This is a genomic window from Streptomyces sp. HD (genome assembly GCF_028369295.1).
In the GTDB taxonomy this organism is placed as follows: Bacteria; Actinomycetota; Actinomycetes; order Streptomycetales; family Streptomycetaceae; genus Streptomyces.
This window is the reverse complement of record NZ_JAQMYP010000069.1, coordinates 1-42,019: the sequence shown is the minus strand read 5'-3', so window position 1 is coordinate 42,019 and position 42,019 is coordinate 1. Positions and strand designations below refer to the sequence as shown.

Genomic DNA, 42,019 nt, shown 5'->3' with positions numbered 1-42,019 from the left:
GCCCCGCACCCGTACCACCGGTGTCCGGCCCCTCGGTGCCCACGTGTGCCCCTTCGGCGGCCTCAGCCCCTGTCCTGCCTCGTCCTCGAAGCAGATGTAGGCGTCCCGGGCCGCCGCGGTGGCTTTACCGTCTCCCACACCTCACTCCGCCACCGCCCGACACTCGCGTCGTCCCGCTCCAACGCCCGCCGGGCCGGCACCTGCGGCGACCAGCCGTGCCGCCGCATCAGCTTCCAGACCCCCTGCACCGTGTACTCCACCAGGAACAACCGGATGATCAGCGCACGGATCCGCACCAGCGTCCAGCCCTGCTCCTCATCCCAGCCATGCGCCAGGGTGCCACGCTCCAACTCCCGCACGAGACGCTCCCACTGCGCAGGGCTCAGAAGCTCCACGCACATCGGCCCCTTCGAGCCCAGCGCCTTGGCCCCGCCCTCCCGCCACGTCCTGCGCCACTTCTCCACCTGACGCTCCCCGACCCGAAGCTCACGCGCAACGTCCGTAGTTCTATCCCCGCGCGCGAACCGCTCCGCGGCCTCCAGCCTCAGCCGCTCACGAGCCGCCTGTTCCTTCGGTGTCAGCCCGCCTCCCTGCGCATACCGCATGCTTCCGGCATACCGCAACGGTCATGAACCGTCAGGTCCCCACCCGGCACCGCCAGTTCAACCGCAGTGGCGCGACCGCAACGTTGCGGGCCATGCCAACTTCATTGAATCGGGATGGCGAGTCAGGCAGATGGCGTGGGTGGCGAGGGCGCCCAGCAGCGGCTTGTCTGCTACCGGCCACTCTCTGGCGGCCTCGTCGAGTGAGGGGCCGCACTCAGCTGCTCCTGGGCGATGATCTCGACGACGTGCCGTCCGCTGCCTCCTGCAGCTGGGAGCAGTGTTGAAACGAGGCTGAGGCCCTCAGGGGAAGGTGTCTAGCCACTCGTGCTTGTTCAGGTGATTCACGGCCTCCCCCGAACCACGGGGATTCGGTCGTGGAACCGGTCAGCGGTTGGCGCGGATCATCACGGTGAGAACCGGCGAGGCCGGTGACGGCTGGCTCTGGCCGATGTCCTCATACCCCCACGACCTGTAGAGCGCGTGGACCTTTCCGTCCCCGGCCGCCGGGTTGACCATGAGGGTGACGAATCGTTCGTCGCGTGTGTCGAGGAGAGCGTCGTGGATGCGGCGGGCGGTGCCGGTCTTCCGCCAGGTCGGCCGGACGCCGATCTCCTTCAGGGCCACAGCCGGGCGCTCGGTGTACGTCTTCGCCGGCGCCGGGCTGGTGCGCTGCCAGTAGCGGTCGCCGTGCTCGATGGTGTTGCCGTAGGCGTAGCCGATCGGGTGCCCGTCCGCGTACGCGAGGACGGCCGTGAACCCCGGCTCGGTGCCGTGTCGGTCCAGGCGTTCGCCGAACGCGGTGACCGCATAGTTCGGCAGGTGGAGGAGCGGGGCACGCACGTCGGCGTACACGTCGAGGAGGTCGCCGCGGGCGGCGTCGAGGGTGGAGAAGGTGCGCAGTTCGATGGCGGGCGCCGTGGTCATGCGGCCATCCTCCAGGCGGCGGTGTGCTCGGTCCAGGTCCGCACCGTGGAGCTGCCCGGCGCGGTGGCGCGCAGTGCGGCCCCGAACTCCTGCAGCATGCGCGTGACCCGGGCGTGCTGGGTGGCGGCTTCGGCGGGGACCTTCATCGCGGTGGCCGTGGCGGCGTCGGGGGCGCCCTGGGCGAGCTGGGCGTGGGCGAGCCGGGTCGTGGTGATGGCCCGGGACCGGATCATGTGCGGTCGGAGGGCGGACAGGCAGCGGTGGGCGTGGTACTCGGCGGTCGAGTAGTCGCCGAGCGCCAAGTGCGCGGAGAGGGCCAGGGAGTCCAGCTCGGCCTGGTCGTAGAAGGCGAGCATCCACACCGGCCGGTAGTCGGCAGGGTCGGCCCGCAGCATGGCGTCCTGCGCCTGCTCGAACGCCCGGCGGGTGCCGGTGCGGTCCTGCGCCGTGCCGTGGATGGCCCCCTGGCGGGCCAGGCCGAGGGACGCGAACAGGGGGTCACGGCGGGTGAGGTGCAGGTTGCGGGCGACATCGTTGGCCGCGAACGCGTCCGCCGGTCGGCCCATATGGCGGTACATGGTGCCGGCGTGGCTCCAGATGCGGAACTTGATCGCCTGATCGCCGGACATCTCGGCGAGGGCCTGGGCTTCGCGCATGTGCGCCTTGGCGACGTCGTAGCGCCGGCCGTCGATGGCGGCCCACATGGCGGAGGAGCGGAAGGCGGCTGCTGAGGCGTAGAGGTTGCTTCGTACGCGCTGGGTGGCGCTGCCTGCATTCTGGAGGTTGAGCGCCTCGTCGGCGAGGGCGGCGGCCCGCTGCTCGATGCCGAGTTGTCCGCCGTGGCGGTGATCGCTGGCGATGATCTCGGCGAAGCGCTTGTTGAGGCGATTGACGTCGCTCATGCCGATACGGCGCGGCGATGCGGTGCCGGGTGCGGCTGCTGCGGCGGCAGCCGCAGCGATGCTGCCGACAAGGGTGCGGCGCTTCATGTCGGGGTCCTCCTGCTGCGGTGGTGCCGGGATGGACGAAGGCCGGCCACGTGGCACGAACCCTAAAGCGACGGCGGGTAGCCCGGTGACATCCTCAAGTGCCCTGCGGGCAGCTGATTTTGGCCAGGTCACCCGGCCCGCTTTCCATGCCCGGACCGACGAGCCGTCGAGTCCACCAGGGCGCGCGGTCAACCGTTCAATGGCCCTGTTCACGGCCTCGGCGAGGCTGTTGGAGCTATAGCCGTGTTCGGTCATCCACGCCTCAAGAACGGTGTTGCGGGTGGTGTCCATGCGGGCACGGTAGTCCGCGCGATCCGCGCCCGCCAGGTAAAGGGGAAGTCAAAACGCCCTAGGTGGGTCCGTCGACTGGGTGCCTGAACGTCCTAACCAACCTGCTGGGAAAGGGAGTTGTCTGGGTGCTGGTCGCCCGCCGCGCCCCACCGTGCGGGCGGCTGTTGACGGCCTGGCCCGCCCCCGAGGTTCCCCCGCGGGGGCGGGCCGGGCGCCGAGACGACACGAAGGCTCCACCCCAATGACGAGTCTGAGAACAACAGTTGAGGCCCACTCCGTCGGTCACCCCACGTACAGCCAGACCTTCCCGTCCGAGCCGTCCACGGCCGAGCTCGGCCGCGAACTTGTCCGAGACGTCCTCGGTGTGTGGCACCTCGACGGCTTCGCCGACCGTGCCGCGCTGATCGTCACGGAGCTGATCGCGAACGCCTCCAGGCACACTCCGTGTCCCGAGATCCGCCTCACGGTTGGGCGGCCGAGCGCGACACGACTGCGTATCGGGGTCATGGACCGGGAACCAACGCGTCTGCCCATACTCAGCCAGGCGGCTGACGACGACGAGTCGGGCCGCGGACTGCTCCTCGTCGATGCGGTCGCTGACCGCTGGGGCTATGACCTGCACGGCTCGGGCAGACGCCCCTGGGGCAAAGAGGTCTGGGCGGAACTCCGCACCGGGGGTGACGAGTGAGCATCCCGGCCACGGCATCCTCGCCCCTTCCGGACCTGGCACGGCTCCGGCCCCGCCAGCAGGGCCATGGACTGCGCCCTCTGCGCCTGGCCGTTGGGAGCGAGCGACGACGGCTAGGCGAGATACGCCACAGGGGCGTGCCGTTCCAGCTCTGGGCCTGCGCTCCCAACTGCCAGGCCGCCAGATCGACCATCCCGACCAGCTGAGAAAGGGGACGTCCTTCCATGGAGTGGCCGTGGATCACCGGTGACTGCTGGCTCGGCTGCGGGCGTACCGGAGTCCTGGTGATCTGGCTCGGCCCGGTGCAGTGGGACGGGCAGCACGCACCCTTCTACGCGTGCGAGCCGTGCCTCGATCGTCTCAAGGCCCAGGCACTCGCCTACTTCATGGAGCGGCGGCCGGCATCCGCTTGATCAGACTCACAGCACACGACTTCCCGGCGTGAGGCAGGCAGCCCGCGAGGACTTTCCTACGCGGAGCACGTCCCCTCGTGCCGGGTGGCCAGGAGTCGTCCGGGAAGCAGCCGTCTGGCGACGCTCCCGTGGCGGCACCTGGTGGGCGCTCCAGCCCAGTAACACCACAACGATTGCGAGGAGTTGCAGCATGACGCGCAGCACCGTAGTTCCCAGCCGCACCGAAGTACGCCCGCAGATCCCTGGGGCATCAGACGGCTTCGACCTGGACGTCTCCCTCGTCGAGATCGCCGACCCGGCGGGCTTGGTCAACCTGACCGACGACAACTGCGGGTCCACCTGCGGCGCCTGCACCACCAACGTCGCCTGATCCGGCCCTCAGGTCAATCCGGTCTGGTGCCGCCGCGTCTCCGCGCGGCGGCACCAGCCGCCCGCCCTCTCACCTACGGAGGTACTTGGTGGTTGTTCCGCCCGCAGCGTTCCGCACCGGCTCCACTGCTCTCGTGCGCGCCGTGGCTTGGCCCTCGCTGCCGATTCCTCCATGCCCTGACCTCGATGACCGCTCACCCAGTGGTTCGTCTGCCCGCGTGGCGTGGCTACGTGCGGTCTGGGCGAACAAGGACGTCACCGAGGCACTCCAGCACTCCAGCCCGATCCTGGCCGCGCAAGTAGGGGCCCTGTGCACAGCCGAGGAACCCGCCCTCCGGGATGTGCAGCGCGCCGCGCTGTCCGTGGCCCGCTACCTGCTCCGGGCGCAGCACCGGGCCACACCCTTCGGCCTGTTCGCCGGCGTGGCCACCGCGGAGTTCGGCCCGCAGGCGCGGGCCGACTGGGGCGAGGAGCACGTGCCCGTCGGCCGCGCAGGGGCAGAGTGGCTGGCGGCCCTGGTCGCACGGCTGGAGTTATGCCCGGACCTCCTCGAACGGCTGCCCGTCGTCAGCAACAACACCGTGACGTACAGGGGAGACCGGCTCATCGTGCCGTTCCAGCCCGACGTCCAGGACGACCGGACTCGCGCGGTCGAGGCGTCTCTGGCGCTGACCGGACCGGTGCTCGCGGTCCTTGCCGCGGGCCGACTACCGATCCGGTTCGGCACCCTCGTGGACAAGCTCCAGGCGGAGTTCCCCGAGGCCGGTCCCGAGAAGGCGCGCCACCTGCTGGCGGAGTTGATCCGGCGGCGGGTGCTGATCACGGGCCTGCACGCGCCGAGCACCGAGACCGATGCCCTCGGGTATCTGGTGGGCCAACTCGACGCTGTCGACGCTGGAAGCCTCGCCCCGGTCGCGGAGACCGTACGCGAACTCCATGCGGTCCGGGCCGGCCTGAAGGAATATGCCACGCGCGGCGGCCGGGACAGCGTCGCGGCGCGGATGCGAGACCTCGTCCCTGGCCTGCGCCGCCACCCCGTCGCGCTCGACCTCCGCCTGGACGCACAGATCGTTCTGCCGGAAGCGGTCGCCCGAGAGATCGAGCGCGCCGCTCTCATCCTTACCCGCTTGAGCAGCCGTCCGTACGGGACCGCCGCCTGGAACAAGTACCACCAGCGGTTCTACGAGCGGTACGGCATCGGCACGATGGTGCCGCTCGTGGAGGTCGTCGCGGACAGCGGCACCGGCTATCCCGACGGCTACCCAGGCGCTCCGGCCAGCCCACGCAGGCCCCGCGTCTCCGCTCGGGATGACGTCCTCGTACGGCTGGCCCAGGCCACCGCGCTCGACGGCCGTGACGAAGTGATCCTCACGGACGAACAGATTGAGGCCCTGGACGTGGGTCCTGACGAGCCTCGGCTGCCGCCGCACTTGGAGATCGGGGTGCGGGTGTATGCGGCCAGCCTGGAGGAGTTGCAGCGTGGGCGGTTCCGGCTGGAGGTCGTGAGTGTGTCCCGTGGTGCCGGAGTCTCCATGGGCCGGTTCCTCAGCGTGCTGGCCCCCGCCGGCCGGGAGGCCCTGGTCACAGAGCTTGCCGACCTCCCGGCCGCAGTCGGCAACACCGTCCCCGCGCAGCTGTCTTTCCCGCCCCTGCTCTCCGAGAGCGCCCACATCACCCGCTCCCCACAGGTTCTACCCGCCGTGATCAGCCTTCAGGAGCACCGCGTCCCGCAAGACACCGTCCTCACCCCGGAGGACTTGGCTGTGGGGTGCGACGGCCGCCGCATGTACCTCGCCGTCCCCGAGCGCGGACACCGCGTGGAAGCCGTAGGGATGCACGCGCTGAACCTGCGCACCCACACCCCGCCGCTGGTGCGGTTCCTCACCGAACTGTCCCGCGCCCAGTGCGCGCAGGTCACCGTCTTCGACTGGGGCGCAGCAACGGCGATGCCGTTCCTTCCACGTCTGCGGTACGGCCGGACCGTGCTGGCCCCGGCACGCTGGCGGCTGGAAGCGTCCGAACTTCCCGGCCATGCCCACCCTCGGGCCGAGTGGGACGCCGCACTCAGCGACTGGCGTGCCCGGCGAAGGCTGCCGCACCGCGTCTACCTCGTAGAGGATGACCAGCACCTCTTCCTCGACCTCGGCGGGGCCGGCCACCGTGCACTCCTGCGCAGACACCTCGACCATTCGCGCCTGGCCGTACTCGTCGAGGCCCCGGAACCAGAGGCGTACGGCTGGTGCGGCGGGCGAGCCCACGAGGTCGTGGTGCCCCTCAAAGCAACCGGGCCGTCGGCATGGCCGCCACTGCCAGCCCCCACCCGGGCTCGTGCCCTGTCGGCGACCCAGATGCAGACACCTGCCGCTTCCCCGGTTCTTCTGGCCGCCCTGTACGGCGACCCCCGCCGCCAAGATGTCTTGCTCTCCCGGCACTTGCCCGGCCTACTCCAACAACTCGGCAACCCGCCATGGTGGTTCATCCGCTTCCGCGACCCGGACCAACACCTCCGCGTACGCATCGCCCTCCCCGCGCCGGAAGCCTTCGCCGACACGGCCCGAACGGTGAGCGCCTGGGCCGACGAGCTACGAAGCGTCGGCCTGCTGGCCGACCTGCGCTATCCCACCTCCTACCGCGAGATGGGCCGCTGGGGCTCCGGCACCGCATGGGAGGCGGCCGAGGAGGTGTTCCGGGCGGATTCGCGCGCCGTCCTGGCCCAACTCGCGCAGCCACAGCGTCCGGGCCAGCGCACGCTGGTGGCGGCCCACACGGTCGCCATCACCTCCGCCTTCCTCGGCAGCACCGAGGGTGGGATGCAGTGGCTGATCGACCATGTCTCGCCGACCGCACCGGTGCCCGTTCCACGCCCGCAGTTCACCGAGGCCGTACGGCTCGCCGACCCGAGCGACGACTGGTCGGCCTTGCGCATGGTCCCGGGAGGGGGCGCCATCGTGTCCGGATGGACTGACCGGGAAGCGGCACTCGCCACGTACCGGCCGCACCTGCCCGGCCCGGACACCCAGGGCATCGCCGTCGACGACGTCCTGACATCCCTGCTGCACGTCCACTTCGTGCGCCACGTCGCCGTGAACTTCCCGGAGGAAGAGGTGTGCCTCTACCTGGCGCGCGCCGCCGCCCTGGCCTGGACCGCCCGCACCAAGGGGAGGGCCTCGTGAACGCGCACCCCACGCTCGGCCTGGTCGACGCCATCGCCGCCCGGCTCGCCGACCCCGAGACCATGCCTCACGGCTCCAGGACGCTGTGCTCGGACCGGCAGCATCTTGCTTACGGGCCACCCGGCATCGCGCTTCTGCACATCGAGCTGGCCGTGAACGGCCTCGCACCGTGGCACCGCGCCCACAACTGGCTCGCCGCCGCCTCCCGACAGCCGCTCACCAGCGGCCCAGACAGTCACCCCTTCTACGGAGTGCCCGCCTTCGCCCACGCCCTGACCTGTGCAGCCGATCACCTTCCCGGCTCCTACCAGCGCGCCCTCGACGCGATGGACGCCCAGATCGCGGTCGACGTCGAGCGCCGTCTCGACGCCGCACACCGCCGCATCGACGCCGGACGCCTGCCGCAACTCGCCGAGTTCGACACCATCCGGGGCCTCACCGGATACGGCGTCTACCTACTACGCCGAAACCCCGGCAGCTCCACGATGCGCGCCGTTCTCGACTACTGCGTACGCCTCACCGAACCGATCACCCACCACGGCGAGACCCTGCCGGGCTGGTGGGCGGAGACCGGGCCCTCGGGCAGCCCGGACGACCGATTCCCCGGCGGACACGCCAACACCGGTATGGCTCACGGCATCGGCGGTGTGCTCGCGCTCCTGGCCCTTGCCGCTCGAAACGGCTCCGTCACCGATGGGCACCACGCAGCACTACGCACCATCCTGGCCTGGCTGGACCGCTGGAAGGGGGAGGCTGACGGCGGACCGGTCTGGCCGTACTGGGTCACTCAGGCAGAGCTGCGAAGCGGGCGTCTCGCCCCGTCCGCGCCCCGGCGGCCATCCTGGTGCTACGGCACCGCCGGCCTCGCCCGCGCCGAGCAACTTGCCGCGCTTGCCCTCGGCGACACCCGCCGCCAGATTGCCGCGGAGAACGCACTCGTGGCCGCCCTTACCGACCCCGAGCAGCTGAAGGCCACGACGGACAACGGCCTCTGCCACGGGTTCGCCGGCCTCGCCCACGTCGCCGCGCGTACGGCCGACGACGCCCGCCCCTCGACCGCGGAGAAACTCCGCGCCGCGATCCCGGCCCTCCTGGCTGCGGTCATCCCACCGGGCACCGACCCCGAACTCACGGCCACGGCGCTCATCCAGGACGAGGAAGGCGGCCCCGGCTTCCTCGACGGCGCCGTCGGCATAGCCCTGGCCCTCCTCGCGCCCAGCACCGCCGCACCACCCCGGTCCGCCTGGGACACATGCCTCCTCATCGCCTGATCCACCGACCGAAGGACCTCAATGCCTCCCAACCGCTGGCAGCAGCACAACATCACCTTCGTCGACCGCGAGATTGCCCAGCGCACCATCGCCGAACGCCTCGGCCCCACCCTGATCGAGGCGGAGGCCGACGGGCAGCTCACCGACTGGTGGTTCATGAACAAGCAGCCCTGGCCGCTGCGTTACCTCGCGGACAAGCCCTCACCAGCCATCGAGTCGCTTCTGAGCGATCTCATCGGCGACGGCGTGGCCGTGTCGTGCCTGCCCTGCGTCTACGAGCCCGAGACTGACGCATTCGGCGGCCCGGAGGCCATGGACGCAGCCCACGAACTCTTCCACAGCGACTCCCGCCACCTGCTCACCTACCAGACGAACCCGATGCGCCTGGGACGCCGGGAGACCGCCGTCCTGCTGACGAGCGCCATGATGCGTGGTGCTGGACTCGACTGGTTCGAACAGGGCGACGTATGGGCGAAGGTCGCGGCCCTTCGACCAGCCACCGCTCCACAACCGCCCGAACGAGCCGCCGAACTGGCTCCGGCCATGCGCAAGCTCATGACCGCCGACGCCCACAGCCTCTGCCGCCCGGATGGCCCACTCCACGCTCACGAGGAATGGGTGCCCGCCTTCGAACGGGCTGGCGCCACGCTGGCCGACCTCGCAGCCCGCGGCGCCCTCACCCGCGGCTTGCGAGCCGTCATCGCCCACCACGTGATCTTCCACGCCAACCGCGCCGGTCTCCTACGGGACGACCAGAGCGCCCTGTCCCACATCGCACGAGAGGTAGTCATGGGAACGAGTGACCACACCGAACCGTCCACCGAGGCAACGGCCGACGCCGATAGCGTCGGCGCGGTGAACACCGACACGATCACCACTCCCACGGCGGACGCCGAGCGCCTCCGCAACGCCCTTGTCGACCAGCTCCGCGCGGACGGACACGCCCGCACGCCCGCCGTCGAGACCGCGTTGCGGACCGTACCCCGCCACGTGTTCGTGCCCGACGCGTCACTCGAAGACGCCTACGCCAACGCACCCGTGCACATCAAGTACGACACCGACGGCACGTCCATCTCCTGCGCCTCCCAGCCGGGCGTCGTCGCCCTCATGCTGGACCAGCTCGAAGCGCAGCCCGGCGAGCGCATCCTCGAACTCGGCGCCGGCACCGGCTACAACGCCGGTCTACTCGCCCACCTGGTCGGCGAGAACGGACACGTGACCACCCTCGACGTCGACGACGACCTCGTGGAAGGCGCCCGCACGCACCTCGCCGCCGCCGGGATCACCAACGTCCAGGCCGTGACCCGCGACGGGGCGCTCGGCTACGCCGAAGCAGCGCCGTACGACCGGATCATCGCCACCGTGGGCGCGCACGGTGTGCCGCACGCCTGGCTGCAGCAGCTTGCCCCCGGCGGTCGGCTTCTCGTCCCCCAGCGCCTCAAGGGCACGGTGTCCCGCTCCATTGCCTACGAGCAGCGTGACGGGCGGTGGGTGTCCCTCGGCAGCGAGATGAACACCTTCATGCCGCTTCGGCGGGGCATCGCCGACGACGACCGCCGAGTGATCCCGCTCAGCACGGACGGCACCGTACGACTCCAGGCCCCCGCCGGACTCAACATCGACGCCGACGCCCTCGCAGGTGTACTCGACCAGCCGCGCACCGAGGAGTGGACCGGCATGACGGTCCGCGCCATGGAATCGCCGGAGTGGATGGAACTGTTCCTCACCTGCTCCCTGCCCTCCGGCCTGATCCGGATGCTGTTCCCTCAGAGCACCAAGGGTGCTCTGCTCACCGAGGATCCCTACCCCTCGTCGACCGCCGTCGTCGACAAGGGCGCCGTCACTTACCTGGCGCGGCGGCTGTCGGAGAAGAGGACCCCCGAGGGCGGCAAGCTCTGGGAGTTCGGCGTCATCGGCCACGGTCCCGGCAGCGACGAACTGGCCGCGAAGGTCGCCGACGCCATCCGCACCTGGGACCGCGTATACCGCAGCCACGAAGCCACGTTCGAAATCCAGCCCCTCGACGCCCCCAGCATCGAGCGGCGCCCCGGCCTCTTCGCTCTCGACACCCCGCTGAACCGCATCGTCGTCGACTGGCAGTGACGCCCCACGCGTAGCGGACGGTGCCCGTCGACACATGGCTGGCGGGCACCGCCGCCTCAGCATTCCTCACTCTCGACAAGGGGGATCCATGGACCCACACGGCTCCACAGCCCAGCGCTTCCCGCTCGTCGCCCGATTCCGACCCGCCTGCCTGCCCCTGCCTGAACGCGTACGCGCACTCGTCGACCTGGCCGACACCGCGGTGAAAGAGACTGACCAGGGGCTCGCATCGGCCGTCTACAACCAGGCCGCGCTCATCGCCTCCGACCTCGGCCTCCCCGACCTAGCCCGCGAGATGTGCCACCAGCACGCCGCCGCCTACCTCCACGCCTGCCCCTTGACCGGCATGAGCGCGATCCGAGGACTGGAACCGGTCGTCAACCTCGCTCGCCTCCAGATCCGCGCCGGTCACGCCGATGAGGGTCGGCAGCGACTCCTCAACCTGTACAAGGCCGTCGAGGCGGGCGCAGCCGCCCGGTTCGAGCACGTCACCGTACCCGCGAACCTCACTGCGACCGGCGAAGACCGCCAAGAGGTTCGCGCGTGGCTGTGGCGCGTCCTCCTCGCAGACGGCACGCGCACCCTCACCACCGAGGGGCGATGGGCCGAAGCGCTGGCGCACATCGAAGCCCACCATGGCATCGGAAAGCGGATGCTCGACGGTCGGCAGGTCGCCGTCCTCGCCGCTCTCGTTGCGGGTGACACCGCGTGGGCCGCTGCCCTCCTTGCCGACACGATGCCCGGCGACCCATGGGAACAAGCCGTCACGACATGCCTGACCGTCCTGTGCCGCCGCGACGCCGGGCAGCCGATCGACGGGCACCTGGCGGACCTGGTGACGGTCTACTTCGAGCGGAAGACCGAACCCGGGATGATCGTCTTCGACACCCGGCTCGGACTTACGGTCCTCGACGCGATCGGTTCCGCCGAGGCGCTCGCCGCGCACCGCATCGTCGAGGACCTCCACCGCAGGACGACAGACGCCGAAGACGGCTATGCGGCTCGCGAGAGCTTGGCTCATCCTCTGTTCACCGAGACCGCCACGGACCGGCAAGTGCAGGACTGTCGCGCGCTGGTACGCGCCTGCGCCCTTGGCTCAGGAACCCTCCCGAACGAGCTGCGAGGAGAACTGACGGCGGCTCTGCGCGCCAGCGACCGCGTGATCCGGGAAAGCCTCGCACGTTCCTCCGATCCGGGAAGAACGCAACCCGCGCGGCTCTGACGGTGCCTAACGGCGCCGTCGGTGCTGCTGTTCGGCAGGTGTCGTAGTCGTCGATGGAGTCTGACCGTTTTGGATCTGCTGGACGCGGACCGAGGGTGTGATGGTCGAGCGTCGGCGGGCAGCTTCAGCGCGGCGGTTCGGGGCAGGGTTCCGGCCGGTGTGCTGAATACGGGTGATCAGCACCCGGGCAGGTTGGCGGGCGCTGGTCAACTCGCGCTGGGCAGCAGCCTCCTTGAGGAGCTGGTGGGGCTGGTGGCCGCGGGCTTCGGCGTCGGCGAGGACGGTGGCAAGTGCCGGCCAGGCCGGGTCGGCGAGGATGCGCTCGGCGTCGTCGGGGACGGCTGCTCGTACATCGTTCGCGAGAACGCGGCGGGTTTGCTCCCTGGGGGGTCGAGCTGTGAGTTCGGCGAGAGTCGGAGCAAGGGCACGGTCAGCGGCCATCTGGAGGTGCTGGACGGCCTGGCGGGCGGCGTCAGCTTGGTGGGCGTGGTTCATCGCTTCGTGCCAGCGCCTGGCGACAATGGTGGCCCAGACGAGGGCTGCGACCAAGGCTGCCAGTGCGCTGCCGTCGGGGCCGGTGGCGGTGTGGACGATGTCTCGGGCCGCGCTGCGCAGGGCGTGGGCGGCTCGGTCTTCGGCCCGGATCTGGGAGCGCTGGGCGCGGGCGAGCGCCTTGGCGGCGGCCTGAAGTTCGGTGCGCAGGTTGGCGGGTGCCTTCTGGGCGGTGGCTTCGAGCAGTTCACCGAGGGCGGTGATGTGGGCCTGGGCGTGGGTGTCGTCGGCGAGGTCGCTGTGGAGGGTGTCGAGGGCGTCGGTCGCCTGCTGCCAGGGGGTGCTGGGGTGGTTGCGGCGGGCGGTGGGGTGTTCCTCGGGCCGGCTGGATTCGAGGCGGGTCGTGATCTTGGGCAGGGAGAGGTCAGGGGAGATCTTGCTTCCGGGGTGGTAGATCTGCTCGCCGGCCTCGTTGAGGTCGCCGGGGCGGCCGGCTGCGTAGCCGAGGAGGTCGCCTGACGGGCCGCGCCGGACCTGGACCTCGACGCCGCTGGCTTCGAGGTAGGCGATGAATTCCTCGGCGTTGGTCGCGTGCGGGATGGCGGCGCGGATACGGTCCTGGAGCCATGCAGGGCTGGGCTGTTCCCAGCCGAGGCGTTCGGCCTTGTGCATCTCGGCCTGGGTGGGGCGGCGGGCGCCGGTGCGGTCGCCCTTCTTCAACTGCCTGAGCCCGTAGTCCTTTTCGATCTCGCGGCAGGCATCGCCGACGCGGATGCCGCTGTCGTGGAGTTTGGGGCGGCGGCCGTCTTCGCGAACGGTGGTGGCCAGGATGTGGATGTGGTCATCGGCGTGGCGCACGGCGATCCAACGGCAGGCGAGGTCGTCCCCGGCGGGGGCGATGCCGGCGGCCTGGACGATGCGCTGGGCGATCTCGCCCCACTCGGTGTCGGAGAGGTAGCGGTCCTCGGGGGCGGCGCGCACCGGGCAGTGCCAGACATGATCGGTGACCTTCCTGCCGAACTCGCTGTTGCGCAGCCGCACGGGCTCGTCGAGGTAGCGGGCGAGTTCGGTGAGGGTGGCGTTCTCGTCGCGGCCGGGGTCGGGCATGCCAAGCATCGCGAATCCGGCGACGATGTGCGGGTCGAGGTGCTCGTCGTGGTCGCCGGGGCCGTAGAGGTAGGCGAGCAGGCCGCGGGTGTTGGATCCGGCCGGTTTGATGGCGGCGATCACGCGGCTGCCTCCGTGTCCGGGTCGATGGGCTGGCGCAGGGCCTCGGCGATCAGCTCCAGGAGTTGGCGGAGTTCGGTCAGATGCTGGCGGATGTCGGTTGGGGTGTGGTCGCTGTTGAGGGCGCGGGCGATCTGGTTGACGTTGACGCCGATCCGGTTGAGCTGGCGCAGGACCTGGGCGCGGAAGTGGTGGGTGCGGCGGCGGTCCTCGGACAGGGGCAGGTTGGCGGTGAACCGGCCGGTGATGAAGGCGACGACGACGTCGGCGGCGAAGCCGCCCTCGCCCTTGTAGCCGTGCTCGGCAGTGGCCTCCTGGAGGAGGGCGAGCTGATCGGTCGTGAAGCGCAGGGGGCCGACACGTTCCTTGCGTTTGTCTCCGGTGAAGCGGCGGATCGCGGGTTGGACGCTCTTCACGACGGGCTCACCGCCGACGCTTTCGACGGTGTCGGTGGCACGTACGGGGCGCAGGGTCTCGCGCTGGACGGTGCGGAGCGTGTCCTCGTCGGGGCTGCCCTCGGTCCCGACGTCCTGGCCTGGCGCCCCCTGGCGCTGGGCCTCCTCCGCCACCCCCGGGGCGGAGACGCCCGAAGACCGGCCGTGAGTCGGACTCGGGGTACTACTGGCTCCGCCCGGGGCAGCCCGTCCGAACGCGCGGCGCCAACGGCCCATCAGCGTAGGGGACTTCGTCAGCGTCGGCAGCTCGTCGGGCGTGTCCTCGGAGTGGAGCGGGTCGTGCGTCATGGACGGTTCTCCGGAGAAGAGGTGGGAGGGCGTGCGGGTAACCGCAGAGATCAGGTGGAGTTCGGGCGGCTGCCGCCTCGTCCACAGGTGTGGACGCTCGCGCGTTGCGCGGGGCGGTGACCGGCGGGCCGGATGACCGGAAGGGTCCGGTCATCCGGTGGCGGTTCCGGTCAGTCGTCGGGCCGGTCGGTCTCGGCTGGGGCTTCGGGTTCGGCCCGGAGGATGTCCATCACGTCCGTCAGCCGCTTGCTGCCGATCGTCAGCCCTTTGTCCTCAACCGCCGTTCGGACCACCGTCCGGGTGAGCTTGCCCTGCTCAGCGGCTGCAGCCCGGCCGATCTCCACGAGTACCTCAAGCGGGGCGCCGGGCGGACGGCCACCGCGCGGCTTGCCTGCTGCGGCATCAGCGGGCGATTCCGGCGGCTGGACGGATGCGGCGGTCGGCGGCTCAGTGGTCCGACCGCGCGGAACCAGTAGGTCGGCAGGCCGGACGCCCTCGGCCGGAACCTCGGCAGACGGGCCGACTGCGGTGGCCGGCGCCTCGGCGGGGTGGACGGATGGGGTGGACGGTGGTTGCGGCACCTGCGCTGAATCGGGGGCCGAACGGTCGACAGCAGGCTGTGCGACGAGTTCGTGGATCTGCCGCATCAGCACGCCGAAGGCCACCATCGCGGCGGCCGGGGGAACCGCGGCGACCACGTAGTCGAGCAGCGGCACGCTGCCGACTTCGCGCGTGCCGGTCACCCCGGCCACGTTGAGCCCGATGGAGCCGACCGATCCGATGACGGTGACGCTGATGGCCCATTTGTCGGTGACGCGGCGCAGGCCCGCACGGAGCATGAGCAGCTCGCCCGCGACGATGAACGCGTCCAGCGTCGCGGGCCACGCCCATCGGCGGGTCGGTGAGTCGCGGAGTCCATGCTGGGCGGCAACCTCGGCCAGGTGTGCGTAGGAGAGCCAGAACGCACCTGCGGTCAGGGCCACGATGACGATGCCGGCCGCACGGAGCACGTACTGCTCCGCAGGCAGCTTCGCCTTCTCCGGCTGCTCCAGACCGGGCTGATCATCCCTCGGCGGACGGTCTGGGCTACGAGACATGAGAGGGATCCTCAAGCGAGGTACTCCTGGGGTATTGGTGGGGTGCGTCTTTGCCGTCTTGGCCGTTGCAAGCCCAGGTCAGAGCAGGTACGGCAACCGCCTTGGCCCTCCGTCCTGGCGGGTGCCGCCTGCGTCGTGTTCCGAGTCGGAACACGACGCAGGGGCGTCCTGCAGGGCTTGGTTGCGGATGGACCGTGTCCCGAGTCGGGACAGAGGCGTTGCATCGTCCGTCCCAGCGGGCGGGGCTGTGACCTGCAGTGATACGGCAGGACGGCGGGGGACGGCGCAAGACGGATGAGGGCGGCGTCTTGGCGGCGGGCTGCGATGGTCGATCGCGGTGCCGTCTTGGCCCTGGTTCCCGTCTTGGCTGCATGCCCTTTGACCTGCGAGATCACGGCAGGGACGGCAGGTACGGCAACCGGGAGAGGGCCTCAGTCCTCGCCGCGAGTGATGTCGGCGTCGACGGGGTGGACGGCGGGGCAGTACCGGCGCCAGGCGTCGAGGAACTTGTTGCGCATGTAGCCCTTGCGCTGGGTCCGGTCGGCCATGCGCACGTTGCCGGACTTGATCTCGTACGCGCGCAGCATCCTGCCCAGTTCGCGGGCGTCCAGCCCGCCGCGTCCCCATTCCGCCCACGGCGCCTCGGGGTCCTGGCGCAGGTGGTGGAGGAGTTCCTCGGTGGACAGGCTGTCCACCTCGCGCTGGGCGACGAAGACCCGGCGGATGTCGGCGAGGATCCGCGCACCGCTGGGGTGGTCCTCCTCGGCCGCCTCTTCGGCGGCGACCATCCGCGCACACGCGACCCGCGCCAGCCGGGGCCAGCAGCCACCGGCCAGGTCGGCGACGATGACCAGAGGTTCCCAGGTGTCCGCGGCGCGGTCCTCGACCGGCATGTCCGGCTCCAGGTCCGCGGCCTCGTCCAGCAGCGGCCTGGCCCACGCGTGCAGACGGTCGCGCAGCTCATTCAGGGCCGGGATGTCACGCCGCGACCGGAACGGCTTGACCTTCTCGCCCTCGGCCCGGCGCCGCATACGGATCACCACTGCCCGGTCCATGACCGTGTCGGGCAGGTCGCCGATCCCCGCGATGGCCGCCATGGCGAACGTAGCGAAGCGGTGCGGTGTGTGGTCGTTGCCGACGACCCGGGTGACGTACCGGTTGCGCTGGTGGCCTGCGTTGAGCAGACCGCGCATCTCCTCGTTCTTCTCCGCCATCTTCGGTGTGCCGAAGATGGTGTCCGCCTCGTCCACCAGGAGCGTGGGCGGGTTCTCCTCGGTGATCGACCGGAAGATGGCCGCCGGTGTGGTGTTGATGGTGAGCATCGGTTCGTGGACCGTCTCGGTCAGCACGTCGAGGAGACGCGACTTGCCGCACCGCTTCGCCGGCCCCACCACCGCCAGGCGCGGTGCGTGCTGCCACGCGGGCTGTAGGTGCGTCGCCGCCACCCACAGTGTGATCGCGTCCAGGGCCTCCGGCGAGGGGGGGATCACGAACTGGGCGATCTGCGACCGCAGTTCATCCAGCAGCTTGGAGCCGTGGGTCGGTTCCGCATCGGGTATCGCCTCCAGGCCGCTCGGCGTCTCCGCCTCGTCGGCGCCGTCAGCCTGCGCGGCGCGCAAGTGGGCGCCGGGTCGGCCGGGTATGGCCGCTGCAGGCCAGACAGCCTGCGCTGGGGCGGAATAGGACTCGGGGTTCTCGGGTTGCACTCGGCAGCTCCTCGTCTGGCGGTGGCGGGCTCGCACGCCCTTGCCGCCGGGTTGGTTCTTCCAGGGCCGTTCGGGGTTGCTCGGGCCTCCGGCGTTGCACCGCCGGGGGCCCACCCCTTTCTCGCGGGCGCCAGGCCATCGCGAGGGAACACGGACCGTACGTCCACACCCGGCAACAGTCCAGCGTTTCTGTGTCAGCTCAGCGCAGAACGGGCTGCTATAACTCCCCGCTCTCACGCGGCCAGGCCCAGCAGAGCCAGCAGGTCGGCGGTCACCACCCGGTAGGCGTTGCCCAGCCGCAGCACCTTGCACGGGTACTGGCCGCGCTTCGCCAGCTCGTACCCCTTGCTCCGCCCGAGCCCCAGCGCCCGATTACCCGTCTCCAGGTCAACGGCGGCGGGAAGCTCCAGCAGCTCCTCTCGACTCATGCCCTTCACTCGGCCGGCGAGTTCGTTCTCGCGCATACGCGCTCCATCCATGACTGAGCCCTCGGCGAACACGGCAATCGCGCTCGTCTCCAAGCCATGGAATCAACGCTAGGGAAGTTAATGTGTCCTCATGACACAAAACGGTTGGGATGCTGGAGGGGACGAGGACGACGTCCCGGAGTGGGTGGACCAGGTGATGGCCACCGTGGCCGCCGAAGTCCGCAGACGAAGGAAGGAGCTAGGGATGAGCGCCCAGGACCTGGCGGACCGCTGTGAGGAGATCGGGCACCCGATCCCGCGCAACGTGATCGCCAACATGGAATCCGGCCGCCGAGCCAACCTGCCCCTGGTCGACGTCATCGTCCTCGCCGAAGCCCTGCGGACATACCCGATCTGCCTGCTCTACCCCGTCGGCTACGTCGACCGAGTCCAGCGCCTTCCCCTTCAGCACTCCGAACCGACCTGGGATGCCATGCGCTGGTTCACCGGTGACAGCGAGGACTTCGGCTTGGAAGACGACATGCTCCGTTCCTTCCGTGCCCACGTCCGCCACCAGCGCGCCGCCCTGGCCGCCCTGAAGGGCGAGAAGCACGAGCGCTGGAAGGCCGAGACGGCACCCAACCGGGCAGAACGCGAGGAAGCCGTACTCGCCCAAGCCGACTACGCAGAAAGGGCGTTGGAAGCCAAGTACCGGCTCCGCAGCGCCCGCGCCTTCATCCGCGAAGACGGCGGCACCCCACCGCACCTGCCACCGGAACTCGCCGACGTCGACCCACCCGAGACCGACCCCAGTACCACCGAGGAGAACGATCTTTGAAGGGTTCCACCCACCGCCGTTGCTACTGCCGCGACCCTCACACCGGCAAGCCGCTCGGCAAGAAGTGCCCGAAGCTCGTCGGCCGCAAGCACGGCTCCTACTCCATACGTCAGGAGCTCCCGCCTCGCGAGGATGGCACCCGCCGCTCCTTCAGCCGCGCCGGCTACGAGTCCCTCAAGGCCGCCCAGGCGGACCTCGATCATGTGCGCGCGCTCGTCGGCCTCGCTGACGCCGACGATGCCGAGGGCCTGGCGCAGATAGCCGAGTTGCTGGAGAAGGTGGCCGACGAGAAGGCCCCGCTCCCAGACATCGAGGCGACGCGTAGGCGCCTCAGCCACGGCCTGGATTTGACGAGTCGACTCACGGTTGGCGAGTGGCTGGACATATGGCTCGCGGGCAAGAAGGGACGGCAGAGCGCCATCAGCCGCGACGAGAGCAACATTCGGGTGCACCTCAAACCGCGGATCGGGCACCTGCGCCTCGACCGCCTCCGGGTCACCCACCTGTCGGAGATGTTCGAGGCCATCGCCGAGGCCAACGTCGAGATCGCCGAAGGCAACGCCGCGCGACGCAAGGCGTTCGAGGACCTGGCCCAGATCCCCTGGAAGGGGCGGGAGCATCGCGCCCGCCGCAAGGTGATGAAGGCCGCCATCGAGGAGATGGAGCCCTACCGCCGCATCGTGGGCCCGGCTACCCGCCAGCGCGTCCGCTCCACGCTGCGGGCCGCGTTGAACGCGGCGATCGCCCAGCAACTCATCACCTTCAACCCGGCGGCCCACGTCGAGTTGGAGGCGGGCAAGCGGCCCAAGGCGCTGGTGTGGACCGAGGAGCGCATCCTCCACTGGAAGCGCACCGGCGAGAAGCCCTCGTCAGTGATGGTCTGGACGCCGGAGCACACCGGCCTCTTCCTCGACCACGTTGCGGAGGACCGCCTGTATGCCCTGTTCCATCTGATCGCGTTCCGCGGGCTGCGGCGGGGCGAGGCGTGCGGCCAGAAGTGGACCGACACCAACCTGGACGCCGGTCTCATCACCGTCGCCAAGCAACTCGTCGTGGACGGCTGGGAGGTGTACGAGGACGACCCCAAGACCGACGCCGGCGCGCGCACCATCGCGCTCGACTCCGATACGGTCCGGGCCCTCAAGCGGCATCGCGCCCAGCAGGACAAGGACCGTAAGGAGTGGGAGAACGCCTGGGTGGAGACCGGACGCGTCTTCACCAAGGAGAACGGCGAGTTGCTCCACCCTGCCAACGTCACGCGCCGGTTCATCGAGCTGTACGAGGAGATAGACCTCCCGCCGGTCCGACTCCATGACCTCCGCCACGGTGCCGCGACCCTCGCCCACGCGGCCGGGGCCGACCTGAAGGACATCCAGGAGATGCTCGGCCACTCCTCGATCACCATCACGGCAGACACGTACACGAGCCTGCTCCCCGAGGCGGACCTTGCGATCGCCGAGGCTGCAGCCCGGCTCGTCCCGCGCGCCCGTGCCACCTCCGAAAACACCGCCCCCGAGGCGGAGGCCGAGCCCGACGACGCGGAGCATCCCGGCTCGGAGTCTGTGCCGGATGATGCTGATCCGGTGGGAGGAATTCTGGAGATCAACTCTCCGTCCGCTCACGCACCGCTCACGCAAACGGCCCCGGACGAGGAGTCCGAGGCCGAATAATCGCCTCCCTGGGGAAGAAACCCCAGGTCAGAGCGGTAACGCGTTGTGCCCCCGGCAGGATTCGAACCTGCGACACCCGCTTTAGGAGAGCGGTGCTCTATCCCCTGAGCTACGAAGGCTGGGATCTGTCGGAAGACGTGGCTGAAACCGGCGCCCGGGTGAGGGGCGGGTGTCAGACGTGCTGCCGGCAGGGTTGTGGTGACATGGCTGACGTGCAGCTGTGCCACCGCCCACAGTGTAGCGGCTGGTGGTGCGGCGGCTGGTGGGTTGGTCATGTTGGCTGTTGGGTGGCAGGTCAGATCGGTTCGGTGGCCTTGGGGCGGGTGGGGCAGGGTGGGCGTTGGCCCCGGGCGCGCCGCTGGAAGCCGGTCTCGGTGAGAAGGCGCTCTGCGGGCGGTGACCGCCGGTCTACCCTGTCGGCGACTCCGACTCCGACTCCGACTCCGACTCCGGCTCCGGCTCCGGCTCCGGCTCCGGCTCCGGCTCCGGCTCCGGCTCCGGCTCCGACTCCGGCTCCGGCTCCGGCTCCGGCTCCGACTCCGACTCCGACTCCGACTCCGGCTCCGGCTCCGGCGACGGCCCGGGCCCCAGCCCCGGCGACGGCCCGGGCCCCAGCCCCAGCCCCGGCAACGGCCCGGGCCCCAGCCCCAGCCCCGGCGACGGCCCCGGCCCGAGCGCCAGGCGTAGCTCCGTTTCTGCTCCGCCCTGCGCATGGTTGTGGAAAGTCAGGCGGGCGCCCAGTAGGCGGGCCTGGCCGGTTGCGATGGTCAGGCCCAGGCCGGTGCCGCCGGTCAGGGAGCCCGTGCGGAATCGTTGGGGCCGGAGGTGTGCAGTACGGCGAGGAGATCGGCCGGGTAGCCGGGGCCGTGGTCGCGGATCCGGACGACCGGGCCGTCGACCTGCATCTCCACCGGCGGGGCGCCGTGCCGCAGGGCGTTGGTGGCCAGGTTGGTCAGGATGCGTTCGACGCGGCGGGGGTCGGTCCGTACCACCGCGTCCGCGATGACCTGTAGTTCGACTCCTTCGAGGCCGGCCACCGCCCGGCGGCCCATTCGCAGCCCCAGCAGCAGTCCCGTCAGGGACACCACCACCGTGGCGGCCGCGCTCGTGGCGAGCAGTGTCCGGTCGAGTGAGGCCAGGGACTGTTCCTCGGGGGTGTAGGGGCGGGAGAGCGCGAGCACCCTGCGGTCCGAGACCCGGGTCGCCGCCCACAGCACCGGGCGCTCGCCGGTGTCCTGCAGATAGGTCACCCGGACGTCGTTGCGCACGGCGCGTGCCACTGGGCGGGCAGGTCGGGCGGGTCGATCCTGGCCTGCGACTTTCGTCCTGCGGCGTGGTCGTCCGCCGCGTTGAGCAGCCGCTGGTCCAGGCCGGAGCGGGCGGTGGCCAGCTGGTCGGCGGCGGTGATCCGGTGCACCAGCACGCCGGTCGAACCCGCCACGCACACGGCCGCGGCCGCGACGGCCAGGGCGACCTTCGTTCCCACGTTCAAGGCGGGCGGCCTCATGGGCGCAGCTTGTAGCCGAAGCCGCGGACCGTCTCGACCCGGTCCCGGCCGATCTTGGAACGCAGCCGCTGCACGTGGCCGTCCACCACCCGGGTGTCACCGGACCACGCGTAGTCCCAGACCCGCTCCAGCAGTCCCGGGACAGCACCATCCCCGGCGCGGCGGCGAACTCGCTCAGCAGTCTCAGCTCGGTCGTGGTGAGCGCGAGCGGCTTTCCGTCCCGTTCCACGAACAGGGAGTCCGGGTGGAAGACCAGGTCCCCGAAGCGCAGGCGGGAGCTCCGCGCCGGCCGCTCGGGGGGCGCCGCGCGGCGCAGCAGGGAGCGGATGCGGGCCACCAGGACCGGGCCGTCGAAGGGCTTGGTGACGTAGTCGTCGGCGCCGGCCTCCAGGCCCATCACCACGTCCACCGGGTCGTTGCGGGCCGAGATCAGCAGCACCGGCACCCCCGACTCCTCGCGGATACGGCCGGCCAGGCTCACCCCGTTCAGACCGGGCAGCATGATGTCCGGCACGGCCACGTCCGGATGGCGTTCCCGGAACAGGGCGAGGCCGGTCACCCCGTCGGCCGCGGTGCGCACCCGGTAGCCGCGCTGTTCGAGGGTGAGCTGCGTGGCCTCGCGGATCAGTTCGTCGTCCTCGACCAGCAGAACGTCGTGCGCTGTGCTCCCTCTCCGACGGTTCTCTGCGGTGTCGTTCTCAGGCATCCGGTACGTCCGGCTCCGTGCTCTCGTATCCCTCCGCCCAGAACGGCGGGGGGGGGGGATTGCACGGGCGTGAGTGACATCTGGCTGTAGTAGGCCACGTCCCCGCGCCTGACCAGACGACTCAGGACGACCTTGACCCGGTAGCTCGGCGGCTTGTCGACGCCGTCAGGGCAGCCGGACAGAGAGGTCGTGTCCGATGCCGTGCCCGTGGCCCACGGCCGGGCCGAGCCCCAGCCATGCCACTTCAGTCCGTCCAGGTCCACCCGCCCGGTCTGGGCGACTTCCTCGGGGGGCGGGCCCGGCGCTGGCGCTGCCAGGCCCTGCCGTACCAGTCCGTCATGTACGCCGGCCCCGACCAGGGGATCGTGCTGGCCGCAGGACCCTCGACCCGGACTCCGCCGTCCGGCCCGCCGCATCCGGTCAGGGCGGCGGCCAGCATGGCGCACGGCAGCGATCGCCCAATCCGCATCCCCGCTCCTTCCGTCAGGCTGGTCGTCACAGGTCAGGAGCACCGTGGTCGCGTCGAGTGAATGCGGTGCGTCCTGACGATGAATGTGGTGCGTATGGCGTCAACTGTGGCTGTTCGGTGACATTTGATCATCCGTATGCCGGCTGTCGTGCCGGTGGCGGGTGGTCTGCGCGTCATCCGGATTACGGCGGCTTTCCTGGCGGCGACGGTCACAATGCTTCCATGACAGATGATCAGTCCGGCATTCCGGCCCGTCCGTTACTGCGTCGCCGCCGGGAGGGTGAACTCATAGACGTCGCCGGCGTCGCGCACTTCTTCCGGCTCACCGGCGAGCACACGGGCGGGCACTTCGCCTTCGAGGAGTTCAGCCTCGCCCCGAACTCCATTGGCGCCAGGCCGCACGTGCACGAGGGGCACGACGAGTACTTCTACGTCCTTGAGGGCGAGTTGACGCTCCACACCGGGGACGGCGAGGTGACGGCCGGCCCCGGGGATCTGCTCGCCGCGACGCGCGGTACCCCGCACGGCTTCCGTAATGCGGGCCCGGCCGTCGCACGCGCCCTGTGTTTCTACACCCCTGCCGGTTACGAGAACTACTTCCGCGACGTCCACGCCGCCGTGAGCGCCGGTGCCGAAGCGACCGATGAACTGCTGGCCGAGTTCCGCGGCCGTTACCGGACCAGCTCCTTCTGAGGATCCCGGGGGTGGCGGTGTCACATTCTCCGGTGCCTGTCCGGTCCTTCCGGTGAACGCGTGACCGTACCGGAAGGACCGCACTGTGAAGAGCCTGATCGTCTGTACGTCGGTGTCCCATGGCAACACACGCAAGGTCGCCGAGGTGATCGGGGAGGTACTCGGGGCCTCCGTGGTGGCGCCGGAGGAGGCCGACCTCACGGGCCACGATCTCACCGACTACGACCTGGTCGGCTTCGGCTCGGGAATCTTCTCCCGGCGGCTTCACCCCCGCCTGCGTGATTTCGTCTCCGCGCTCCCCCCACAGCGGGGGCGAGCCTTCGTCTTCGCCACCTGCGGCATCCACGCCCCCTTCGGCCCCATGACCAGGCTGCTGGAAGGCAAGGGCTACGACGTCGCGGACACCTTCTCCTGCCGGGGCCATGACACATGGGCGCCGTTCAGGCTCATCGGAGGGATCCGCAGGGGACGACCGGACGGCAGGGACCTCGCGGCCGCGCGGGCGTTCGCCGAGAGGCTGAAGCGAGGCTGACGGAAGAATTCTCCGCACCCGCGATTCCCCCCCCCCGAATCAGGCCCCCCGAATCAGGCCCCCCGAATCAGGCCTCCCCCGGTCAGGCCTCCCTCGGCAGCATGATCGCCCGGGAAACGAGGAAGGTCGCCGGAATCGCCGCGGCGGAGGCCAGCAGCGGAGCGAACCTGTTCCCGGCGTGCAGGACGTCGACGATCACGTACACGCCTGCTGTGGTGATCAGGAAATTGGTGGCGTTCGACAGCGGAAACAGCAGGAATTTACGCCAGGTCGGCCGCGTCCGGTACGTGAAGCGCGCATTGAGGAAAAAGGAACCGGTCATGCTGAGGAAGAACGCGAGAACATGGGCGATGAGATAGGGCAGACACAGAAGGAACAATAGGTAGAGACCGTAGTACGTGGCTGTGTTGACGACGCCGATCAGGGCGAAGGGGAGGATCTGCCCGCGCATCAGGGAACTAGGTCCTTCGCCCGGTCCACGTTGGTCGCCTTCACCAGGAAGTGCGGGCGCCGCTTGACCTCGTAGTAGATACGGCCGGTGTACTCGCCGATCACCCCGAGCATGATCATCTGCACTCCGGCCAGGCCGGTGACGGCGGTGATGATCGTGACGTAGCCGGGTGTCTGTACGCCGTTGATGAGCGCCGCGCCCACGATCCACGCCGTGTACGACATCGCGCACACCAGCAGGGCCATGCCGAGGTGGAGCGCGGCACGCAGCGGGCGGTTGTTGAAGGAGAGCAGTCCGTCGATGCCGTAGTTGAGCAGGCTGCGCAGGCTCCAGGAGCTGTGGCCGGCCTCGCGGGCGGCGTTCTCGTAGTCGAGGGTGGTGCTCGGGAAGCCCACCCAGGCGAACAGGCCCTTGGAGAAGCGGTTGTACTCGGTCAGTTCCAGGACCGCGTCGGTCACGCGCCGGGACAGCAGCCGGAAGTCGCCGACGCCGTCGACGAGTTCGACGTCCACGAGGCGGTTGACGATCCGGTAGTACAGGCGGGCGGTGAGGGTGCGCGTGAGCCGGTCGCCGGTGCGGGTGCGCCGGGCGATGACCTGGTCGTAGCCCTGTTCGTGCAGGTCCACCATGCGCCTGATCAGCTCGGGCGGGTGCTGGAGGTCCGCGTCCATGACGATCACGGCGTCTCCCCTGGCGTGGCGCAGGCCTGCGATCAGCGCCGCCTCCTTGCCGAAGTTGCGGCTGAAGGAGATGTAGCGCACGCGCGGGTCGAGGCCGGACAGGCGCTGGAGGACGTCGAGTGTGCGGTCGCGGCTGCCGTCGTCGACGTACACGAACTCCATGTCGTGGCCGAGCGGCAGGAGTTCCTCCGCGACCTTCTGGACCTGGTCGTGGAAGCTGCCTATGACGTCTTCCTCGTTGTAGCAGGGGGCGACGATCGAGATGAGCATGGTTTCTCCCTGGCGCGCGGTCAAGGAGCGCCGGCCGTGCGCTCGCGGGGTCGTGGGTGGTTCGGCGGTGCGATGGCGCGCCGTCGGCGGACGGCGGTGAGGACGCCGTACAGGATCAGGGCCGGGAGCGAGACGCCCCCGACCACGCTGCCCAGCCGCAGGCCGGGTGGGTGGAAGGTGCAGGTGAGGGTGGTCGAGGAGCCGTCGAGGGGTACGGCGATCAGCCCGTAGTAGTCCCGGGCGGGTACGGCGGGGTCGTCGCCCGTGGCGCAGCGCCAGCCGGCGATCCGGGGCGCCGCGACGACGGCGGTGCCCACGCTGCCGGCGGGGAGTTCGGCCCGCAGGCTGCCGTCGGAGACGGTCACCTCGGTGGCGTCGGTGGCCTTGAGCCGTGCGACGGCGGAGTGCAGTCGGGCGGTGTCGAGGCAGCCGACCGCGCCGTCCGGTATGAGGCTCGTCCTGTTGGGTGCCAGGTCGATGCGCAGGTGTCCGGAGGCCGCGACGGTGCCGAGCCGCTGCATGGCGGCGATCTTGGTGACCGGGTGGTCGGACCGGAACCGTCCGGTCAGGCCGTGGGCCGAGGCGCCGGCGAGCCGCGCGGTGCCCGAGAAGTACGGCGCCCACAGGTACACCTCGCTGCCGGCCGGGCACCGGGCCGTGATGGTCGGCTGCCGTCCGGCGGACCCGGGGCCAGGGGCGCCGATGCGCAGGCCCGGCCGCTCGTCGTCGCCGGGGCCCGGCGGCTTCCCGGCGCTGGTGCGCACCGTGAGGCGCGGCACGGTGTAGACCCGGGTGCCCAGCAGCAGTTCCTGGTTTCGGTAGGGCGACGACCCGAATGCAGAAACGTTTGTCCGTGCGTTGGCGGCGGCCGGGCGCACGGTGACCAGAGACGGTACGTCCTGCCGGGACACGGTCACCCGGCTGCCGTCCTGCGGGTACCAGTTCTGGTGCGGGTCCGGCGGCGAGTGCACCCGCGCGCCGACGGAGAAGAGCACGTCCGTGACGGCGTTGTCCAGGCTCTGCAGGTTTCGGCCGCGGGAGGTCCAGCCGTCCCCGAGGGCGGTGAGCATGCGGCTGAGCACGTCGGAGGTGACGCTGCTGTAGTACTGGGCGCCCTGCCCGCCCACCTCCAACGGGTCGTTGCCGACGGTCTGTTCGCGGCCTGGGTCGGTGCGGTAGCGGGGCCAGCCGTCGGCCCGCGCGATCGCCTCGGCCTGCCGCTGCTGCCGCGCTCCCCAGGGCGCGTAGTCGTCCATGTGCGACAGCCGCATCCGGTTGGCCACGGCGGCGGTGGCGGTCGTCTCGCCGAACTGTGCGCCGAAGAGCAGTACGACGGCGAACACGGCCGGCATCGAGCGCCGCCCGCCGCCCACGCGGTGCAGCAGGACCAGCCCGCCCAGCGCGCCCACCGCCGCCGGCAGCAGCACCGGCCAGGTGAAGAAGCGCACCATCTCGCTCCGGCCGGCGACGGCGACGATCAGCGCGAGCAGCGCGCCCGCTGCACCCAGCGCGCGCCGGTCGGGCGGCCCGTACGACAGGGCATGCCACGCGGCGATCACGAGCAGCGCGCACAGCACGAAGGCCTGGCGGTAGGGACTGCCCTGCGGCGTGGCGAAGGCGTGCCACAGCAGGTGCGTCGGACCCCATTGCATCGACAGCGCGACCCCGGCGGCCAGCAGCGTCCATCCCGTGCGCACCCGCCGGGGCGCCGAGCGGTGGAAGGGCAGGGCGAGGGCGAGCAGTAGTGCCGTCGTGCCCACGTAGACGGCCGGGGAGCCGAAGCTGTACGTCGTGGGCAGCAGGCGGGCCAGCAGGTCCTCCGGCGCCGCCGGCACGAACTGCCTGACCCGGCCGGGGAAGGCGTGCGTGGTGCCGAAGTACACCACCGCCACCAGCGGGGCGGCCAGGCCCATGCCGAGGGCGACGGTCAGGCCGGCCCGGCCCGCCGCCGCGAGCCGCTGCCGGCGCGGCAGCCCGGAGAGCCACAGCCGGAGCAGCAGCACCAGACCGGCGGCGAGGGTGGCCATGTACGCGGTGTAGAAGTTGGCGATCCAGGCGAGCGCGACGACCAGCACGCCGAGCACGCGCCGCCGCCCGCTCAGCGTCCATTCGCCGACCAGGCACAGCAGCGGCAGAGCGACCAGGCCGTCCAGCCACATCGGGTTGTACGCGGCGTCCGCCACCGTCCAGCCGCACAGGGCGTACGACGAGCCCAGCAGCCCCGCCGCCCACCAGTGGCCGGGGCGCAGGACGAGCAGCAGCCAGGCCATGGCGGCGCCCGCGGACGCCGTCTTCAGCAGGGTGATCACATACACCGCGAGGTCGATCTCGTCCCGCGGGAACACTGCCACGAGCAGGGCGAACGGGCTGCTGAGGTACGTACCGAGGTCGGGCAGGAAGCTCGCGCCGAACCCGGACTGCCAGTTGACCAGGAGACCGCCGTCGGCCCTTCCGTGCAGCAGGTCCCACAGGTGGGCGTGGAACGGCACGTACTGGTTGCCCAGGTCGTTGAAGTTCCGGGTGTGCGGGCCGAAGGGATAACTGCGGGCGACGGTGTCGGCGGTGCAGAAGGCGGTGACGGTGAGGAGAGCCGCGAGCAGGGCGGCACGGGTTCTCTGCTCCGCCGGGGCCGTCGATTTCACCCTGTCCCGGCGCGTGGAAACGGCCGTGAGCAGAGCCGAGCCATCCATTTTCGGCAGGCCTCCAGCGAATTAAGAACACATGGTGTCGTTTGTCGATTCGCTTCCGTAGATGGGCGATCTATGTGCTCGGTTGCGCCATTCAAGAAAGTGATACGGCAAATTCCGACTCGCGCGGAGGATTTCTCGAAGGTTGGTTAAATCCGATTGAACAAACAGTGACCTTTCACTTTCGTTCCAGTGCTTGAGCCACCGTCTTCGCATACAGCCGCGCGCCCGCGGGGCCGGGATGGATGCCGTCGCTCGCCAGCAGGTCGTCCTTGCCCTGGACGGCGCGGTCCCAGTCCGCCAGCACGACGTTCGGGGGTGCTTCGGCCGCCTGACGGATGGCGGTGTTGATCCTGTCCTTCCAGCCGACGGTGCCGTGCACGGTGACCAGGACGACGGTGCGACGGGCGCCGGCTTCCCCGATGACCTGTTCGAGTTCCGCCCTGCCGCCGACGCCGTTCGTGCCGAGGCCGACGAGCAGGACCGGATTCAGGCGCTTCTCCTGGGCGAGCGATTGCACCTCGGTGGGGGAGGCGGCCAGTTGGCGGCTGACCCTGGCGTCGATGGCGATCCCCGGGAAGCGCTGTTTGAGCGTCGGCGGCGCGGTGCTCCGGAGGGCACGTTCGCCCGCGGCTATGTCGTCGGCGGCGCTGTTGGGCGTTACCTCAGCGCACTGTGCGAGCGGACCACGACGCCGTACAGGTCGGCGATCGTCGCCAGCGCGCTCTCGTGGATCTGCGTGGCGGACAGGCCGCCGGCGACCGACGGCAGCGGCCGGGTGGCGCAGGCGTCCGCGACCACGGTGGGCCGGTTCCCGCGCAGGAACGCGCCCTCGGCGGTGAACGTCACGCACATGTGGGTCATGAACCCGGCGATGACCAGGTTCTCGTTGCCCGCCTGGTCGACCAGCCTGCCGAGCTCGGTGTTCACGAAGGCGTTGGGGGCCTTCTTCACCACGGTCCGCTCGCCGTTCACGGGCCCGACCCGGTCGTGGATGCGGCCGATCGGGCGGCGGATGTCGTACGGGGTGCCCTTCCCACCGTCGTTGACGACGTGGATGACCTTCCCGCCCGCCTCACGGGCCGCGCCGAGCAGCTCCGCCGCGGCGTCCAGGGCCTGCCGCCAGCCGGTCAGTTCCATCACGCCCTGGGTGTAGGTGTTCTGGTAGTCGACCATGATCAGGGTGGCGGAGGCGAGTGAAGCGGGCTGGTCGGGCAGGCCGTTGAGCTTGCGCAGCGTCGTCGTGGCCGACGTGTCGGTGTACGTCTCGTCGGTCTCGTCCGCCGCCTGTGCCGGGGAGCTGCCCAGGCGGGTCGCGCCGAACACCGCGGCGCCGCCGAGTACGGCCGCACCGCCGACGACGGCCGCACGGCCGGTCTTCAGGAACCCGCGCCGGGAGCCGCCGTGCTGCTCCTGCCCCGACATCTCAGGCCAGCTCCTTCACGGAGGCGACCACGACGCCGTACGCGTCGGCGATGGCCGCCAGGGCGCTGCGGTGCAGTTCGTCGGCGGAGACGTCCACGATCGACCGGGTGGCGCAGGCGTCCGCCGGGACTGTGGGCCGGTTGCCACGCAGGGCCGCGGACGCCGTCGTGTACGCGATGCACATGTGGGTCATGAACCCGGCGACGATCACGCTCTCGTTCCCGGCCTCGTCGACGAGCCTGCCGAGGTCGGTCCCGTGGAAGGCGTCCGGCGCCTGCTTGACGACCACGGGCTCGCCGTCGGCCGGTGCCACGTCGGGGTGGATCCGGCCGATCTCGGCGCGGATGTCGTAGGGCGAGCCCTCGCCGCCGTCGTGCTGGACGTGGATGACCTTGGCGCCGGCCTCGCGGGCCCGGCTCAGCAGATCCGACGCCGCCTCCAGGGCGGGCTGCCAGCCGTCGAGTTCCATCGCACCGCGGGTGTAGGTGTTCTGGTAGTCGACGAGGACGAGCGTCGAGGACGCGAGGGCCGCGGGGGTGGTGTCGGCACCGCCGAGTTCGCGCAACGTCTTGCTTGCCACGGGGCTTCTCCAAGGGTCGGGGGACTTGAGGTACGTGAGGTGCTTGAGCGAGTTGCTCAACAGTCTGTTGAACTCGTGTGCGACGCTATGGCGCGAACCGGGGGGTCGGCAATGACGTGCTATTTGCAGAAACCGACACCCGTGTCCGTGAGGGAAACAGGGGGGTACCGGATGGGCGTCGTCAACCGGCTGATCGTGATCGTGCTGTTCGAGGGCGTCGACCTGCTCGACGTCACCGGCCCGCCGGAGGTGTTCTCCCTCGTCCCGCGCGAGACGACGGGGCGGGTCGGCTACGAGGTCGTGCTCGCCGCCGAGACCCTGGAGCCGGTGACCACGGCGGCCGGGGTGCGGATTCTGCCCGACGCCACGTTCCGCGAGGTCGGCGAACGGCCCATCGACACGCTGCTGGTGCCCGGCTCGGTCGAGGTCGAGGGTGGGGGCGCGGGCGAGGGCGAGAGTGGGAGCGGGGCCGACGGTGAGGGCCGTATCCGCCCGATCGTCGAGCCCGGCACCGTGGCCTGGGTGAAGGCGCTGGCCACTCGCACCCGACGCGTGACCTCGGTGTGCGTCGGCGCGCACATCCTCGCCGCCGCCGGCCTCCTCGACGGCAAGCGCGCCACCACGCACTGGTCGACCGCGCGGCAACTCGCCGCCGACCACCCGGCGGTGCGGGTCGACCCGGACCCGATCTTCATCCGCGAGGAGGGCGAGATCTGGACCGGCGCGGGGATCAGCGCCTGCCTGGACCTGTCCCTCGCCCTGGTCGCGGAGGACTTCGGCGAGCAGGTCGCGCTGCGCGTCGCCCGTCAGCTCGTGATGTACCTGAAGCGGCCCGGCGGGCAGTCCCAGTTCAGCGTGCCCCTGGAGACGGTGTCCACGACCCGGCGTATCGAGGACCTGCGGCACCACATCCTGAACAACCTCGGCAGCCGCCTGACCGTCCCGGAGCTGGCCGCGTACGCGCACGTCAGCGACCGTCAGCTCACCCGCATCTTCAAGACCGAACTCGGCACGACGCCGCACGCCTACGTCGAGTCGGCCCGGGTCGAACGGGCCGGCAACCTGCTGGCGACCACCGACGACACGCTGGAACGGATCGCCTCCGTCTGCGGTTTCGGCACCGTCGACACCCTCATCCGAGCCTTCCACCGCCGCCTCGCCACGACACCGAGCGAGTACCGGGCCAGATTCCGCACCAGCCCTGTCCAGCCCGCCCCCGTCCAGCGGGCGCCGTGACCGGTTTCCCCCGAGCCCCTCAGGAGACCCCCACCCGGGCGAACCGCCCCGCCACCGCCAGGTCCTCCTCCACCCGCCCGGCCGTCTCCACCAGCTCCGGCAGCACGTCCCGTACACATTCCTGCACCGACCGCCGTGCCGCGTGCATCGCCACGTTCACCGCGGCGACCACCCGTCCCGTACGGTCCCGCACCGGTACCGCCACCGACCGCAGCCCCGCCTCCAACTCCTCGTCGACCAGCGCGTATCCACGCTCCCGGACCTCCTCCAGCACGGCAGTCAGGGCCGAGGGATCCGTGATCGTACGAGGGGTCAGCGGGCGCAGCTCTCCGTGCGGGCCCAACTGCCGTTCCCCGGCGGGGAGGTCGGCCAGCAGCACCCGGCCCAGCGAGGTGGCGTACGCCGGCAGCCGCGTGCCGATGGTGATGTTGACGCTCATCACACGGCTGGTGGCGGCCCGGGCGGTGTACTGGATCTCGTCGCCCGCCGGCGTCAGCACCGCCAGCGACGCCGACTCGTGGACCCGGTCGGCCAGTTCGGCGAGGTGCGGGGTCGCGATGCGGTCCAGGGAGGTGCGGGACAGGGGCGGGAAGCCCAGCGACAGGACGCGCGGGGTCAGCGCGAAACCCCGGTTCCCCGACGGGCGTACCAGGCCCAGATACTCGTACGTGATGAGCGCCCGGCGTGCCGTGGCGCGCGAGAGTCCCGTCGCCTGGGCGACGTCCGTCAGTGTCAGTTCGGCCCGTCCCTCGCCGAACGCGGTCAGTACGGTGAGCCCGCGCGCCAGCGACTCGACGAACTCCCTGCCCAGTTCCTGCTTGGAGGCGCCCGTCCAGGTCGCGAGGCCCGCCGGGGCCCGGCCGGGGCGCGGCTGCGGGGCCTCGCGCAGCTCGCGTTCCATGTCCGCCACGGCCGTCCGCAGCCGGGGGAGGAGCGTGTCGCGCAGATGCGCGGCCGTGTGGCGGCTGGTGTGGCTGACCACGTTCGCGACGCAGGCGATACGGCCGCCCGCCCGTGGATCCCGTACCGGTACGGACAACGCGACCAGCCCCGGCTCGATCAACTGGTCGTCGAGCGCCCAGCCGTCTGCCCGCGCCCGCGCCGCCCGGCGTACGAAGTCCTCGTCGGACGACGTGTGCTGTCGCGGCGGTACGGCCGGGAAGTCCCGGTCCTCCGGGTCCGCCGCCCGGCGTTCGCGCCAGGTCTGCCACTGGGCGTCCGTCCACTCCGTCGCGAACAGCGGGCCCGGCGCGGTGCGTTCGGCCGGAAGCAGGTCGCCGATGCGGAAGCTGAGGGACATCGCGCGGCGGCGGGTGGCCTGGTGGATGAAGCGGATGCCGTCGCGGTCGCCGACCGCCAGCGACACCGACTCGTCCAGCTCGTCGGCGAGCGCGTCGGCGTGGGCGGCGAGGAGGGAGGGCAGGCCCAGGGCGGCCAGACAGGCGTTGCCGAGTTCCATCACACGGGGTGCCAGCACGACGTCACGGCCGTCGAGGCGGACGTACCCCATGCGCGCCAGCGTGGACGCGATCCGGTCCACCGTGGAGCGGGCCAGCCCGGTGGCCCGCTCCAGCGCGCTCGCGCTCAGCGTCCCGCCGGCCTCCGTGAGCCGCCACAGCACCACGACACCACGGATCAACGGCGTCACCGCCTCCGCCGGTACGGCAGGGGCGTCCAGGGTCGTCTTCGCGGGCATCGGCTCTCCGGTACGGCGTTCGCAGCAGGCCGAGGGCCTGTCCGGCCCTAACCGTAATCCGCGCCACGCGCCCGCACAGCGATCCTCCGCCTGCCCCCAGACCTCACCACCCCTGATCCCGACGCCTGCCCGGCCCTCGCCATCCCTGATCCCGACGTCCGCCCCGCGCCCCTCCCCGCCCCTACTCCCGGGTCACCCGCACCCGATAACTCCCCGTCATGTCCGCCTCCAGCACCGCGACCCGCACCCCCCGCTTCTCGTCCCGGAACTCCTCACCCGGCATGAACGCCGCGTCGGACAGTTCGGCGTGGACGTTCGGGCTGCGGGTGCAGCCGCCGCTGTCCTGCTTGGCGTCGTGGACCTTCATCGGTCCCATCCCGGTGTCCACGTCCGCGTCGACCTTGTAGACCAGCACGCCGGGGCGGCACACGGACTCGTCGTTGCCCTCACGGGTGCGCAGTTCGACGGCGTACCCGGAGCGGCGGTCCAGCGGTACGAACACCAGCTTCGGGCCGCCCTCGCGGGCCAGCGGCGTCAGGGCGTACTCGTGGCTCCCGGGCTCGGACGCGCACCGTACCTGGGCCTCGTCCAGCCAGCCCAGCTTCCACTTGTGCCAGCCGAGCAGGTCGTTGTTGGCCCCCCAGTCCTCGCTCATGATGTCCCAGTGCCCGACCGCGCTCCCGCCCTCGGCGGTGTACAGGTCGGGCAGGCCGAAGACATGGCCGTTCTCGTGGGGGAGGACCCGGTAGCCGGTGCGGTGGTAGGAGCCGGAGCCGTCGTCCTGGCGGGAGTAGACGAAGGAGGCGTTCGCGACGGAGACGCCGTCGGCCACCGGGGCCTCGGTGTTGCCCGCGAACGACACCGACAGCACGGTGTCCAGGGCCGACGGCCCGGCGTTCGGCGTCACCAGCACGTTCAGGAAGTCGTACGACTGGAAGTCCACCTTGGGATCGGCGGCGGCCACGATGTCCTGGACCAGCTGCCGGTACCCGGGGTCGAAGGGCGCGCCGCGCTCTATGCCGTAGGCGTGGAACGACTTCGGCATCCGCAGCCAGCCCGGGATCGGGGTCTTGGGGCGGTAGTCGAGGCGGCCGTAGGAGCTGGTGCGGAACCAGTCCTGGGTCTGCGGGAAGAACTCCGCGAAGCGGTCGAGCGCGCTGCCCTTGCCGGGCGCGTCGGGGAAGTCGACCATCACGGTGAGGGCGTTGACCGCGCCGGTGGAGCGGGAGTAGCCGCGTGTCGTCGGAACGCCCTCCGACATCTGCACCGTGGGCCGGCCGCTGATCATGCAGGGGCCGAGGAGGGAGGAGCGGGCCGGCGCTGTCGGGCCCGCTCCGGTCGCCGTCAGGGTGCCCGCCGTGTGGCGCCCGGTGCCTGCCGAGGTGCTGACCGCCATGGTCAGGACGGTCACGGAGGCGAGGACCAGCACACGGCGGGGGCGTATCCGGCGGGTCGGCTGCATGCATGGGCCCTTCCGTCCATGGCAGCCGCCCGACCGCGTGCTGCGCCCTCCCGATCACCCTGTGTCGAGTGATTCGCGGGCGCGCGCTGGAGGAGACCGAACGTGGGTTCTTGTCACGGCGAACTTGTGATTCAGGTCACATGAAATCTTTTCGGCGACGGGAAATAACCGGGGACCCCTTCCCCGTTTAGCCATGTGTCCGAGCGAAACGGGGACAGCCTCCCCGGATCGCCACCCAGCAGCATCAGGAGTACGCCGTGCAGACCGTGACCCCCGTACCGCGCAAGGCGACCCGGCCGCGCGCCGACGCCCTGCGCAACCGGGAGCGGATCGTCACCGCCGCCCGGGAGATGTTCGTCGAGTTCGGCCCCGATGTGCCGCTCGACGAGATCGCCCGCCGGGCCGGCGTCGGCAACGCCACGGTGTACCGCAACTTCCCCGACCGCGACGCGCTCGTCCGCGAGGTCGTCTGCTCCGTCATGGACCGGACGACGGAGGCGGCCGAGCTCGCGCTCGCGGAGACCGGGGACGCCTTCGGGGCACTGGAGCGCTTCGTGCACACCGCCGCCGACGAGCGGATCAGCGCACTGTGCCCGATGGTCCAGAGCACCTTCGACCAGCACCATCCGGACCTGGAGGCCTCGCGCGAGCGGGCCGAGCAGCTCATCGGGGCGATCATGGACCGCGCCAAGGCGGCCGGCCAGCTCCGCTCCGACGTGGACGTCGGTGACCTCATGATCGGCGTCTCCCAGCTCAGCCGGCCTCCGGCCGGGACCGGGTGTGCCATAGCCGACCGCTATGTCCACCGTCATCTCCAGCTGTTCCTGGACGGACTGCGGGCCCCGGCCCGCTCGGTCCTGCCGGGCACGGCGATCACGATGGGGGACCTGCGCCAGGCCTGACCGATGCGTAGCCCGAACCGATTAGTTCGGGGCACCCCAGCAGTCACCAGCTCACCGGCCGTCGCAGTGGACGAGCCGTCCCCTTTCCTTTCGTTCTTTTCCGTCACGAAGTCCCGAAGTGGGTAGATCCATGTCTGAAACAGCCGCGAAGGCTCCCGGCAGCGGCCTCGGCGCCGCCGTCGATCCCAACCGCTGGAAAGCCCTCGCGTTCATCGCGATAGCCCAGCTGATGGTCGTGCTCGACGCGACCATCGTGAACATCGCCCTGCCCTCCGCCCAGCAGGACCTGGGCATCTCCGACGGCAACCGGCAGTGGGTCGTCACGGCCTACGCCCTCGCCTTCGGCGGTCTCCTCCTCTTCGGCGGCCGTATCGCCGACCTCTGGGGCCGCAAGCGCGCCTTCGTCATCGGTCTCGGCGGCTTCGCCGCGGCCTCCGCGCTGGGTGGCGCGGCCACCAACGAGGCCATGATGTTCGGCGCCCGCGCCCTGCAGGGTGCGTTCGGCGCGCTGCTCGCCCCGGCCGCGCTCTCCCTGCTCGCCGTGATGTTCACGGACGCCAAGGAGCGCGCGAAGGCCTTCGGCATCTACGGCGCCATCGCCGGTGGTGGCGGTGCGGTCGGTCTGATCCTCGGCGGATTCCTCACCGAGTACCTGGACTGGCGCTGGACGTTCTTCGTCAACATCCCGTTCGCCATCGTCGCCGCGGCCGGTGCCTGGTACGTCATCCGTGAGCCCGAGGGCGGCCGCAACCGCTCCGCGCTCGACATCCCCGGCGTGATCCTCTCCACCCTCGGTCTGGTCTCGCTGGTCTACGGCTTCACCCGCGCCGAGTCCGAGGGCTGGGGCGACTCGATGACGATCGGCATGTTCGTCGCCTCCGGCGTGCTGCTGCTGGCCTTCGTCCTCGTCGAGTCCAAGGTCAAGGCCCCGCTGCTGCCGCTGCGCGTGGTCACCGAGCGCAACCGGGGCGGTATCTACCTCTCGCTCGGCCTCGCGATCATCGCGATGTTCGGCCTGTTCCTGTTCCTGACCTACTACCTGCAGATCGTGAAGGGCTACTCGCCGGTGAAGACCGGCTTCGCCTTCCTGCCGATGATCGCGGGCATGATCACGGGCTCCACCCAGATCGGCACCCGGCTGATGACCCGGGTCGCGCCGCGTCTGCTGATGGGCCCCGGCTTCCTGGTCGCCGCGCTCGGCATGCTGCTGCTGACCCAGCTGGAGATCGGCTCCTCGTACGCCGCGCTCCTGCTGCCGGCGATGCTGCTGCTCGGCCTCGGTATGGGTACCGCGTTCATGCCGGCCATGTCCCTGGCCACCCAGGGCGTCAAGCCGCAGGACGCCGGTGTCGCCTCCGCGATGGTCAACACCTCGCAGCAGGTGGGCGGCGCCATCGGTACGGCCCTGCTGAACACGATCGCCGCCTCGGCGACCACGTCCTACATCGCCGACCACATCGCCGGCGCGACCAGCCGGAGCCAGCAGCAGCTGGTCCAGCTGGAGGGCATGGTGCAGGGCTACACCAGCGCCATCTGGTTCGCCGTCGGCATCCTCGTGGCCGCCGCGGCCATCGCCCTCACCTTCGTCAACGCCGGCCGCCCGGGCGGCACGACGGTGGCCTCCTCCGAGGAGGACGCGTCGGAGGAGCTGGCGGTACCGGTCGTCGCGCACTGAGTCCGACGACGACCGTACGGCTGTAACCACTTGGGACCAGGCGTACGTACGGGGATGGGGACGCTCCGTACGTACGGCCTCGAAGGACCTGCCCCGGCTCCGCTGAATGAGCGGTTCAGCGGAGCCAGGGCAGGTCCGCACCCGCTTCGCTCGGCTGCAGGCCCTCGGCGACGATCTGCATGATCTCGCCGAGGGCCTGCTGCTGTTCGGCACTGAGCCGGTCGAACATGGCCTGGCGTACGGCCTCCACATGGCCCGGCGCGGTCTGCCGCAGCACCTGGAGGCCCTGCTCGGTCAGCACCGCGAACTGGCCCCGCTTGTCGTCGGGGCAGTCCTCGCGGCGCACCCAGCCGTTCTTCTCCAGCCGGGCGATGGCGTGCGAGAGCCGGGAGCGGGTGATCTTCGCGAGCATCGCCAGCTCGGTCATCCGCAGCCGGCGGCGCGGTGAGTCGGCGAGCTTGACCAGGAGTCCGTAGTAGACGTGCGGCATGCCCGCGTCGCGCTGGAGCTGGCGGTCCAGATGGTCCCAGAGCAGCGTGGACGCTTCCATGTACGAGCGCCAGACGTGCTGCTCCTCGTCGGTGAGCCAGCGCGGTTCGGCCGCGGAGGCGGCCGCTGACGCGGGTTCGGGTTCGGCCGCGGGCGGCACGGAGGTCGATGCCGTATTCATGTACTCCACTGTACGAGAGCTCTCCTTGAAATTTTAACTACCGGGGCGTACCTTCTTGGGAGAGGGAAGCTTTAGATTTGAAGCAAATAAGGCTTCAGCTCTCCGGAGGGAGTCGCCATCATGTCCGCCGCCACGCAGGAGCGCATGCCTGCCCTCTATCTCAGCCATGGCGCCCCGCCGCTCGCGGACGACCCGATCTGGCCCGGTGAGCTCGCCGCCTGGTCCGCCGACCTGCCGCGCCCCAAGGCGATCCTCATGGTCTCCGCCCACTGGGAGGAGGCCCCGCTCGCCATCGGTGCCACCGAGCCCGTTCCTCTCGTCTACGACTTCTGGGGTTTCCCCGAGCACTACTACCGAGTGACCTATCCGGCTCCCGGTGCTCCCGGGCTCGCCGAGTCCGTACGAAAGCTGCTGCGCGCCCCCGGCATCCCCGTGCAGGACATCCCGGACCGCGGCCTCGACCACGGCGCCTACGTCCCGCTCGTCGAGATGTACCCCGAGGCCGACATTCCCGTCCTGCAGATTTCCATGCCGACCCTCGACCCGCTCCGGCTGATGGAGATCGGCCGCAAGCTGGCACCGCTGCGCGACGAGGGCGTACTGATCGTCGGCTCCGGTTTCTTCACCCACAACCTCGCCGCGCTGCGGCAGGGCGGCATCCCCGCCTGGTCCGTGGAGTTCGACGACTGGGGCCGCCGGGCCCTGGAGGGCCGCGACTGGGACGCCCTGCTGGACTTCCTCCACAAGGCCCCGGCCGGCCGCTACGCCCACCCGCGCACCGAGCATTTCGCCCCGCTGTTCGTGACGATGGGCGCCGCCGAGGCGACCGGGGAGCTGGACGGCCAGAATTCGGTGATCGACGGCTTCTGGATGGGGCTGGCGAAGCGCTCGGTGCAGTTCGGCTGAGGGGCTGCCGGCCTCACAGCTCCTTCTCGTACCAGGCGACGTCCCAGTACCGGCTGAACTTGCGGCCCACTTCGCGATACGTTCCGACGTACCGGAATCCGAAGCGCTCGTGCAGCCGGACGGAGGCCTCGTTGGGCGGGACGATCCCCGCATAGGCCCGATGTAGATCCTCCCCGGCGAGCGCCTCGAACAGCGCCTTGTAGAGAAGGGTCCCGACGCCGCGCCGCCCGGCGTCCGGCGCGAGGTAGACCGTCACCTCGACGGAGGTCGCGTAGGCGGCCTTGGGCCGAAAGACGCTGGATGTGGCGTACCCGAGGATCCGCTGAGAGTTCCCTGGGGAACCCGTCTCCTCGGCAACCATCAGCCGGTGCGGGCCGTCTTCAGGGTGGGAGAGCAGCCAAGGGCGGCGCTCTTCCGGCGTGAAGACCGCGGTATCGAATGTGATGGGCGTCTCACGTACGTAGTAGTTGTAGATGTCGGTGAGGGCTTCGAGGTCACCTTCGGCTCCCGGCCTGACCTGCACCTCTGTACGTTCCGACGGCATCAGGCCTCCTTGTGTGGCCGGACAGGGTACTGCAAGATCAGAAAAATAGGAGGGCGGGTTGGGAATTCTGTCCTGATTCCAGTCGTTGTTTCCATCGAACGCCGGGCACTCGACAAGAGTCCCAGACGTTCACGGACCACCCGCCAGCCCTCAACGCAAGGGAGCACGCATGGCAACCCGTGCCGTCGCCCGTCGTCAGTCCGCCACCGGCGAGGCCGACGCGGCAGGCAGTGTTCGCGCCCATGGCGGCGAGATCGCGGACCGCGACCTGGTCGGCATGTACCTCGACGAAATCGCGCGTACGCCGCTTCTCGACGCCGCCAAGGAGGTCGAGCTGTCGCAGATCATCGAAGCGGGTGTGTTCGCAAGGCAGGTCCTCGACGGTTACGAGGAGTCCAAGGCGGACGCCACCCGTGACGAGCTGGAGGCCCTGGTCGCCGACGGAGAGCGCGCCAAGGACATCTTCATCCGCTCCAACCTCCGCCTGGTCGTCGCGGTCGCCCGCCGCTACCCGCGCAGCGGCCTGCCCCTGCTCGACCTGGTCCAGGAGGGCAACGCCGGTCTGGTGCGCGCGGTGGAGAAGTTCGACTACCGCAAGGGCTTCAAGTTCTCGACGTACGCGACGTGGTGGATCCGTCAGGCCATCACCCGCTCGATAGCCGACCAGTCCCGCACCATCCGCCTCCCCGTCCACCTGGTCGAGGAGCTGGGCCGTATCCGCCGCGTCCAGCGCGAGTTCAACCGCGAGCACGGCCGCGACCCCGAGCCCGCCGAGATCGCCGCCGAGCTCGGCTCGAACCCGGACCGTGTGACGGACGTCCTGGACTGGGCCCGCGACCCGGTCTCCCTCAACATGTCGGTGGACGACGAGGGCGAGACCCAGTTCGGCGACCTCCTGGAGGACACGTCCGCGGTCTCCCCGGAGCAATCGGTCCTCACCCTCCTCCGCAGCGAGGAACTGGACGACCTGATCGGCCGCCTCGACCAGCGCACGGCGTCCATCATCAAGATGCGGTACGGCATCGTGGACGGCCGCGAACGCACGCTCACCGAGGTCGGCAAGGAGCACGGCCTGACCCGTGAACGCATCCGCCAGATCGAGAAGCACGCCCTGCTGGAACTGAAGAAGCTGGCCCGCAGCACCGGCTTCGACGCCGCGGCATAGGGCAGGCCCCCACCCTCCCGGCCACCGGCCGCGCGGTGCCGCCCGCGTACGCCGGTGGCGGAAGACCGCGCAAACATGGCGATGTAACGCCGCTTCAACTGACCGGGGCCCGGGAACAAGACCTCAGAGCAGGGGAGTTCGGGCCCTGAGGGCATGGGGGACACGGGGGTTGCACGGGGGCCACGAACCTCCGTCCCCGCCCCTCCGGCCCTGACCCGGCCCGGCGGATCAACTCCCGGCGAACCCGCACACCGACGACCACCAGACCAAGTCCCGACGCACTCCCCCCGGCGCCGGGACTTACCCCGAGCCGGGCTTCGGCGCCTATCCCCCCTGGGCGCCGGGGCCCGGCTCCTTTATGGCCACACGCAAGGGCCTGCAGAAGAGTTGGGGGAGTCCCCGCGAAAGGCCCTGCAGAAGACATGGCAGCAGACCCACGAAAAACCCTGTAGAAGGCTTGGCGGAAGGCCACACGAAAGCCCCGCCGAAACAGGCGGGTGGGCCACCCCGTACCTGAACCACGGGGTGGCCCACCCGAATGGCAGATTGTGCCACATGGGCATACCCTGCCGAGCGTGAGCAGGCCCTCCCAATCCCCGTCCCCCTCACTGACGGAGCGACGCAAGGCGGCGACCCGCATGGAGATCGCCCGTGCCGCGGCCGGCCTCTTCGTGAGGCAGGGGCTGCGGGCCACCCGGGCCGAGGACATCGCCCAGGCCGCCGGAATCGCGCCACGCACGTTCTACCGCTACTTCGCCACCAAGGAGGAGGCGGTGGCCCCGCTCTACTCGGTCGGCGCCGACCGCTGGACCCGGGCCGTCCACGAGGCCCCCGCCGGCCTGAGCGTCCCCGAGGCCCTCGAACACGCGGCCCGGCACACCCTGACACCGGGCGCAGGCGTCTCGGCGGCGTCCTGGGAATGGGCACGCACCCTGGTCCGCCTGGCCACGTCGAGCCCCGCGCTGCGCAAGGTGTGGGCCGAGGTGTGCCACGAGACCGAGAGACAGCTGGCAGAGGTGCTGCGGGCAAGGGCCACCGCCAGCACCCACGGCGGCGCCGACAACGCTGCAGCCTCCGACAGCGCTGCAGCCCCCGCCAATGCTGCAGCTCCCGCCAATGCTGCAGCTCCCGCCAATGTTGCAGCCCCCGCCAATGCTGCAGCCCCCGCCAACGTTGCCGCCACCGACGATGTCGCCGACCCCGACAACGTTGCCGCCCCCGCCTCGACACCGTCCCCGGGCCTCCACTTCGCCGCCGCGGTGGCCGCCGCCTCCATACGCGTGGCCGTGGAAACGTGGGCCGCCGGAAACGCCCCCGCACAGAGCCCGGAGGGCCCGGCAGCACTGGCGATGCGCAATCTGAGGGCGCTCAGGGACTTCCCATGGGAGGACGCCAAGGCGTGACGGCAAGCATGGAGGCGTGTCCGATGGCACCCGCGGGCTTGCAGTCGCGTACGGCGGAGCGTCCGATGGCGCCCACGGGCCTGCAGTCGCGTACGGCGGGAAGGGGACGTGCCGGGGGGTGTCCGCCCGCAG

At 70.5% G+C, this 42,019-nt stretch carries 37 protein-coding genes, 1 tRNA gene and 2 pseudogenes; 17 read left to right on the top strand and 23 right to left on the bottom strand.

Annotated elements, in window-relative coordinates:
- The 3 genes and pseudogenes from POF73_RS41070 to POF73_RS41060 form a co-directional block, all read right to left on the bottom strand.
- Window positions 1-605: pseudogene (locus POF73_RS41070) on the bottom strand (winged helix-turn-helix domain-containing protein); the annotation flags it as partial.
- Window positions 606-989: 384 nt separating this feature from the next.
- A complete protein-coding gene (locus POF73_RS41065) occupies window positions 990-1,529 on the bottom strand; it encodes a GNAT family N-acetyltransferase (RefSeq protein ID WP_272124509.1) in 540 nt (179 codons plus the stop codon).
- Entirely contained in the window at window positions 1,526-2,809 is a 1,284-nt protein-coding gene (locus tag POF73_RS41060) for an XRE family transcriptional regulator (protein WP_272124508.1), read from the bottom strand. The genes POF73_RS41065 and POF73_RS41060 overlap by 4 nt, the downstream gene beginning before the upstream one ends.
- A 241-nt stretch (window positions 2,810-3,050) precedes the next feature.
- Between POF73_RS41060 and POF73_RS41055 the strand changes: the two genes are divergently transcribed.
- The 7 genes from POF73_RS41055 to POF73_RS41025 all read left to right on the top strand — a co-directional run bounded on the left by POF73_RS41055 (window position 3,051) and on the right by POF73_RS41025 (window position 12,048).
- Entirely contained in the window at window positions 3,051-3,497 is a 447-nt protein-coding gene (locus POF73_RS41055) for an ATP-binding protein (protein ID WP_134038778.1), read from the top strand.
- Between the two features lie 224 nt (window positions 3,498-3,721).
- Window positions 3,722-3,910, top strand: coding sequence for a hypothetical protein (locus POF73_RS41050; RefSeq protein WP_019759144.1), 189 nt, complete (start codon window positions 3,722-3,724; stop codon window positions 3,908-3,910).
- 190 nt (window positions 3,911-4,100) lie between these two features.
- Window positions 4,101-4,280 carry an FxLD family lanthipeptide gene (locus tag POF73_RS41045; protein WP_016825826.1) on the top strand — a complete coding sequence of 60 codons (180 nt, stop codon included), beginning with the start codon at window positions 4,101-4,103 and terminating at the stop codon, window positions 4,278-4,280.
- A 217-nt stretch (window positions 4,281-4,497) separates the two neighbouring features.
- Window positions 4,498-7,452 carry a lantibiotic dehydratase gene (locus tag POF73_RS41040; protein WP_272124507.1) on the top strand — a complete coding sequence of 985 codons (2,955 nt, stop codon included), beginning with the start codon at window positions 4,498-4,500 and terminating at the stop codon, window positions 7,450-7,452.
- Entirely contained in the window at window positions 7,449-8,723 is a 1,275-nt protein-coding gene (locus tag POF73_RS41035; protein WP_272124506.1) for a lanthionine synthetase C family protein, read from the top strand. The genes POF73_RS41040 and POF73_RS41035 overlap by 4 nt, the downstream gene beginning before the upstream one ends.
- A gap of 21 nt (window positions 8,724-8,744) precedes the next feature.
- Window positions 8,745-10,826, top strand: coding sequence for a methyltransferase, FxLD system (gene fxlM / locus POF73_RS41030; RefSeq protein ID WP_272124505.1), 2,082 nt, complete (start codon window positions 8,745-8,747; stop codon window positions 10,824-10,826).
- 88 nt (window positions 10,827-10,914) lie between these two features.
- Window positions 10,915-12,048, top strand: coding sequence for a hypothetical protein (locus POF73_RS41025; RefSeq protein ID WP_272124504.1), 1,134 nt, complete (start codon window positions 10,915-10,917; stop codon window positions 12,046-12,048).
- 6 nt (window positions 12,049-12,054) lie between these two features.
- On the opposite strand, the gene POF73_RS41020 is transcribed toward POF73_RS41025, so the two are convergent.
- The 5 genes from POF73_RS41020 to POF73_RS41000 form a co-directional block, all read right to left on the bottom strand.
- Complete coding sequence (locus POF73_RS41020) at window positions 12,055-13,770, bottom strand: relaxase/mobilization nuclease domain-containing protein (protein WP_272124503.1); 1,716 nt, start codon at window positions 13,768-13,770, stop codon at window positions 12,055-12,057.
- On the bottom strand, window positions 13,767-14,336 hold the full coding sequence (locus POF73_RS41015) for a MobC family plasmid mobilization relaxosome protein (protein ID WP_443049734.1): 570 nt from the start codon (window positions 14,334-14,336) through the stop codon (window positions 13,767-13,769). The genes POF73_RS41020 and POF73_RS41015 overlap by 4 nt, the downstream gene beginning before the upstream one ends.
- Window positions 14,337-14,680: 344 nt before the next feature.
- The gene (locus POF73_RS41010) at window positions 14,681-15,607 is read right to left on the bottom strand and encodes a DUF2637 domain-containing protein (RefSeq protein WP_272124501.1); all 927 of its coding nucleotides are present in this window, start codon (window positions 15,605-15,607) and stop codon (window positions 14,681-14,683) included.
- Window positions 15,608-16,038: 431 nt separating this feature from the next.
- Window positions 16,039-17,313, bottom strand: a complete 1,275-nt coding sequence (locus POF73_RS41005; RefSeq protein ID WP_272124500.1) for a DUF3631 domain-containing protein — start codon at window positions 17,311-17,313, stop codon at window positions 16,039-16,041.
- Window positions 17,314-17,546: 233 nt separating this feature from the next.
- Window positions 17,547-17,777, bottom strand: a complete 231-nt coding sequence (locus tag POF73_RS41000) for a hypothetical protein (protein WP_003999991.1) — start codon at window positions 17,775-17,777, stop codon at window positions 17,547-17,549.
- Window positions 17,778-17,871: 94 nt separating this feature from the next.
- Between POF73_RS41000 and POF73_RS40995 the strand changes: the two genes are divergently transcribed.
- The gene (locus POF73_RS40995; RefSeq protein ID WP_272124499.1) at window positions 17,872-18,558 is read left to right on the top strand and encodes a helix-turn-helix domain-containing protein; all 687 of its coding nucleotides are present in this window, start codon (window positions 17,872-17,874) and stop codon (window positions 18,556-18,558) included.
- The gene (locus POF73_RS40990; protein ID WP_272124498.1) at window positions 18,555-20,228 is read left to right on the top strand and encodes a site-specific integrase; all 1,674 of its coding nucleotides are present in this window, start codon (window positions 18,555-18,557) and stop codon (window positions 20,226-20,228) included. Before POF73_RS40995 ends, POF73_RS40990 begins: the two co-directional genes overlap by 4 nt.
- Window positions 20,229-20,274: 46 nt before the next feature.
- On the opposite strand, the gene POF73_RS40985 is transcribed toward POF73_RS40990, so the two are convergent.
- The 5 genes and pseudogenes from POF73_RS40985 to POF73_RS40965 form a co-directional block, all read right to left on the bottom strand.
- Window positions 20,275-20,347: transfer RNA gene (locus tag POF73_RS40985), tRNA-Arg, on the bottom strand.
- Window positions 20,348-21,019: 672 nt separating this feature from the next.
- On the bottom strand, window positions 21,020-21,280 hold the full coding sequence (locus POF73_RS46095) for an ATP-binding protein (protein ID WP_334313666.1): 261 nt from the start codon (window positions 21,278-21,280) through the stop codon (window positions 21,020-21,022).
- 194 nt (window positions 21,281-21,474) lie between these two features.
- Complete coding sequence (locus POF73_RS40975; RefSeq protein ID WP_272124496.1) at window positions 21,475-21,720, bottom strand: hypothetical protein; 246 nt, start codon at window positions 21,718-21,720, stop codon at window positions 21,475-21,477.
- A gap of 11 nt (window positions 21,721-21,731) precedes the next feature.
- Window positions 21,732-22,441, bottom strand: a pseudogene (locus tag POF73_RS40970) (response regulator).
- 244 nt (window positions 22,442-22,685) lie between these two features.
- Window positions 22,686-22,910 carry a hypothetical protein gene (locus tag POF73_RS40965; protein ID WP_272124495.1) on the bottom strand — a complete coding sequence of 75 codons (225 nt, stop codon included), beginning with the start codon at window positions 22,908-22,910 and terminating at the stop codon, window positions 22,686-22,688.
- A gap of 222 nt (window positions 22,911-23,132) precedes the next feature.
- Between POF73_RS40965 and POF73_RS40960 the strand changes: the two genes are divergently transcribed.
- Together POF73_RS40960 and POF73_RS40955 are read left to right on the top strand one after the other, a co-directional pair.
- A complete protein-coding gene (locus tag POF73_RS40960) occupies window positions 23,133-23,603 on the top strand; it encodes a cupin domain-containing protein (RefSeq protein ID WP_272124494.1) in 471 nt (156 codons plus the stop codon).
- Window positions 23,604-23,688: 85 nt separating this feature from the next.
- The gene (locus tag POF73_RS40955) at window positions 23,689-24,135 is read left to right on the top strand and encodes a flavodoxin family protein (RefSeq protein ID WP_272124493.1); all 447 of its coding nucleotides are present in this window, start codon (window positions 23,689-23,691) and stop codon (window positions 24,133-24,135) included.
- An 82-nt stretch (window positions 24,136-24,217) separates the two neighbouring features.
- On the opposite strand, the gene POF73_RS40950 is transcribed toward POF73_RS40955, so the two are convergent.
- The 6 genes from POF73_RS40950 to POF73_RS40925 all read right to left on the bottom strand — a co-directional run bounded on the left by POF73_RS40950 (window position 24,218) and on the right by POF73_RS40925 (window position 30,228).
- Window positions 24,218-24,586: a GtrA family protein gene (locus POF73_RS40950; protein WP_272124492.1), complete on the bottom strand. Its 369-nt coding sequence runs from the start codon at window positions 24,584-24,586 to the stop codon at window positions 24,218-24,220.
- Window positions 24,586-25,536, bottom strand: a complete 951-nt coding sequence (locus POF73_RS40945; RefSeq protein ID WP_272124491.1) for a glycosyltransferase family 2 protein — start codon at window positions 25,534-25,536, stop codon at window positions 24,586-24,588. The genes POF73_RS40950 and POF73_RS40945 overlap by 1 nt, the downstream gene beginning before the upstream one ends.
- Before the next feature lie 20 nt (window positions 25,537-25,556).
- Entirely contained in the window at window positions 25,557-28,226 is a 2,670-nt protein-coding gene (locus POF73_RS40940; protein WP_272124490.1) for a YfhO family protein, read from the bottom strand.
- A 175-nt stretch (window positions 28,227-28,401) separates the two neighbouring features.
- A complete protein-coding gene (locus POF73_RS40935) occupies window positions 28,402-28,743 on the bottom strand; it encodes a hypothetical protein (RefSeq protein WP_272124489.1) in 342 nt (113 codons plus the stop codon).
- A gap of 140 nt (window positions 28,744-28,883) precedes the next feature.
- Window positions 28,884-29,648: a cysteine hydrolase family protein gene (locus tag POF73_RS40930; RefSeq protein WP_443049733.1), complete on the bottom strand. Its 765-nt coding sequence runs from the start codon at window positions 29,646-29,648 to the stop codon at window positions 28,884-28,886.
- A 1-nt stretch (window position 29,649) separates the two neighbouring features.
- On the bottom strand, window positions 29,650-30,228 hold the full coding sequence (locus POF73_RS40925; protein WP_272124488.1) for a cysteine hydrolase family protein: 579 nt from the start codon (window positions 30,226-30,228) through the stop codon (window positions 29,650-29,652).
- A 171-nt stretch (window positions 30,229-30,399) separates the two neighbouring features.
- On the opposite strand from POF73_RS40925, the gene POF73_RS40920 reads away from it, so the two are divergent.
- A complete protein-coding gene (locus POF73_RS40920; RefSeq protein ID WP_272124487.1) occupies window positions 30,400-31,464 on the top strand; it encodes a GlxA family transcriptional regulator in 1,065 nt (354 codons plus the stop codon).
- A gap of 19 nt (window positions 31,465-31,483) precedes the next feature.
- Here POF73_RS40920 and POF73_RS40915 read toward each other — a convergent pair whose 3' ends face one another.
- The gene (locus POF73_RS40915) at window positions 31,484-33,160 is read right to left on the bottom strand and encodes an IclR family transcriptional regulator domain-containing protein (protein WP_272124486.1); all 1,677 of its coding nucleotides are present in this window, start codon (window positions 33,158-33,160) and stop codon (window positions 31,484-31,486) included.
- Between the two features lie 181 nt (window positions 33,161-33,341).
- Complete coding sequence (locus tag POF73_RS40910) at window positions 33,342-34,622, bottom strand: M6 family metalloprotease domain-containing protein (protein ID WP_272124485.1); 1,281 nt, start codon at window positions 34,620-34,622, stop codon at window positions 33,342-33,344.
- A 257-nt stretch (window positions 34,623-34,879) separates the two neighbouring features.
- On the opposite strand from POF73_RS40910, the gene POF73_RS40905 reads away from it, so the two are divergent.
- Window positions 34,880-35,524 (top strand): TetR/AcrR family transcriptional regulator, encoded by a 645-nt coding sequence (locus POF73_RS40905; RefSeq protein ID WP_272124484.1) that lies wholly within the window; start codon window positions 34,880-34,882, stop codon window positions 35,522-35,524.
- Between the two features lie 130 nt (window positions 35,525-35,654).
- The gene (locus POF73_RS40900) at window positions 35,655-37,199 is read left to right on the top strand and encodes an MFS transporter (RefSeq protein WP_272124483.1); all 1,545 of its coding nucleotides are present in this window, start codon (window positions 35,655-35,657) and stop codon (window positions 37,197-37,199) included.
- A gap of 115 nt (window positions 37,200-37,314) precedes the next feature.
- On the opposite strand, the gene POF73_RS40895 is transcribed toward POF73_RS40900, so the two are convergent.
- The gene (locus POF73_RS40895; RefSeq protein ID WP_272124482.1) at window positions 37,315-37,869 is read right to left on the bottom strand and encodes a MarR family winged helix-turn-helix transcriptional regulator; all 555 of its coding nucleotides are present in this window, start codon (window positions 37,867-37,869) and stop codon (window positions 37,315-37,317) included.
- A 120-nt stretch (window positions 37,870-37,989) separates the two neighbouring features.
- Here POF73_RS40895 and POF73_RS40890 point away from each other — a divergent pair, with 120 nt between their 5' ends.
- A complete protein-coding gene (locus POF73_RS40890) occupies window positions 37,990-38,775 on the top strand; it encodes a dioxygenase family protein (RefSeq protein WP_272124481.1) in 786 nt (261 codons plus the stop codon).
- A 13-nt stretch (window positions 38,776-38,788) separates the two neighbouring features.
- Here the strand turns inward: POF73_RS40890 and POF73_RS40885 are convergent, their stop codons facing one another.
- On the bottom strand, window positions 38,789-39,319 hold the full coding sequence (locus tag POF73_RS40885) for a GNAT family N-acetyltransferase (protein WP_272124479.1): 531 nt from the start codon (window positions 39,317-39,319) through the stop codon (window positions 38,789-38,791).
- A 169-nt stretch (window positions 39,320-39,488) separates the two neighbouring features.
- On the opposite strand from POF73_RS40885, the gene POF73_RS40880 reads away from it, so the two are divergent.
- Together POF73_RS40880 and POF73_RS40875 are read left to right on the top strand one after the other, a co-directional pair.
- The gene (locus POF73_RS40880) at window positions 39,489-40,484 is read left to right on the top strand and encodes a sigma-70 family RNA polymerase sigma factor (RefSeq protein WP_272124478.1); all 996 of its coding nucleotides are present in this window, start codon (window positions 39,489-39,491) and stop codon (window positions 40,482-40,484) included.
- Window positions 40,485-41,122: 638 nt separating this feature from the next.
- Window positions 41,123-41,887, top strand: a complete 765-nt coding sequence (locus POF73_RS40875; RefSeq protein WP_272124511.1) for a TetR/AcrR family transcriptional regulator — start codon at window positions 41,123-41,125, stop codon at window positions 41,885-41,887.
- The last annotated feature ends 132 nt before the right edge of the window (window positions 41,888-42,019 follow it).

Bases quoted from the DNA above. Each gene is read 5' to 3' on its own strand.
- POF73_RS41065 (WP_272124509.1), bottom strand. From the start codon at position 1,529: ATGACCACGGCGCCCGCCATCGAACTGCGCACCTTCTCCACCCTCGAC.
- POF73_RS41060 (WP_272124508.1), bottom strand. From the start codon at position 2,809: ATGGACACCACCCGCAACACCGTTCTTGAGGCGTGGATGACCGAACAC.
- POF73_RS41055 (WP_134038778.1), top strand. From the start codon at position 3,051: ATGACGAGTCTGAGAACAACAGTTGAGGCCCACTCCGTCGGTCACCCC.
- POF73_RS41050 (WP_019759144.1), top strand. From the start codon at position 3,722: ATGGAGTGGCCGTGGATCACCGGTGACTGCTGGCTCGGCTGCGGGCGT.
- POF73_RS41045 (WP_016825826.1), top strand. From the start codon at position 4,101: ATGACGCGCAGCACCGTAGTTCCCAGCCGCACCGAAGTACGCCCGCAG.
- fxlM (WP_272124505.1), top strand. From the start codon at position 8,745: ATGCCTCCCAACCGCTGGCAGCAGCACAACATCACCTTCGTCGACCGC.
- POF73_RS41025 (WP_272124504.1), top strand. From the start codon at position 10,915: ATGGACCCACACGGCTCCACAGCCCAGCGCTTCCCGCTCGTCGCCCGA.
- POF73_RS41010 (WP_272124501.1), bottom strand. From the start codon at position 15,607: ATGTCTCGTAGCCCAGACCGTCCGCCGAGGGATGATCAGCCCGGTCTG.
- POF73_RS41000 (WP_003999991.1), bottom strand. From the start codon at position 17,777: ATGCGCGAGAACGAACTCGCCGGCCGAGTGAAGGGCATGAGTCGAGAG.
- POF73_RS40995 (WP_272124499.1), top strand. From the start codon at position 17,872: ATGACACAAAACGGTTGGGATGCTGGAGGGGACGAGGACGACGTCCCG.
- POF73_RS46095 (WP_334313666.1), bottom strand. From the start codon at position 21,280: ATGGGCCGCCGGGCGGTGGCCGGCCTCGAAGGAGTCGAACTACAGGTC.
- POF73_RS40965 (WP_272124495.1), bottom strand. From the start codon at position 22,910: ATGCGGATTGGGCGATCGCTGCCGTGCGCCATGCTGGCCGCCGCCCTG.
- POF73_RS40960 (WP_272124494.1), top strand. From the start codon at position 23,133: ATGACAGATGATCAGTCCGGCATTCCGGCCCGTCCGTTACTGCGTCGC.
- POF73_RS40950 (WP_272124492.1), bottom strand. From the start codon at position 24,586: ATGCGCGGGCAGATCCTCCCCTTCGCCCTGATCGGCGTCGTCAACACA.
- POF73_RS40945 (WP_272124491.1), bottom strand. From the start codon at position 25,536: ATGCTCATCTCGATCGTCGCCCCCTGCTACAACGAGGAAGACGTCATA.
- POF73_RS40940 (WP_272124490.1), bottom strand. From the start codon at position 28,226: ATGGATGGCTCGGCTCTGCTCACGGCCGTTTCCACGCGCCGGGACAGG.
- POF73_RS40930 (WP_443049733.1), bottom strand. From the start codon at position 29,648: ATGTCGGGGCAGGAGCAGCACGGCGGCTCCCGGCGCGGGTTCCTGAAG.
- POF73_RS40920 (WP_272124487.1), top strand. From the start codon at position 30,400: ATGGGCGTCGTCAACCGGCTGATCGTGATCGTGCTGTTCGAGGGCGTC.
- POF73_RS40915 (WP_272124486.1), bottom strand. From the start codon at position 33,160: ATGCCCGCGAAGACGACCCTGGACGCCCCTGCCGTACCGGCGGAGGCG.
- POF73_RS40910 (WP_272124485.1), bottom strand. From the start codon at position 34,622: ATGCAGCCGACCCGCCGGATACGCCCCCGCCGTGTGCTGGTCCTCGCC.
- POF73_RS40900 (WP_272124483.1), top strand. From the start codon at position 35,655: ATGTCTGAAACAGCCGCGAAGGCTCCCGGCAGCGGCCTCGGCGCCGCC.
- POF73_RS40895 (WP_272124482.1), bottom strand. From the start codon at position 37,869: ATGAATACGGCATCGACCTCCGTGCCGCCCGCGGCCGAACCCGAACCC.
- POF73_RS40890 (WP_272124481.1), top strand. From the start codon at position 37,990: ATGTCCGCCGCCACGCAGGAGCGCATGCCTGCCCTCTATCTCAGCCAT.
- POF73_RS40885 (WP_272124479.1), bottom strand. From the start codon at position 39,319: ATGCCGTCGGAACGTACAGAGGTGCAGGTCAGGCCGGGAGCCGAAGGT.
- POF73_RS40880 (WP_272124478.1), top strand. From the start codon at position 39,489: ATGGCAACCCGTGCCGTCGCCCGTCGTCAGTCCGCCACCGGCGAGGCC.
- POF73_RS40875 (WP_272124511.1), top strand. From the start codon at position 41,123: ATGGAGATCGCCCGTGCCGCGGCCGGCCTCTTCGTGAGGCAGGGGCTG.